This is a genomic window from Pannonibacter anstelovis (genome assembly GCF_036881715.1).
Classification (GTDB): Bacteria; Pseudomonadota; Alphaproteobacteria; order Rhizobiales; family Stappiaceae; genus Pannonibacter; species Pannonibacter anstelovis.
The window spans coordinates 1-57174 of record NZ_JBAKBF010000004.1 but is presented as its reverse complement, the minus strand read 5'-3'; the positions used below and the strand labels follow the sequence as shown (position 1 = coordinate 57174).

Annotated in this window: 48 protein-coding genes and 1 tRNA gene (1 of these 49 only partly in view); 37 read left to right on the top strand and 12 right to left on the bottom strand. The window is 62.8% G+C overall.

Annotation, left to right across the window (positions count from 1 at the left end; genetic code table 11):
- On the bottom strand, positions 1-507 hold the 5' portion of the coding sequence (locus V6L75_RS07900) for a LysR family transcriptional regulator (RefSeq protein WP_334250964.1). Its footprint begins 462 nt before the window's first position; only the first 507 of its 969 coding nucleotides appear in the window; its start codon is at positions 505-507; its stop codon lies off the left edge, out of view.
- 102 nt (positions 508-609) lie between these two features.
- Here V6L75_RS07900 and V6L75_RS07895 point away from each other — a divergent pair, with 102 nt between their 5' ends.
- The 5 genes from V6L75_RS07895 (at position 610) to V6L75_RS07875 (ending at position 8183) form a co-directional block, all read left to right on the top strand.
- Positions 610-1785 carry a cytochrome P450 gene (locus V6L75_RS07895; protein WP_334250963.1) on the top strand — a complete coding sequence of 392 codons (1176 nt, stop codon included), beginning with the start codon at positions 610-612 and terminating at the stop codon, positions 1783-1785.
- A 48-nt stretch (positions 1786-1833) separates the two neighbouring features.
- On the top strand, positions 1834-2157 hold the full coding sequence (locus V6L75_RS07890; RefSeq protein ID WP_334250962.1) for a 2Fe-2S iron-sulfur cluster-binding protein: 324 nt from the start codon (positions 1834-1836) through the stop codon (positions 2155-2157).
- An 18-nt stretch (positions 2158-2175) separates the two neighbouring features.
- Complete coding sequence (locus V6L75_RS07885; RefSeq protein ID WP_334250961.1) at positions 2176-3369, top strand: NAD(P)/FAD-dependent oxidoreductase; 1194 nt, start codon at positions 2176-2178, stop codon at positions 3367-3369.
- A 281-nt stretch (positions 3370-3650) separates the two neighbouring features.
- Positions 3651-4838, top strand: a complete 1188-nt coding sequence (locus V6L75_RS07880; protein ID WP_334250960.1) for an efflux RND transporter periplasmic adaptor subunit — start codon at positions 3651-3653, stop codon at positions 4836-4838.
- A gap of 159 nt (positions 4839-4997) precedes the next feature.
- Positions 4998-8183: an efflux RND transporter permease subunit gene (locus V6L75_RS07875; RefSeq protein WP_334250959.1), complete on the top strand. Its 3186-nt coding sequence runs from the start codon at positions 4998-5000 to the stop codon at positions 8181-8183.
- Between the two features lie 74 nt (positions 8184-8257).
- Here V6L75_RS07875 and V6L75_RS07870 read toward each other — a convergent pair whose 3' ends face one another.
- Complete coding sequence (locus V6L75_RS07870; RefSeq protein WP_334250958.1) at positions 8258-9817, bottom strand: MDR family MFS transporter; 1560 nt, start codon at positions 9815-9817, stop codon at positions 8258-8260.
- Between the two features lie 181 nt (positions 9818-9998).
- Between V6L75_RS07870 and V6L75_RS07865 the strand changes: the two genes are divergently transcribed.
- Positions 9999-10526 carry a MarR family winged helix-turn-helix transcriptional regulator gene (locus tag V6L75_RS07865; RefSeq protein ID WP_425498717.1) on the top strand — a complete coding sequence of 176 codons (528 nt, stop codon included), beginning with the start codon at positions 9999-10001 and terminating at the stop codon, positions 10524-10526.
- Between the two features lie 66 nt (positions 10527-10592).
- Here the strand turns inward: V6L75_RS07865 and V6L75_RS07860 are convergent, their stop codons facing one another.
- Positions 10593-11804, bottom strand: a complete 1212-nt coding sequence (locus V6L75_RS07860) for an alanine racemase (protein WP_334250956.1) — start codon at positions 11802-11804, stop codon at positions 10593-10595.
- Between the two features lie 337 nt (positions 11805-12141).
- Positions 12142-14250: a 3-hydroxyacyl-CoA dehydrogenase NAD-binding domain-containing protein gene (locus tag V6L75_RS07855; protein ID WP_334250955.1), complete on the bottom strand. Its 2109-nt coding sequence runs from the start codon at positions 14248-14250 to the stop codon at positions 12142-12144.
- Positions 14251-14468: 218 nt separating this feature from the next.
- Between V6L75_RS07855 and V6L75_RS07850 the strand changes: the two genes are divergently transcribed.
- The 6 genes from V6L75_RS07850 (at position 14469) to V6L75_RS07825 (ending at position 20079) form a co-directional block, all read left to right on the top strand.
- Positions 14469-15323, top strand: coding sequence for a transketolase (locus V6L75_RS07850; RefSeq protein WP_019963867.1), 855 nt, complete (start codon positions 14469-14471; stop codon positions 15321-15323).
- Positions 15320-16363, top strand: a complete 1044-nt coding sequence (locus V6L75_RS07845) for a transketolase family protein (RefSeq protein ID WP_019963868.1) — start codon at positions 15320-15322, stop codon at positions 16361-16363. Before V6L75_RS07850 ends, V6L75_RS07845 begins: the two co-directional genes overlap by 4 nt.
- Positions 16364-16398: 35 nt before the next feature.
- Positions 16399-17151: an SDR family NAD(P)-dependent oxidoreductase gene (locus V6L75_RS07840; RefSeq protein ID WP_334250954.1), complete on the top strand. Its 753-nt coding sequence runs from the start codon at positions 16399-16401 to the stop codon at positions 17149-17151.
- An 89-nt stretch (positions 17152-17240) separates the two neighbouring features.
- A complete protein-coding gene (locus tag V6L75_RS07835) occupies positions 17241-18206 on the top strand; it encodes a TRAP transporter substrate-binding protein (protein ID WP_334250953.1) in 966 nt (321 codons plus the stop codon).
- Positions 18207-18235: 29 nt separating this feature from the next.
- Complete coding sequence (locus V6L75_RS07830; RefSeq protein WP_334250952.1) at positions 18236-18778, top strand: TRAP transporter small permease; 543 nt, start codon at positions 18236-18238, stop codon at positions 18776-18778.
- Between the two features lie 44 nt (positions 18779-18822).
- Positions 18823-20079 carry a TRAP transporter large permease gene (locus V6L75_RS07825; protein ID WP_334250951.1) on the top strand — a complete coding sequence of 419 codons (1257 nt, stop codon included), beginning with the start codon at positions 18823-18825 and terminating at the stop codon, positions 20077-20079.
- A gap of 11 nt (positions 20080-20090) precedes the next feature.
- Here the strand turns inward: V6L75_RS07825 and V6L75_RS07820 are convergent, their stop codons facing one another.
- Both V6L75_RS07820 and V6L75_RS07815 read right to left on the bottom strand, forming a co-directional pair.
- Positions 20091-21080: a LysR family transcriptional regulator gene (locus tag V6L75_RS07820; protein WP_334250950.1), complete on the bottom strand. Its 990-nt coding sequence runs from the start codon at positions 21078-21080 to the stop codon at positions 20091-20093.
- Between the two features lie 68 nt (positions 21081-21148).
- Positions 21149-21859 carry a GntR family transcriptional regulator gene (locus tag V6L75_RS07815; protein WP_334250949.1) on the bottom strand — a complete coding sequence of 237 codons (711 nt, stop codon included), beginning with the start codon at positions 21857-21859 and terminating at the stop codon, positions 21149-21151.
- A gap of 330 nt (positions 21860-22189) precedes the next feature.
- Here V6L75_RS07815 and V6L75_RS07810 point away from each other — a divergent pair, with 330 nt between their 5' ends.
- The 10 genes from V6L75_RS07810 (at position 22190) to V6L75_RS07765 (ending at position 35048) form a co-directional block, all read left to right on the top strand.
- A complete protein-coding gene (locus tag V6L75_RS07810) occupies positions 22190-22963 on the top strand; it encodes a LamB/YcsF family protein (RefSeq protein ID WP_334250948.1) in 774 nt (257 codons plus the stop codon).
- Positions 22964-22982: 19 nt separating this feature from the next.
- Entirely contained in the window at positions 22983-24596 is a 1614-nt protein-coding gene (locus V6L75_RS07805) for a 5-oxoprolinase subunit B/C family protein (protein ID WP_334250947.1), read from the top strand.
- Positions 24593-26341 carry an acetyl/propionyl/methylcrotonyl-CoA carboxylase subunit alpha gene (locus V6L75_RS07800; protein ID WP_334250946.1) on the top strand — a complete coding sequence of 583 codons (1749 nt, stop codon included), beginning with the start codon at positions 24593-24595 and terminating at the stop codon, positions 26339-26341. The genes V6L75_RS07805 and V6L75_RS07800 overlap by 4 nt, the downstream gene beginning before the upstream one ends.
- Positions 26338-28179: an ABC transporter ATP-binding protein gene (locus tag V6L75_RS07795; RefSeq protein WP_334250945.1), complete on the top strand. Its 1842-nt coding sequence runs from the start codon at positions 26338-26340 to the stop codon at positions 28177-28179. The genes V6L75_RS07800 and V6L75_RS07795 overlap by 4 nt, the downstream gene beginning before the upstream one ends.
- A gap of 64 nt (positions 28180-28243) precedes the next feature.
- A complete protein-coding gene (locus V6L75_RS07790; protein ID WP_425498722.1) occupies positions 28244-29758 on the top strand; it encodes an ABC transporter substrate-binding protein in 1515 nt (504 codons plus the stop codon).
- Between the two features lie 65 nt (positions 29759-29823).
- Complete coding sequence (locus tag V6L75_RS07785) at positions 29824-30747, top strand: ABC transporter permease (RefSeq protein ID WP_334250943.1); 924 nt, start codon at positions 29824-29826, stop codon at positions 30745-30747.
- Between the two features lie 5 nt (positions 30748-30752).
- Positions 30753-31601: an ABC transporter permease gene (locus tag V6L75_RS07780; RefSeq protein WP_334250942.1), complete on the top strand. Its 849-nt coding sequence runs from the start codon at positions 30753-30755 to the stop codon at positions 31599-31601.
- Positions 31602-31605: 4 nt separating this feature from the next.
- Complete coding sequence (locus V6L75_RS07775) at positions 31606-33366, top strand: M14 family metallopeptidase (RefSeq protein ID WP_334250941.1); 1761 nt, start codon at positions 31606-31608, stop codon at positions 33364-33366.
- A gap of 129 nt (positions 33367-33495) precedes the next feature.
- Positions 33496-34299, top strand: coding sequence for a CDP-alcohol phosphatidyltransferase family protein (locus tag V6L75_RS07770; protein WP_334250940.1), 804 nt, complete (start codon positions 33496-33498; stop codon positions 34297-34299).
- The gene (locus V6L75_RS07765; RefSeq protein WP_334250939.1) at positions 34296-35048 is read left to right on the top strand and encodes an FkbM family methyltransferase; all 753 of its coding nucleotides are present in this window, start codon (positions 34296-34298) and stop codon (positions 35046-35048) included. The genes V6L75_RS07770 and V6L75_RS07765 overlap by 4 nt, the downstream gene beginning before the upstream one ends.
- 14 nt (positions 35049-35062) lie before the next feature.
- Here the strand turns inward: V6L75_RS07765 and V6L75_RS07760 are convergent, their stop codons facing one another.
- Positions 35063-35998: a lysylphosphatidylglycerol synthase transmembrane domain-containing protein gene (locus V6L75_RS07760; RefSeq protein ID WP_334250938.1), complete on the bottom strand. Its 936-nt coding sequence runs from the start codon at positions 35996-35998 to the stop codon at positions 35063-35065.
- Between the two features lie 88 nt (positions 35999-36086).
- Here V6L75_RS07760 and V6L75_RS07755 point away from each other — a divergent pair, with 88 nt between their 5' ends.
- The 4 genes from V6L75_RS07755 to V6L75_RS07740 all read left to right on the top strand — a co-directional run bounded on the left by V6L75_RS07755 (position 36087) and on the right by V6L75_RS07740 (position 39157).
- Positions 36087-37748: an LTA synthase family protein gene (locus V6L75_RS07755; protein ID WP_334250937.1), complete on the top strand. Its 1662-nt coding sequence runs from the start codon at positions 36087-36089 to the stop codon at positions 37746-37748.
- Positions 37749-37835: 87 nt separating this feature from the next.
- Positions 37836-38171: a zinc ribbon domain-containing protein YjdM gene (locus V6L75_RS07750; RefSeq protein ID WP_334250936.1), complete on the top strand. Its 336-nt coding sequence runs from the start codon at positions 37836-37838 to the stop codon at positions 38169-38171.
- A 135-nt stretch (positions 38172-38306) separates the two neighbouring features.
- The gene (locus V6L75_RS07745) at positions 38307-38615 is read left to right on the top strand and encodes a type II toxin-antitoxin system TacA family antitoxin (RefSeq protein ID WP_334250935.1); all 309 of its coding nucleotides are present in this window, start codon (positions 38307-38309) and stop codon (positions 38613-38615) included.
- Entirely contained in the window at positions 38612-39157 is a 546-nt protein-coding gene (locus tag V6L75_RS07740; protein ID WP_334250934.1) for a GNAT family N-acetyltransferase, read from the top strand. Before V6L75_RS07745 ends, V6L75_RS07740 begins: the two co-directional genes overlap by 4 nt.
- An 81-nt stretch (positions 39158-39238) precedes the next feature.
- On the opposite strand, the gene V6L75_RS07735 is transcribed toward V6L75_RS07740, so the two are convergent.
- From V6L75_RS07735 to mnmA, 3 genes are all read right to left on the bottom strand, one after another.
- Positions 39239-40129, bottom strand: coding sequence for a DUF7946 domain-containing protein (locus tag V6L75_RS07735; protein WP_334250933.1), 891 nt, complete (start codon positions 40127-40129; stop codon positions 39239-39241).
- 350 nt (positions 40130-40479) lie between these two features.
- Positions 40480-40556 (bottom strand) — tRNA-Met (locus tag V6L75_RS07730).
- 587 nt (positions 40557-41143) lie between these two features.
- Positions 41144-42328, bottom strand: coding sequence for a tRNA 2-thiouridine(34) synthase MnmA (gene mnmA, locus V6L75_RS07725; RefSeq protein WP_334250932.1), 1185 nt, complete (start codon positions 42326-42328; stop codon positions 41144-41146).
- Between the two features lie 388 nt (positions 42329-42716).
- Between mnmA and V6L75_RS07720 the strand changes: the two genes are divergently transcribed.
- From V6L75_RS07720 to flhA, 9 genes are all read left to right on the top strand, one after another.
- Positions 42717-44834, top strand: coding sequence for a flagellar hook-length control protein FliK (locus V6L75_RS07720; RefSeq protein ID WP_334250931.1), 2118 nt, complete (start codon positions 42717-42719; stop codon positions 44832-44834).
- 54 nt (positions 44835-44888) lie between these two features.
- Complete coding sequence (locus tag V6L75_RS07715; protein WP_334250930.1) at positions 44889-45551, top strand: flagellar hook assembly protein FlgD; 663 nt, start codon at positions 44889-44891, stop codon at positions 45549-45551.
- A gap of 292 nt (positions 45552-45843) precedes the next feature.
- Positions 45844-46119: a CtrA inhibitor SciP gene (gene sciP, locus V6L75_RS07710; RefSeq protein WP_019963894.1), complete on the top strand. Its 276-nt coding sequence runs from the start codon at positions 45844-45846 to the stop codon at positions 46117-46119.
- Between the two features lie 459 nt (positions 46120-46578).
- Entirely contained in the window at positions 46579-48195 is a 1617-nt protein-coding gene (gene fliF, locus V6L75_RS07705; RefSeq protein WP_334250929.1) for a flagellar basal-body MS-ring/collar protein FliF, read from the top strand.
- An 18-nt stretch (positions 48196-48213) separates the two neighbouring features.
- On the top strand, positions 48214-49248 hold the full coding sequence (gene fliG / locus V6L75_RS07700) for a flagellar motor switch protein FliG (protein ID WP_425498723.1): 1035 nt from the start codon (positions 48214-48216) through the stop codon (positions 49246-49248).
- 26 nt (positions 49249-49274) lie between these two features.
- Positions 49275-49979, top strand: a complete 705-nt coding sequence (locus V6L75_RS07695) for a FliH/SctL family protein (RefSeq protein WP_334250927.1) — start codon at positions 49275-49277, stop codon at positions 49977-49979.
- Positions 49976-50314, top strand: a complete 339-nt coding sequence (fliN, locus tag V6L75_RS07690; protein ID WP_334250926.1) for a flagellar motor switch protein FliN — start codon at positions 49976-49978, stop codon at positions 50312-50314. Before V6L75_RS07695 ends, fliN begins: the two co-directional genes overlap by 4 nt.
- A 19-nt stretch (positions 50315-50333) precedes the next feature.
- The gene (gene flbD, locus V6L75_RS07685; RefSeq protein ID WP_050474951.1) at positions 50334-51689 is read left to right on the top strand and encodes a sigma-54-dependent transcriptional regulator FlbD; all 1356 of its coding nucleotides are present in this window, start codon (positions 50334-50336) and stop codon (positions 51687-51689) included.
- 28 nt (positions 51690-51717) lie between these two features.
- Positions 51718-53874 (top strand): flagellar biosynthesis protein FlhA, encoded by a 2157-nt coding sequence (gene flhA / locus V6L75_RS07680; RefSeq protein ID WP_425498720.1) that lies wholly within the window; start codon positions 51718-51720, stop codon positions 53872-53874.
- A gap of 43 nt (positions 53875-53917) precedes the next feature.
- Here the strand turns inward: flhA and V6L75_RS07675 are convergent, their stop codons facing one another.
- Positions 53918-54304: a hypothetical protein gene (locus V6L75_RS07675; RefSeq protein WP_334250925.1), complete on the bottom strand. Its 387-nt coding sequence runs from the start codon at positions 54302-54304 to the stop codon at positions 53918-53920.
- A 78-nt stretch (positions 54305-54382) separates the two neighbouring features.
- On the opposite strand from V6L75_RS07675, the gene V6L75_RS07670 reads away from it, so the two are divergent.
- Positions 54383-55006, top strand: a complete 624-nt coding sequence (locus V6L75_RS07670; RefSeq protein WP_334250924.1) for a GNAT family N-acetyltransferase — start codon at positions 54383-54385, stop codon at positions 55004-55006.
- Between the two features lie 8 nt (positions 55007-55014).
- Here V6L75_RS07670 and mtnA read toward each other — a convergent pair whose 3' ends face one another.
- Positions 55015-56115 (bottom strand): S-methyl-5-thioribose-1-phosphate isomerase, encoded by a 1101-nt coding sequence (gene mtnA, locus V6L75_RS07665; RefSeq protein WP_334250923.1) that lies wholly within the window; start codon positions 56113-56115, stop codon positions 55015-55017.
- Between the two features lie 197 nt (positions 56116-56312).
- Between mtnA and V6L75_RS07660 the strand changes: the two genes are divergently transcribed.
- A complete protein-coding gene (locus tag V6L75_RS07660; protein WP_334250922.1) occupies positions 56313-56906 on the top strand; it encodes a hypothetical protein in 594 nt (197 codons plus the stop codon).
- The last annotated feature ends 268 nt before the right edge of the window (positions 56907-57174 follow it).

Genomic DNA, 57174 nt, shown 5'->3' with positions numbered 1-57174 from the left:
CAGGTCCGCATGCGAGCGCACAAGCTGGTCCGGGCCAATGTCGGCTGATGGAATGATCTCGATGGTGAAACCGGGGGCAGCCAGGCGCAGGTCCCGCACGATCTCGGGAATGATAATTATCCGCTCATAGTAGTTGCAGGCGATGACATAGCGCCCTTCGATGCGGGCGAGATCCAGCGGGTCCGGCTCGGCAAGGCGCAGGAAATCATCCAGCATGGTGCGGGTGCTGGCGAGGATCTGCTCGCACCGCGCGGTCGGCATCTGCTGTCCTTCGACCCTCAGAAACAGCGGATCGGCAAAGACCTTGCGCAGCTTGTCGATCGTGTAGCTGACGGCGGACTGGTTAAGCCCCAGCACCTCCGCCGCCCGGCTGAAGGAGCCTTGCGCATGCACCACATGCAGGGTGTTGAGCGCGGCAAAATCCACCCCCAGAGGCCCCGCCCGTGCAGCGCCCGGTTTGTTATCCGGCTTTTCCTCCAGCATGGCGCGCTCTCCCAATCGCTCCATCAAATTTTCCGATTTCAGGTATCAAGGAAACCGCATTGCCGCGTCAAGGCTCATGCGCTTTCGTGGAGCCACGGATTGCAGATCAAGGGAGGAGGACTGCACATGCCGCTCGCGCCACTCGACGAGACCACCACGATTGCCCAGCTGACGGACGACCCTTATCCGGTCTACCGCCGCATGCGGGCTGAAACGCCTGTCATCCGCGTTGCTTCGGTCAAACGCACGTTCCTGACCAAGGCCGTTCACACCAAGGCGGTGAAGGACAATCCGGATCTGTTCAGCTCCGATGATCCCAACACGCCGATGAAGCCGGCCTTTCAGGCCCATACCCTGATGCGCAAGGACGGCGAGGAGCACCGGCGCGAGCGCATGGCCATGCAGCCGGCCTTCACGCCAAAGGTGATCCGCAGCAATTGGGCCGGACTTTATCAGTCCATCGCCGAAGACTACGTGTCCCGCCTGCCGCGCGGCCAGACGGTGGATCTGTTCACGGATCTTTGCGGCCCGGTGGCGGCGCGCATTCTGGCGCATATTCTCGGCGTAGAGGAAGCGACCGACGAAGAGATGCAGCGCTGGTCGCAGCTTCTCATTGACGGGGCGGGCAATTTCGGCTGGCGGCCGGAGCCCTTCGAGGCCAGCGACAAGGCGAATGCGGAGATGAACGCGCTGTTCGACAGGCTTCAGGCCCGCCACAAGGCAGAGCCCAATGCGTCGGCCTTCTCGGTCATGCTGAATGCGCCGGACCCGATCCCGCTCAGTCAGATCTACGCCAACATCAAGATTGCCATTGGCGGCGGCATCAACGAGCCGCGTGATGCGCTGGCGACCATCATCTATGGCCTGCTGACCAACCCGGATCAGCTCGCCGAAGTGCGCCGTCAGGAGGCCTGGGAGCAGGCGTTTGAGGAAGGCGTGCGCTGGGTGGCACCGATCCAGGCCTCGTCCCGCCGGGTGCTTGAGGACACGGAGATCGGGGGCTTCGAGATCCCGAAGGGTGACACGGTGATGACCATTCAGGCCTCCGCCAACCGGGATGAGGAGATTTACGAGAACGGCGAGGAGTTCTTCGTCTTCCGGGACAAGAACCCGCATCAGGCCTTCGGCAGCGGCCCGCACCATTGCGCCGGTGCCCATATTGCCCGCCGCACGGTCGGCCAGATCATGCTGCCGCTGCTGTTTGACCGGTTCCCGGACATGGAATTGCCGGACCCGTCTGCGGTCAAGTGGAAAGGCTTCGGCTTCCGCGGGCCTATCAATCTGCCGGTTAAGCTGAACTAGGCTGGCGGTTTCAAGTTTCGCAAGGTCTCGAATGGAGGAGGGAGAGACATGGTGAAGGTGACCTACGTGCACCACGATGGCACGCGCACCGAGGTGGATGGGAAAGAGGGCGACACCGTGATGCACACGGCGGTGGCCCATGATGTGGAGGGCATCGTCGGCGAATGCGGCGGTGCCATGATGTGCGCCACCTGCCATTGCTACGTGGACGATGAGTGGCTGGACGCCGCCGGAGAGCGGCGCGACGGCGAGGAAGACATGCTGGACTGCGGCGCCGCCGAGGTGAAGCCGAGCTCGCGCCTGTCTTGCCAGATCCGGCTCAGCCCGGCGCTGGATGGCCTCGTCGTGCATCTGCCTGAAGAGCAGATGTGAGCTGAAAAGGGGCAGACCATGCGGCGGATCGTCATCATCGGGGCGGGGCAGGGCGGCCTGCAGGCGGCCATGAGCCTTCGGCAGGAAGGGTTTGCCGGCGAGATCACGCTGATCGGTGCCGAACCTGGCCTGCCCTATCAGCGCCCGCCATTGTCGAAGGCCTATCTGAAGGATGGTGACGGCTCGCGGCTGGAACTGCGCCCGGCCGCTTTCTTCGAAAAGAATGGGGTTACGCTCGTTTCCGGCGTCCGGGCGGAACGTATTGACCGTGAAGGCCGTGAGGTGCATGCGGGCGGCACGGTATATCCCTACGATCATCTGATCCTCGCCACCGGCACCCGCAACCTGCGCCCGCCCATTCCCGGACTTGAGCGGGTGCTGGACCTGCGCACGCTGGAAGATGCGGCAAGGCTGCGCGGTAAGCTGGAACGGCCCCGCCGCATTGCCATCATTGGCGGCGGCTTCATCGGCCTGGAGTTTGCCGCCGTTGCCCGCGCTGCCGGGCATGAGGTGACTGTGGCGGAAGCCGCCCCGCGCCTGATGGCGCGTGTGCTGTCGCCGGAGCTTTCGGCCCGGTTTCTCTCCCTGCACGAAGGCATGGGCACCCGCATTCTGCTGGGCCAGCCGGTGAGTGCAGTGACGGACGAAGGTGTTACGCTTGCCGATGGTTCGGGCATTGCGGCGGATCTTGTGCTGCTGGCGGCAGGTGTCGTGCCGAATACGGAGCTTGCGGCAGAGGCGGGGCTTGAGATAGCGAACGGCATCGCGGTGGACGGCCAGCTCCTGACCTCCGATCCTTCCATCTCCGCGCTGGGGGATTGCGCGTCCTTCCCTGATCCGGTGACGGGCGCGCGTATTCGCCTTGAGAGCGTGCAGGCGGCCACTGATCACGCCCGCCACATTGCCCGGCGTCTCGTGAAAGGTGCGGGCGAACCCTATGCCGCCGTGCCGTGGTTCTGGTCGGATCAGGCAGACTGGAAGCTGCAGATCGCAGGCCTTGCCGGGCCGGGGGATGAAAGTCTGGCTCTCGGGCCTGCTGCCGTTCTGCGCCTGCGCGGCGGGGTGCTTTCGGCGGTCGAGACGGTCAATGACGCCAAGATCCACATGCAGGCCCGCAAGCTTCTTGCCGGGGCAAGCCCGCCCTCCCGGGCAGACCTGGAAGCCTGTGGCTTCGATCTGGCTGCTCTGGCGAAGGAGCGGGCGGCGTCATAAGGGCGTTCCTGTCTCTGTCTTTGGTACGGCTGCGTGCGGCTCAAGAGCGGCGAAGCGCGCTGGCCGGAACCTGCCTGATACACTCTGGTACAAATTTTCCGGGGCTTTCTTGCCCCTAGCCTTCAGTTTGACCTGAGTTGCCGCAATTCTCCGCTGGCAACCGGGTCAAAAAATTTTGATGTTTCCCCGTATGGTGTTCACGCTAGATAGTGTCGTGATGGCAGGGCGATACCGGTTTCGGGCTTGGCGGCTGAACGGAAAATTTTGAACTGGAGTTTCATGTGTCGCTCTGGAGACAATCGCTTTTAAGTCTTGTCATCATCGCCGCTGGCTTTGGCCTTTGGGCGAGGTTTTATCCAGGTGCGGGCGAGATTCTGGCGCCTGCCGGGCTGGGCTGGCTCGCCGCCGCCTCGACTGCACCTGGTGCAGGCGATGGTCAGAGCCGTGGTCAAGGCAATGGCGGAGGACGTGGCCCTCAGGGGGTGGTTGTCGTCTCTCCCGTGATCGAGCAGACGATCAATGACCGTCTTTCAGCCATCGGTTCGGGCCGCGCTGCGCGGTCGGTCGAGGTGCGTCCCTTCGAGTCTGGCAGGATGACCGCAATCCTGGTCAATTCCGGCGCTTCGGTGAAGCGCGGCGAAATCATCGCCAAGCTCGATTCCGAAGCTGAGGAGATAGCGGCTGAGCGCGCCGGTATCGCCCTGAAGGATGCCGAGGCACGTCTCAAGCGGACCCGCCAGCTGCGTCAGTCCAACGCCGCCAGCGATGTGCAGGTGACCGATGCAGAGCTTGCTGCGGACAACGCCCGTCTTGCCCTGCGTGAGGCGCGCCTTGCCCTGTCGCGCCGCTCGGTTGAAAGCCCGATTGACGGCATCGTTGGAATTCTGCCGATTACAGCCGGAAACTATGTCACGTCATCCTCTGTGATTGCGACGGTCGAGGATCGCTCTGAAATCCTTGTCGACTTCTGGATCCCCGAGCGCTTTGCCGGTATTTCCGTCGGCGCGCCGCTTACGGCAGAGTCGGTCGCCCGCCCCGGTGAGGTTTACAGCGGTGAAGTCAGTGCCGTGGACAACCGGGTCGAGACTGAAAGCCGTACGCTTCAGGTGCAAGCGAGCATCCGCAACGCCGGAGACCGGCTGCGTCCCGGCATGTCCTTCCAGGTTGAGATGCAGTTCCCCGGCGACAAATATGCTGCGGTGAACCCGCTGGCGGTACAGTGGGGGCCGGACGGTGCTTTCGTCTGGGCAGTTCGTGACGGCAAGGCGAAGCGTGAGCTCGTCCGGATCATTCAGCGGAACACCACCAGCGTGCTCGTAGAGGCCAATCTGAAGCCGGGTGATGAGGTCATCTCCGAGGGGCTGCATCTGGCCCGTGAGGGGGCGCAGTTGAACATTGCCGGACGTCAGGCGCCCAAACCGGCTGCGGACGCAGCTTCCAAGCCCGCAGCTGCTCCCAGCGGTTCCTGAGAGCCCGGGCGGCTGGTGCGTCCAGCTGCCTGCGAATGCCCGCAGTGCCTTCCTGACTCCGTCCGTGGTGCAGGTGGTTCTGTTCGCCGAGGACAATCATTCCCGGACTGACCGCAGCCTTGTGAAGGCGCGCAGCCGGTGAAACGGAACGAGGCCAAGATGAGCTCCAGCCATATCCCTGACCGCAGCTTTACTGCCCTTTTCGTCCGGCGCCCCGTGCTGGCCTTTGTGATGAACATGCTGATCGTCGTCGCGGGCCTTGCCGCCTTCTTCGGTGTGGAAATCCGCGAGCTGCCGGATGTGGACCAGCCTGTCATTTCCATCCGCACCAGTTACGATTCAGCCTCTGCCGAAACCATCGACCGTGAAGTTACGGGTGTGATCGAGGGGGCGGTGTCGCGTGTTTCCGGCGTCAAGTCGATCTCTTCGTCCTCGTCCTATGGCGAGAGCCGGGTCACGGTGGAATTCTATGATGACGTGAGCCTGGATGCAGCCGCCGCCGACATGCGCGACGCGTTGGGGCGGATCACCAACGACCTGCCAGAGGACGCCGATGCGGCACGCATCATCAAGGCCGATTCAAACGCCCAGCCGGTGGTACGCCTGGCGCTGACTTCAGACATCATGTCCGTCGAGGACATGACTGTGCTGGTGGAAGATGAAATTTCGGACGTGCTGTCGGCTGTTCCCGGCGTCGCAGATGTGCAGGTTTACGGTGACCGGCAGAAGATCTTCCGGATCGACATTGATCAGGCGAAGATGGCAAGCCTCAATCTGACCGTCGGCGATGTGGCGTCTGCGCTTTCGACCATGGCCTTTGACACACCGGCCGGTTCGCTGACCAGCCAGACGCAGGACCTGATCGTGCGGGCGAGTGCAGCCATCGACACGCCCGAGGCCTTCGAAAGCATAATTCTCAACCGCCGTGCCCGTCTCGGAGACTTTGCCACGGTTACGCTGGGTCCGGATATCGGCCAGTCGCAGTTGCGTGCCAATGGCAAGACCGGTATCGGCCTCGGTGTCATCCGTGCGGCGCAGTCCAACACGCTGGAAATTTCCGAAGGTGTGAAGGCCGCCGCGGAGCGCATTCAGCAGACCCTGCCGGAAGGCACGACGATCGAAGTCACCAGCGATGATGCCACGTTCATCACCGGCTCGATCCATGAGGTGGAGATTGCGCTGGTGATTTCCGTCAGCGTGGTGCTGCTGATCATCTTCCTTTTCCTGCGGGACTGGCGTGCAACCCTCATCCCTGGCGTGACAATGCCGGTGGCCTTGATCGGCACGCTGGCCGCGATCTATCTGGCAGGCTTCTCCATAAATATCCTCACTCTTCTCGCGCTGGTTCTGGCGACGGGCCTTGTGGTGGATGATGCTATCGTCGTGCTGGAAAATATCGTGCGACGCCGCAATCAGGGCATGGGGCCGCGGGCGGCGGCCGTTCTGGGCACGGACGAAGTGTTCTTTGCGGTGATCGCGACCACGGCAACGCTGGCGGCCGTGTTTGTGCCGCTGTCCTTCCTGCCCGGACAGACCGGCGGCCTGTTCCAGGAATTCGGCTTCGTGCTGGCGATTGCGGTGCTGCTGTCGTCCGTCGTGGCCCTGTCCCTGTGTCCGATGCTGGCCTCCCGCCTGCTCAAAGGCAAAGCCGCCAATATTGGGGCAGACGAAACTGTCATCCTCGAAACAGAGGCACAGGGAGATGCCGGGGCACCACAGGCAGCCGTTCCGGACGGCAAGACAGACAGCGGTCTGGCCCGTCTCTACCGGCGGACCTTGCGAGCCTGCCTCGATGCGCCGATGGTAGTGCTTACCGTGTCGCTGCTCTTTGCCATGTCTGCTGCCGTGCTGTTTGGCACCATCAAGTCCGAGCTGACGCCATCCGAAGACCGGTCGATCGCCTTCATGCGGATCTCGGCCCCGCAGGGCGTGAGCCTTGACTATCTCGCGGCGCAGATGACACGCGTCGAAGAGCTGATCCAGCCACTGCGGGACAGCGGTGAAATTACCAGCACCTTTTCTATCGCGGGTCAGGGAGGACGGTCCAACAACGGCTTCATGGTGATGCGCCTGGCGCCTTGGGACGCACGTTCGCGCTCGCAGCAGGAGATCGTCGCCGATGTATCCCGGCGGGTGCGGGATGTGCCGGGCGTTCGGGCCTTTGTGTTTCAGCCCAACAGCCTGGGCATTCGCGGGGCAGGCTCAGGCCTTCAGTTTGCGGTGGCCGGCAGCAATTATGCGGCACTCGGGGAAAGTGCCGCCAAGATCGTCGCGGAGCTGGAAAAGGACCCGCGCTTTACCCAGCCGCGCCTGTCCACCGAGGCGACCCAGCCGCAGCTTTCCGTCTCCATCGACCGTGAGCGGGCGTCTGATCTCGGGATCGACATCAACGGCCTTGGCAATGCCATGCAGGCGATGCTGGACGGGCGCCGCGTCGGGCAGGTCTTCATCGAAGACCGCAGCTTTGATGTGAAGTTCGTCTCCACGACCAATCCCATCAACGATCCGACGGATCTTGAAAATGTGTTCCTGCGCACCGGTGATGGACGCTTCGTTCCTGTGTCGACCATTGCCACGCTGACGGAAAAGGCTGTTCCCCCTCAGCTTGACCGGGAACAGCAGCTTCGCTCCGTCGCCATCACCTCCAGTCTGGCGCCGGACTTTGCCCTAGGGGATGCCTATCAGGTGGCTCAGCAGATTGCGCAGCCGCTCCTGCCGCCGGGCGCCCGCATTGTGCCTCTTGCGGAGGCCGCGACCCTGGGCGAGCAGTCGGCCAGCATGGCCCGCACCTTCGGCTTTGCCCTGCTGATCATCCTCCTTGTGCTGGCGGCGCAGTTTGAAAGCTTCGTGAGTGCCCTGATCATCATGTTCACCGTGCCGCTTGGCCTTGCCTGCGCGGTCTATGCCATGGCTTTCAGCGGTACGTCGCTCAATGTCTACAGCCAGATCGGCCTTGTGCTCCTGGTGGGCATCATGGCCAAGAACGGTATTCTGGTGGTGGAGTTTGCCAACCAGCTGCGGGACAAAGGGTTGGGTGTTCGTGAGGCGGTGGAAAATGCGGCCAACATCCGGCTTCGTCCGGTCATGATGACGATGATCTGTACCATCGTCGGCGGCATTCCGCTGATCCTGGCATCCGGGGCCGGAGCCGAGGCCCGCATTGCGCTGGGCTGGATCATCGTCGGCGGCCTTGGCCTTGCAACCTTCTCTACTCTCTATCTCACACCGGTTGCCTACCTTCTGCTTGGCCGATTCATCAAGCCGCAGGCGGAAGAGGAGAGCCGTCTGGCACGGGAAATGAGTGATGCGCGTGAAGGTGCCGCACGGATGACACCGGGGGAGTAAGTCTCCTGCAGAAAACAAAGCCCCCGCCGGTGACTGCACTGGCGGGGGCTTTTGCTTGAGATCCCGCCAGTTCCTCAGCCTTTTTCTTCTCCCACCGGCAGGCGGATGCTGCGCAAGGAAAGGGCTGCAACGAGGCCGAGCGCGGCGATGAGGGCGGCTGTCAGGAACAGCGGGTGGAAGGCTGACTGGTAGATGCCACCAAGCAGATGCCTTGCGGTTTCCGGAAGGGCTGCCGTCTGCGCGGGGGACAGCTTTTCCAGATGCTCCACACCCGGAACCTCGCCCATGTGGCGGCCAAGGCCGGAGGAGAGGATTGCGCCATAGATCGAGATGCCAATGGAAGCACCGCCGATGCGGGTGAGGGTGACGCTGCCGGTGGCAGCCCCCACGTCCCGCCTGTCAGCGGCATTCTGCACACCCAGCACAGGCACCTGCTGGCCAATACCGACGCCAATGCCCTGCGCCAGCATGATCAGCCCCAGAAGCATGGTGGGGGTGTTGGTGCCGGTGAAACTGAAGGCCAGGAGCATGGTGACCCCTGTGAGTGTCGAGAGCACGGAGAAGATCTTGTAGTTTCCGGATACGGACATCAGCCGGCCGGCTGAAAGCGAGCCGATGGCGATGCCGGCGGTCAGCGGAATGAAGAACACGCCTGCTGCCGAGGGACTGAGGCCGAGGCCCGACTGCAGATAGAGCGCATAATAGGTGACCAGGCCGATGCCGATGGCGCCGCTTGCCGCCGAGATGGTCAAGAGCAGGCAGATCTGGCGGTTGCGGAAGAGCGAGAGCGGCAGCACCGGTTCCGGCGCGCGCCTTTCCACCTGGATCAGGGCAACAAGGGCCAGCAGGCCTGTGCCGAGGACCGCAAGAGCGGTGGGCGACAGAAGCCCGCCGAACAGTTCCGAGCCATCAGCCCACAACACGATGCTCCCCGTCACCATCGCTGCAAGGATGGCGCCCGGATAGTCGATCCTTGGCTTCCGGTTGGGCCGCGTGTAGGGCAGCATGACCGCAAGGGCGGTGAGAACGATGATGCCGACCGGCAGGTTGATGAAGAAGATCGACCGCCAGCCGAACAGGTCACTCATGGTGCCGCCCAGCACCGGGCCAATGGCTCCGGAGAGCATCAGCACGAGGCTGGAATAGCTCTGGTAGCGGGCCCGCTCGCGCGGCGCGAAGAGGTCGGCGTTGATCGAGAAGATCGTCACCATGATGCCGCCGCCGCCAAGGGCCTGCAGCACGCGGGCTGCGATCAGGGTGTTCATCGATACGGCAAGGGCACAGGTGAGCGAGCCAATGATGAAGATGCTGATCGCGGCCAGCATCACATATTTGCGCCCGAACAGATCGCCAAGCTTGCCATAGACCGGCATCACGGCGCTGGAGGCGAGAAGATAAGCCGACGCCACCCAGCCGAAGCGTTCGATCTGGCCAAATTCGCCGACAATGGTTGGCAGGGCCGTTGCGACGATCTGGTTGTCCAGCGTCGCCATGAACACCCCCATCAGCAGGAACAGGAAAATGATGATCCTGCGCGGGTGGGGTGGTCTTTCAGGCGGGGTGGTGTGGGGAAGGGCGGTTGAAGCGGCAGCACCGGCTTCAAGCTCCGCCGGTTCCGTAAGATGCTTGTTCATGGCAAAAAGGCCGTCCAGAAACTCCGTCCTCCACGGAAAGGCCGTGACCCCTCGGACGGATGATTGAAAAATATGTGCTTTTGGCATATATGTGTCAATGTCAAATAAGTGACAAGGGCATGCTATTGTGAATAGGATGCGCGGGCCTGTTCAGGCAGCGCCATGAAGCACGGGCGTAAGGATGGCCATGGGGCAGGAAACGGAGGATCAGGTGCCAGATCAGAACCGGGAACGGCAGGAGGAGGATTTTTCGCTGATTTCCTCAAGTCTCGGCCGCATGCGCATGATGATCGGCCGCCGCATCATTGGCCGCATCGCCCTGCAGCAGACCGAGCCGGGGCTGGAGCTGACCCATCTGGATGTCATCGACGCCGTGCGCCGACGCGCGCCGGACGGCGAGGTGACGGTTGGGGCGATTGCGGAGTTCATCCGCGTTGACCCATCCCGCAGCAGCCGGCTGGTGGCGGATCTGGTTCAGCGTGGCCTGTTGCGCCGGACCGTGTCGCAGGAAGATGCGCGCCGCAGTGTCGTGGAGCTGACGGAGCGTGCCCACGAGTATTTCCGCGTTGCCGATCGGGTGAAGCAGGGCTTCATCCGAGACATTACCGCAGAGTGGAGCGCGGAGGATCTCGACCGCTTCGCCATTCTGCTCGACCGTTTCGTCACGGGACTGGAAGAGCGCTCGCGCCTGCCGGGGGATGCTGGCTGAGCCGGTTCGAGGGCTGCATCCTCTGACCGGCCCCAGAGCATGTCCGGGGCGGCGCAGAGGGATGTCTTATTCCGCGATGACAATCTCGAGCGGACGCGGGTGGGACAGGAAGTCGAGATGGCTCATCGAATAGCCATAGGCGCCTGCGAGCCCGACGACGAAGAGGTCGCCGATATCAGCGGCTTCCAGATGTACCGGAGTTGCCGTCAGCTTGTCGGCTGAGTTGCACAGAGCGCCGCCGATGAAGGCGGTTTCATTGCGCACCGACTGCTGGCCGTCAAAAATGGCCGGGGCATTCATGCGCACCACGTCCACCGGATGATTGATCTTCAGCGCGATGGGGCGGCGGAAATGGTGTGACCCGCCCTGACAGACGATCTGCTTCATGCCGACGCTGGTCTTGATGTCGACGATCTCGGTGCAGTACCAGCCGCTGTCGGCGGTCAGATAACGTCCCAGTTCCAGCACGAAGTGGCGTCCGGCAAAGCCATGCTCGGCAATCAGCGCCGTCAGGCGCGCGGCATAGGCTTCCGGCTGGAAGCCGCGGCCTGTCTCCAGATAGTCAATGCCGAAGCCGCCGCCGAAGTCGATGGTGCTGCACTGGAGGCCGGGCACACGGGCTTCCGTTTCCTTGGCCAGTTCGAACACGCGGCGGCAGTTTTCCAGAAGATCATCCAGCTGCAGCACGCCCGAGGCGGAATAGACATGCAGGCCCCGGAAGGCGAGATGGGGCAGGGCGGCGATCTGCGGAAGCTGACCGAAATACAGCTCCTGATCGATGCCGAACTTGGAGCTGTCACCGGAGAAGCTGGCCTGTGCATCATGCACATGGAAGTTGGGGTTGACGCGGACAAGGATCTCCTGCATCACACCATGCCGGGCGCAGATCTGCTCCAGCCGGTGCGCCTCGGTCAGCGATTCCACATGCACCAGCTTGATGCCGGTGGAAACTGCCCATTCCAGCTCTTCCGGCGACTTGCCGGGGCCGGTGAAGACGATCTGCTTCGGCGCAAAGCCTGCCTCCAGCGCCTTGCGGCCCTCGCCGATGCTGGCGATCTCGACGCCTGCCACGTCAGCCGCTAGTGCCGCCTTGAGGAATGAGGCATTCGGATTGGCCTTCATCGCGTAGAAGATGCCGACTTCCTGCGGCAGTGCAGCCTTGAGAGCGGCAATCTTGGCCTTCATGACCGTGAGGTCATAGACGAAGAAACTGCGTCCGTTGGTCTTGTCCGCACCAAGCTTTGCGATGGACTGGCGGACATGGGCAGGAAGAAACATGGATGAGGCCCCTCGGGGTTGCTTGCCGTCCTGTGGATGTTCCTCTGGCTGGTTCCGCGTCCTTTACCGCTGGCAAGGCCGCCCTGCACATGGTCCTGTGCGAGGCGGAGGGCCTTGAGGGGCGGCAGGCGCGGGGGAGGGGCTTGAGGGGCCACCGGCTGATTTTCAGCCTGTGATAGACCGCCTTGCCCTTCCGATGCCAGCCATTTTTACGGGAATGTGCAGAAGCATTTTATTCGCAAGAGTGGTGTCTGATCCGCGTGGCCAGTCAGGTGCCAACCCCTCTCCCCCTCGGGGAGGGAGAGGGGCGCTGCGGTCATATGGAAGCGCTTTGCCTCTATGCCGCCTCTCCGGCATCCAGATCCGCGAAGGTCTTGCCCTCGGCGGCGAGGCGGACGAGCAGTGGGGCGGGGCGCCAGAAGTAGGCGTCGTCTGCCGAGAGCCGGTTGATGTCGTCCAGCACCGAGGCAATGCCCACCGTGTCGGCGTAATGCAGCGGGCCGCCGCGCCAGCGGGGGAAGCCGTAGCCGGTGAGCAGCACCGTGTCGATGTCCGACGCCCGGCGGGCGATGCCCTCTTCCAGCACGCGGGCGGCCTCGTTGATCATCGCGGCCATGTAGCGCCGCTGTATCTCCTCTGCCGTGAAGCTGCGCGGGGTGATGCCGGCCTCCTTGCGGGCCTCCTCCAGCAGAGCGAGGATTTCCGGGTCCGGGCGTCCCTTGGGGCTCTGGTCATCATAGATGTAGAAGCCGCGCCCAGTCTTCTGGCCGAGCCAGCCCCGGTGATAGAGCCCGTCGGCAAAGGTCACCACCCGCTCTTCCGGCGGGCGCGTGGGCGCGCGGCGCTGGCGCGAGGCATAGCCGATGTCGATGCCGGCCAGATCCGAAACCTGGAACGGCCCCATGGCAAAGCCGAAGTCTGTCAGCGCGGCGTCGATCTCGTAAGGGCTGGCCCCGTCCATCATCGTGTAGTCGGAGGCAAGGCGGTATTGCATCATCAGCCGGTTGCCGATGAAGCCGTCGCAGATGCCGGAATAGACGCCGGTCTTGCCGAGCTTGCGGGCCAGATCAAAGGCACGGGCGACATGGGCGGGCGCCGTCTTTTCCGCCACGACGATCTCCAGCAGCCGCATCACATGGGCGGGGGAGAAGAAGTGAAGGCCGATCACGTCTTCCGGGCGTGAGGTGACGGCGGCGATGGCGTTCACATCCAGATAGGAGGTGTTGGTGGCCAGCGTTGCGCCCGGCTTGGCGATGGCGTCCAGCGTGCGGAACACGTCCGTCTTCACCTCAAGGCTTTCAAACACCGCCTCGATGATGATGTCGGCCTCCGTCAGAGCCTCATAGGTGGTGGCGGTCTTCAGCTTCAGGCTCAGGATTTCATCGCGCTGTTCCGCGCTCAACTTGCCGCGAGCGACGGCGCCATCGAGATTGCGGGCAATTGTAGCGCGCGCCTTTTCGGCAAAGGCCTCCTCGCGCTCGATCAGGGTAACGGGCAGACCTGCAAGCAGCGCTGCGGTGGCAATGCCCGCGCCCATGGTGCCGCCTCCGATGACGCCTGTGGAGGCATAGGGCGGAGGCGTCAGTCCGGCGATCTCCTTCACCTGTGCAGCCTTGCGCTCGGCAAAGAAGGCGTGGATGAGGGCAGCGCGCTGGGGTGTCTGCATCAGGTCGAGGAAGCGCTTGCGCTCGGCGGCCAGTCCCTCCGTCCGGTCCATGCGGGTGGCATCTTCCACCGCGTCGATGGCGGCCAGATGCGAGACCTCACCGCGATTCCGGGCACGCACCTTCTTGCGGGTGGCCTCAAAGATAGCGGCGTCCGCAACGGGGCGGGGGCGCAGGCCCGACGCCTCGGGGCGGCTGACGGAGCCTTCTGCCACGGCGCGGACCTTGTCCTTTGCCGCTGACAGCAGGTCTGCGGCAGGCACTACGGCATCCACAATGCCAAGGGACAGCGCTTCGGCAGCACTCACCTGGCGGGCGGTGGTGATGATGTCGAGGGCTGCCTCCACGCCCGCAAGGCGCGGCAGGCGCTGGGTGCCGCCTGCGCCGGGCATCAGGCCCAGCGTTACTTCCGGCAGGCTGACCCTGGCCGTCTCAGAAGCAATGCGCAGATGGGCGCCGAGGCCCACTTCGCAACCTCCGCCGATGGCCGCGCCATTGAGGGCGGCTGCAATGGGCTTGGCGCTGTCTTCAATGGCGTTGATCACATCCGGCAGATAAGGGGGCTGCGGCGTCTTGCCGAACTCGGTGATGTCGGCACCGCCAACGAAAATGCGGCCCGCGCCGGTGATGACGCCGGCAATTGCGCTGTCATCCGCCGCCAGCCGTGCCACCGCCTCCTGCAGTCCGGCCCGCACGGCCTGCGACAGCGCGTTGACCGGCGGGTTGGCGATGGTGATCACGGCAATGCCGTCCTGAACTTCATATGAAACGGGAGTGGTCATTGCGCCCCTCTGTTATCTCTCCGCATGCTGGCGCAACTTGCATGACCGGCGCCCCGACTTCAACCGGCCAGAGGGGGGAGGGTGCGGGCAAAGCCCTGCGCTGACGTCTGACTTGTGAAGCTGAGCTACACAAGTCTTGAATTTTTCAAGACAGCTTAATGTGCCGCCCGGTGCTAGGCCTATTGCAAGGGCTGACAAGTGCCACTGGGAGGAAACACATGAATGCCGGTTACCGCCATCGGGCGGGTGCGAATGTTTCGCTTGAATTGCGTGCCTGGAACATCCGCCGGAAGGCGCTGATGATGGGCGAAGTGCAGGGGCAGGGCTATATCGGCCAGGCCCTTGGTATCGCCGATGTGCTGGCCGCGAGCTATTTCCACGCGTTGAACTACAAGCCGGAAGAGCCGGAGTGGGAGGGGCGTGACCGTTTTCTGCTCTCCATCGGGCACTATGCCATCGCCCTTTATGCGGTGCTGATGGAAGCGGGTATCCTGCCGGAAGACGAGCTGGAAACCTATGGCATGGATGACAGCCGCATGCCCATGTCCGGCATGGCCTCCTACACGCCGGGCATGGAAATCACCGGCGGCTCGCTGGGGCAGGGCCTCGGCATTGCCGTCGGCATGGCGCTCGGCCTGAAACGCAAGAAGAACCCTGCCTTCGTCTACAACATGATGTCGGATGGAGAGCTGGGCGAAGGATCGACCTGGGAGGCAGCCATGTCCGGCAGCCACCACAAGCTCGACAATCTCATCTGCCTCATCGACTTCAACAACCAGCAGGCGGACGGCAAGTCGACGGAGATGCTGTGCTCCGAGCCGCTGGATGCCAAGTGGGAAGCCTTCGGCTGGCATTGCCAGCGGGTGAATGGCAACGATCTGGAGGCCGTTGTTGCAGCCTTCGATGCCGCCCGGGCGCTGAAGGAGCCACGGCCCCGCGTCATCATCTTCGACACCACCATGTGCAAGGGCGTGCCCTTCCTGGAGAGCCGCGAAATCACCCACTTCGTGCGTGTGGAAGCTGATGAATGGTCCAAGGCACTGGCCGTTCTGGAAGAAGGAAAGCCCCAATGACCCTCGCCTCGATGGCCCGCAAACATGAGCCGCGCAAGGTGCAGCTGGCACCGGACGGCTCGCGAATGGCAACCAGCGCAATGATCGCCTCGCTCGCCGCTGAAGGCTATGACACGGTAATGGCTCCCTTCGGCCACGCGCTTCTGGATCTGGCAAGGCAGAACGAGCGCGTCGTCGGCCTCTCGGCGGATCTGGCGAAGTACACGGACATGCACGTGTTCTCGCAGGCGATGCCCGAGCGGTTCTATCAGATGGGCATGGCCGAGCAGCTTCTGATGTCGGCTGCCGCAGGTCTGGCGCGGGAGGATTTCATCCCCTTTGCCACCACATATGCGGTCTTTGCCTCGCGCCGGGCCTATGACTTCATCGCCATGGCGATTGCCGAGGAAAACCTGCCGGTCAAGATCGTCTGCGCCCTGCCGGGCCTGACCACCGGCTATGGCCCCAGCCATCAGGCGACCGAGGATCTGGCGATTTTCCGCGGCCTGCCGAACATGACGCTGATCGACCCTTGTGATGCTGATGACATTGCCGGAATGGTGCCGCAGATCGCCGCTCACAACGGCCCTGTCTATTCGCGCCTGCTGCGCGGCAAAGTGCCCAGCGTGCTGACCCGCCACAAGCCGGACTACAAGTTCGAGCTGGGCAAGGCCCAGACAATCCGCGAGGGCAAGGATGTGCTGGTGATCTCCACCGGTTTCATGACCATGCGGGCGCTGGACGCTGCCGTTGCCCTTGAAAAGGACAACGTGGATGTGGCGGTGCTGCATGTTCCGACCATCAAACCGCTGGATACGGCCAAGATCCTCGAAGAGGCACGCAAGGGCGGACGGCTCGTGGTGACGGCAGAAAACCACACGGTTGTCGGTGGTCTGGGAGAGGCCGTGGCCGGCCTGCTGCTGACCAATGGCGTCACTCCGTCCTTCCGCATGGTGGGCTTGCCGGACGAGTTCCTGGAGGCCGGTGCCCTGCCAACGCTGCACGAGATGTACGGCCTGTCCGTGGACAAGCTGACCGCCCGGATCAGGTCCTGGCTCTGAACCAACAGGAATAGCCGAACAGGAGGAGGAATTTCATGGGTCTGTTGAAGGGCCGGTTTGCCGTCATCACCGGGGCCGCCTCGCCGCGCGGTCTGGGCAAGGCAACGGCACAGCTTTTTGCCGAGCATGGCGCGACCGTTGCCATTCTGGATCTCGATGCGGCGGCTGCGGAAGCTGCTGCTGCGGATCTGGGGGGCGGGCATGTGGGCCTTGCCTGCAACGTCACCGACAAGGCAGCTTGCGAAGCCGCCGTGCGCGAACTGGAAAGCCGCTGGGGCCGTGTGGACATTCTCGTCAACAATGCGGGCATCACCCAGCCGCTGAAGATCATGGAGATTGGGCCGGAGAACTATGATGCAGTTCTGGATGTGAACCTGCGCGGCACGCTCTACATGAGCCAGGCCGTCATCCCAGGCATGCGGGCCCGCAAGAGCGGCAGCATCGTTAACTTAAGTTCGGTTTCGGCGCAGCGTGGCGGTGGCATCTTCGGCGGACCGCATTACTCTGCTGCCAAAGCAGGGATTCTTGGCCTGACCAAAGCCATGGCCCGCGAACTCGCCCCCGACACGATCCGTGTCAACGCAATCTGCCCCGGTTTCATCGCAACGGACATCACGGCCGGAAAGCTGACACCGGACATGAAGGAGATGATTGTTGCCGGCATCCCCATGGGCCGGGCCGGAACGGCCTCCGATGTGGCGGGATGCGCGCTGTTTCTGGCCTCTGACCTTGCAGCCTATTGTACGGGTACGGAGGTGGATGTGAACGGGGGCTCGCTGATCCACTGAGCACCTGGCGCGGCGGTGGATGAAGCCGGGAGGAGAACCGCTTCGTCTGCAAGAGGCCGCAAACTGAAATTCAAACGGGAGGAAATCCGATGAAGGGAATGATCTATGCAGCGCTGGCCGCTGCTACCATGCTCAGCAGTGCGGCGCAGGCCGATGAGGTGATCTTTGCCCACGGCGCCAATCCCGGCAACCCGCGTTATGTGGCTGCCGAGAAGTGGAGCGAGCTTTTTGCCGCCTGCAGCAACGGCGCCCATACGGTCAATCTCGCGCCTTCCGCCACCATGGGCGATGATGTGGAGCTGCTGACCTCTGCCGTTGGCGGCGTCATTCAGGTGACAGCCAACAGTCAGGGTGCCATGTCGCAGATGGTTCCGGAAATTGGCCTTCTCGGTCTGCCGTTCCTCTTCAACGATCTTCCCGCTGCCTGGGCGGTGCTGGATGGAGAAGTCGGAGACATGCTCGACAAGCGGGCGCAGGATTCCGGGCTCAAGATCCTCGGCTTCTGGGACAATGGCATCCGCAATGTCACCCATCTGACGAAGAGTGTTGCCAACCCGGCGGATATCAAGGGCATGAAGATCCGCACTCCGCCGGACCAGATGACCGTGGACATCTTCCAGGCACTGGGCGCCTCACCGGCGCCGCTGGCCTTCTCCGAACTGCCAAGCGCCCTTCAGGCGGGTGTTTTCGACGGGCAGGAAAACCCGCTGACGAACATCTATTCGGCCAAGCTGCACGAGATCACGCCCTATGTGACGCTGACCGGGCACAAGTACGAATCCACCCCCGTTGTGGCCGGGCTTGCCTGGTGGGAGAGCATCGACGACGCCACGAAGAAATGCGCTCTTGATGCAACGGCAGAGGCGGGCAAGCTGCAGCGCAGCCTGTCGCAGGAAGGGGACCAGACGCTGAGGCCGAAGATGGAGGCTGAAGGCGCGAAGTTCTTCGAGGCGGACAAGAAGGCCTATCAGGCGGCAACCGCCTCCGTGTACGACAAGTATGCGACCCAGTATCCGGATCTCGTGGCCGCTCTCAAGAAAGCGGCAGGTCTGTGATGAATACGGGCTCATCCGGAGGTGAGCGGATGAGCGGGGAGGGGCGGCAGCGCCCCTTCCTGTTCCTGTCGCGCAAGCTGGTGACGGTGCTCGACTGGAGCGGCTGCCTGATTGCCGTTGCGTGTCTTGCCATGCTGTTCGCGGCGCTGCTGGTGAACGTGATCCTGCGCTATTTCTTCGGGTCCGGCATCGCCTGGGCCTATGAGATTCATGCGCTGCTGCTGCCATGGATGGTGGCTGGCGGCATGGTGATCGCCTCGGCGCGGGGCAGCAACATTGCGATAACGCTGCTGCCGGAAATGCTGAGCGCAAGCCAGCGGCGGACGCTTCGGTTCATCATCAACGCGGTGATTGCGGTGATCGCGGTCAGCGTCCTGTGGTCCGGTCAGCCGATCCTGAGGGCGTCAAAATTCCAGTCCCTGTCCACGCTGGGGATCAAGCAGATCTGGGGCTATTCAAGCATGGTCTATGCCTTCGGCGGCATGGCGGTCATTGCCGTAATTGAAGCGACAACGGCTCTCTTCACCACAGACGCTGCGCAGGAGGATGCGGGCCGGGCCAGTTTCTCCTGACCGGTTCCAGCGTTCCGAAACTCTGATCCTGAAAGGAAACGGCCATGACTGCGCCGCTCTTGTGGATTTTCATTATCCTGATGGCCATTGCCGTGCCTGTCGCTCATGCCATGCTGGGCGGAGTCGCTGCTGCGCTCTGGCTGGAAGGCAAGCCGATGGCGGTCATCATGCAGCGGCTCTACACGCCGATGCAAAGCTTCCCGATGCTGGCCATCCCGTTTTTCATCCTGGCTGGAAGCCTGATGATGTCCGGCCGTTTCGGGGTCTATCTCGTCAACATTGCCCGCCTGCTGGTGGGGCACATGAAGGGTGGCCTCGGGCAGGTGTCGATCATCGGCTCCGTCATTTTCGGCGGCGTGTCCGGCTCGGCCGTGGCTGATGCGACCGCGCTGGGCAATGCACTGATCCCCGTACAGAAGAAGCAGGGCTATCCGGCAGGCTTTGCGGCGGCGATCAACTCGGCTTCATCAACTGTCTCGGTGCTTATTCCTCCTTCAATCCCGTTGATCCTCTATGGCCTTGTGGCCAATGTTTCGATCATTGATCTCTTCGTTGCAGGCATTCTGCCGGGCGTGATGCTGGCATCTGGCATGTTTGCCGCCGTCTGGTTTGTGGCACGCCGCAAGAACCTTCCGCGCTCGCCGCTGGAGGGGGGATTTGCCGCCTTCCGGAAAGATCTCGCGGCTGCCATCCCGGCCATGCTGATGCCCGTCTTCGTCATCGGCATGCTGCGTTTCGGCATTGCCACGCCGACGGAGGTGAGTGTGCTGGCGGTGGCCTATGCCTTTGTCATCAGCGGGCTCATCTACCGGGATCTTTCGGTGGCCATCGTCTGGCGCGCCTGTATCGAGACGGCGGTCATGACCGGTGCAGTCATGTTCATCATCATGGCCTCATCCACCATCCAGTGGCTGCTGACGGCCGAACGCGTGCCGCAGGATCTTGCCCTGTGGGTGACGGCTACCTTTTCCGAGCCCTGGATGGTGATCCTTGCGCTCAATATCGTGATGCTGATCGTAGGGGCGCTGATTGACCTGCCTGCCGCCGTGCTGCTGTTGGGGCCCTTGTTCGTCACGATTGGTCAGGCCATTGGCCTTGATCTGGTGCAGCTCGGGCTGATCATGGTGGTGAACCTGTCCATCGGCCTCTACACCCCGCCCGTGGGCACGACACTTTTCATATCGGCGGCTATTGCGAGGACCGGGATTGGAGATGTGATCAGGGCGCTGCTGCCGTTCTACCTCGTCGCAATCGCCGTGCTTCTGATGATCTCTTACCTGCCGTTCCTGACCATCTACTGATGGCAGCCGGCTCAGGGAACCGTATCCGGGCCGGGGCCGATCAGCTCCGGCCCAAGTCCTTCACGGAAGTGGCATCCAAGGCCGGTGAGCAGGGCGCGGGCCCGGACTTCATGCTCCTGCGCGGCCTCCTCAAGCCAGCTGGAAAACCGCGATACAATGCGCCGGTTGAAGTGTTTCGGCGGGCAGACGAGCCAGTAGGCGGCAAAGTCGATGACGGGGAAAGCCGGGCAGAAGGGGACAAGTTCTCCGCGTTCCAGTTCCGGCAGGCACAGCGTCAGACTGTCCAGCGCCAGCCCGCCGCCCTGCCGCGCCAGTTCGATCGACATGGATGAGCGGTCAAAGCGGAACTGGTAGCTGAGGCCTGGCAGATTGATGCGGTTCGCCGCCAGCCACAGGTCCCAGCGGTACAGCATCTTGACGCTATCGATGAGCCTGGCATGGGCCAGCTGCTCAACCGGGTCCGGCGAGATGGCTTGAAGCGTGCGCAGGTAATCCGGGCTGCAGAAGGGCAGCACCAGATCATTCATCACCGGATTGACGGTGAGGCCCGTCCAGCCGCCCAGGCCATAGCGCAGGTCAAGATCCACCGCTTCGGTCTCGAAAACGGTGAAGTCCGGCGTCGCATCAATGCGGATGTTCCATTCCGGGCTGGTGCTGGCAAAGGCGGCAATGCGCGGGCCCAGCCAGCGCACGCCAAAACTGGGGCTGACCCGGATCGTCAGATTGCGCAGGTCCCGCTGCCGGACAATGGCCGAGCGTGCGTTGCGGATGGCGGCGAAGGCCTGGGTCGTTGTCTGAAACAGGCGGTCGCCATCCAGCGTCAGCACCAGACGCCGCTTTTCCCGGCGGAACAGGCGCACGCCGAACTGGCTCTCGAGCAGGCGGATCTGCTGGCTGACGGCAGACGGGGAGACGCCCAGCTCTTCAGCCGCCCGCGTGACGCTGCCAAGCCGTGCCACGGCCTCGAAGTACTCGGTCGACTTGAGATTGATGTCCCGCATGGGCGGCAGACTAGATCAGTCTGCTCCGGCTGTAAAAGGCAATTACCTCAGACAGATGTGCCTTCTGCTCAGCGGGCTTTGCGGTCCGCTGGCTTGCGCTCCAGTCTCTCGTAAGCACCAAGGATGAAGCGCTCTGCCTGTTGCAGATAGGCCTCCAGCTTTGCGGAGGCTCCGTGCGCATCGCCAGCGGTCAGCATGTCGAGAATGATCTGGTTCTGGTCAACATAAGGTCCGTGCAGATATTCCGGATCATGCAGAAGGCCGAAAACGAGACGCAGCTCGGCGGAGACCTGCGCATAGAAAGCAGACAGGCGTGGACTGTCGGCGAGCTCCACAATGGCCGAATGGAAGGCGATGTCGGCGCTGCCGACGCTGAGCCATTCCCCGGCTTCACGGTGGGCGCGCGCGGCATCAATGGCGGCCTGCATTTTTGCTACAGCCGGGTGCCGCGGATGGGCGCTGGCAAGGGCAGGGCATTCGATCAGGCGGCGGATGCGGTAGATATCGACAATCGTCGACATGTCCGGGGTAACGACAAAAACACCCCGGTTCGCCTCGTGCCGCAGCAGGCCTTCCTTGGTGAGCAGGCGGAACACTTCGCGCAAGGTGTTGCGGGAAACCTGCATGGTTTCGCAGAGTTGCACTTCCGACAGGTGGCTGCCCGGCGTCAGCACGCCGTCGATGATCTTTTGCCGCATACGCCCGGCAACTGTGTCCGCCAGAGGTTGCGCCTGCTCGTCTGCCGGAGCCGCAGGGCCTGCCGGAGCGGTTTTCTTCATGTGCTCTCCCTGTGGAATGGCTGACCCGCCACCCTCTCGCACCCGTTTGCCCTGGCCCCCGCACCGGGGCCGGAGAATCGGATATCCGCGCAAGTTATGAGGCGCAGTGCACTGCTTCAAGCCGCATACACGGGCGCCTTTGCCATCCTGCTGCCTGCATGTGCAAACCTGCAGTATTTGCTAAAATTGTAGGCGTCAACATGCCGCATTGCAGTGCAATACAATAAAATTGTTCAACAATATGGACAAGCCTGTTTGCCTTTGCTACGCCTTGAAGCAAGGGAGGGCCGTGCTGTCCTCCTGTCAGGGTTGCGTGGCAAGGCAGGGCAGATGCGGGTGATCGACCTCAACAGCGATCTGGGCGAGAGCTTCGGTGCATGGACCATGGGCGACGACAGCGCAATGCTGAACATCGTCAGCAGCGCCAATGTGGCCTGCGGTTTCCATGCGGGCGATCCGGCCGGCATCCTGCGCACCCTGAAGGCTGCTGCCGCGCGCGGCGTCACGGTTGGTGCCCATGTGGGCTACCGCGATCTTGCCGGTTTCGGCCGCCGCAATATGGACCCGTCCAGCGAAGAGCTGACCGGTGACGTGATCTACCAGATCGGTGCCCTCAAGGGGCTGGCGGCGGCTGCGGGGACGCAGGTCGCCTACGTCAAGCCGCATGGCGCACTCTACAACACCATCGCCTTTGATGCCCGGCAGGCTGCTGATGTCATCCATGCCATCAAGGCGGTGGATCCATCGCTGGTGCTGGTGGCTCTGGCGGGGTCTCCGCTGATCGCGCAGGCCCGTGCGGCTGGCCTTGAGGTGGTTGGCGAGGCTTTTGCCGACAGGGCCTATACGCCGGATGGCAAGCTGGTGCCGCGCCGCGAGGCTGGCGCCGTGCTGCATGACACGGAACTCGTTGCCCGGCGGATGCTTCAGTTCGTCGCCGATGGGGCTGTGGAGGCCATCGACGGCAGCCTTGCACACATTGATGCCGGGTCCATCTGCGTGCATGGGGACAGCCCCGGCGCGGTCGCCATGGCCCGCCGTGTGCGTGAGGTGCTGGAGGCGGCCGGCCACCGCATTGCTCCCTTTGCAGCGGCGGGCAAGGCCTGAGATGCCGGCGTGCCACTCCATGCGGGTGCTGATGCTGCGCGAGGGGGCAGTGCTGCTCGAACTCGCCAGCCTTGATGTGACACTCGCCCTGTTCGATGCGCTGGAGGCCGATCCGGTAGCCGGGATTCTGGAGATTGTTCCGGCCGCCCGTACGCTGTTGATCTGTCATGATCCCCATACCATTTCCGCCGAACAGCTGGCAGCTGAAACAGTTGTGCGGCTTGGCGTGTCCCGCAAGGCAGGGGCCGCGCAGATCGTGGAAATTCCCGTCCGCTATGACGGGGAGGACCTTGCCGAAGTGGCAGAGCTTCTGGGCATTTCCACACACGAAGTGATCCGCCGCCATGTGGAAGCCGACTATCTTGTCGCCTTCACCGGCTTTGCGCCGGGCTTTGCCTATCTCAGTGCGCCTGACGCCGGTTTGCATGTGCCGCGCCGCGCCTCGCCGCGCACCCATGTGCCTGCGGGCGCCGTGGGGCTGGCGGGTGAATTCAGCGGCATCTATCCGAAGGTCAGCCCCGGCGGCTGGCAGCTGATCGGCACGACGCCGCTCGCCATGTTCGATCTTGGCCGCAAGCCTGCCGCACTGCTGCAGCCGGGCCAGCACGTGCGGTTCCGCGATATGGCGGGAGCCACAGTCCATCCGGTGACGAATATCTCCACTGAGGCTGAGCCACTGTCCGCCGCATCGCCGGAAGGCGAAGTGGACGGGTTGTCTCTGGATGTGCTGAGCGCCGGGCTGCCGGCGCTGTTTCAGGATCATGGCCGTCCGGGACTGGCGGGGCAGGGCATCAGCCGCTCTGGCGCTGCGGACCGGGCCAGCCTGACGCTGGCAAACCGCATTGCGGGCAATCCGGCAGACGCGGCAGCTCTCGAAATCGCGCCAGCCGTCTTTTCCTTCCGCGCGTGCGGCCGCGCCGTCATCGCGGTGACGGGCGCGGAGCGGGCCATCACCATCCAGCCGGAGCTTGGCCCGCGCATTTCTGCGCCCATGAACCGGCCTCTGGCGCTGGAGCCGGGCGACCGCGTGACGCTGGACGCGCCCACGGCGGGCCTGCGCAGCTATCTCGCTCTGCGCGGCGGCTTTGCGGTTGAGCCGGTGCTTGGCAGTGCCTCGGCAGATACGCTAGCACAGATCGGTCCTGCTGCTGTGACGGCCGGAGCGCGGCTGCGGGCGGCATCCGGGATGAAGCTCTCTTCCGTCGAGACGGAGGCACTTCCCGCCTTCCCCATGCCGCGCGCCGGGGAGACCATTGTGCTGGACGTTGTCCCAGGGCCGCGCACGGACTGGTTCACGCCTGCCTCTGCCGAACAGTTCCTGAAAGTCTCATGGGCCGCGACCTCGCAGGCGAGCCGGACGGGCCTGCGTCTGTCAGGGCCGGTGCTGGAGCGGGCTGTCACGGGCGAGTTGCCGAGCGAAGGTACGTTGCGCGGGGCCATTCAGGTGCCTGCCAACGGCCAGCCGGTGCTGTTTCTTGCCGATCATCCGCTGACCGGCGGCTATCCGGTCATGGCCACGGTGGCGGCGCATCATCTTGATCTGGCCGGGCAGATTCCTCCCGGTGCCTTCATCCGTTTCCGGGCTGTCCGGCCCTTCACAGCCTATTCCCTTTGCGCAGGTGACACTCCATGAAAAAAGTGCTGATTGCCAATCGCGGCGAGATCGCCGTGCGCATCATCCGGGCCTGCCGGGACTACGGCCTCGCCTCCGTGGCCGTTTACGCAGATGCCGACGCCGGGGCTCTGTTTACGGAATTTGCGGACGAGGCCTATGCCCTCAATGGCGCTTCGCCGAAGGACACCTATCTCGACATCGCCAAGCTGATCGCCATTGCCCATAAGTCCGGAGCTGATGCGGTGCATCCGGGCTATGGGTTCCTGTCCGAGCGTGCCGAATTCGCACGTGCCGTGATTGACGCAGGCCTCACCTGGATCGGGCCGGACCCGGAGGTAATCGAGGTGCTGGGCGACAAGCTGCAGGCCCGTCGCATCGCCCAGAAGGTGGGAGCTCCGCTGGTGGCGGGCAGCGAGGGCGCGCTGTCGAGCGCAGCCGAAGCGCTGGCCTTCGCCCGTCAGTTTGGATTGCCTCTGGCCATCAAGGCCGCCCATGGCGGCGGCGGACGCGGGATGAAGATCGCCCGGCATCTGAATGAGGTGGAGGAACTTTTTGAATCCGCCACCCGCGAGGCCGTTGCCGCCTTTGGCCGGGGCGAGTGCTATGTGGAACAGTTCCTCGACCGTCCACGCCACATCGAGGCGCAGGTTCTGGCAGACAAGCACGGCAATGTGGTGGTGGTGGGCACCCGTGACTGTTCCCTGCAGCGCCGGAACCAGAAGCTTGTGGAGGAGGCGCCTGCGCCCTTCCTCAGCGCGGCGCAGCGCGAGACGATCCACCGGGCCGCGCGCGATATCTGCGCCGAGGCTGGCTATTCCGGCGCCGGGACGGTGGAATTTCTGCTGAGTGCCGACGGGCTGATCTCCTTCCTGGAAGTCAACACCCGCCTTCAGGTCGAGCATCCTGTCACGGAAGAGACCACCGGGCTTGATCTTGTGATCGAGCAGTTCCGCATTGCCGAGGGACAGCGGCTCGGTTTCACGGCCACGCCGGAGCCGCGCGGCCACGCACTGGAGTTCCGCATCAACATCGAAGATCCGGGCCGGGGCTTCCTGCCGTCTGCCGGCGAAATCCGCCGCTGGCGGGAGCCGTCGGGCCCCGGCGTTCGGGTGGATAGTGGCGTAGAGACCGGTTCGCTCATTCCGCCAATGTTCGATTCCCTTTGCGCCAAGCTGATCGTGCGCGGTCCCACCCGCGACAAGGCCATCGCCCGCGCCCGCCGCGCTCTGGCGGAATTCGTCATCGAGGGCGTGCCTTCGGTGCTGCCCTTCCACCGGGCGGTTCTGGAGCATCCGGACTTTACCGGTGCCGATTTCGAGGTTCACACCCGGTGGATCGAGACAGATTTCGCCGGAACCCTGGAAGAAGCGGCGCGTCCCGATGCACCCGCCGCCCGCCCGCTGCTGCGGGGCCGGATCGAGATAGATGGCCGTCTGGTCGAGGTGGGTATCCCCGATGGCTTCCTGCGCCTGCTGGGGGCGGTTGCTCCCGCTGCCGCTGAAGGAACCGGCGAGGGTGAGGATGCTGGCGCCGTGCGCGCGCCCGTTGCCGGCACACTTGCCCATTGGGCCGTTGAGGAGGGCGCCCTCGTCGAGGAAGGGGCGGTCCTTGCCATGATGGACGCGATGAAGATGGAAACCGCCGTCACCGCGCCCTGTTCCGGGCGTATCACCGGACTTGCTGCCGCAGGCTCCACGCAGGCCGCCAATGCAATCCTTGCCCGTATTTCGCCCGCAGTGGCACAGCCGGAGGCCAAGGCATGACGCTTTCAACGAGCCCGGAGACCCCGCAGGCCGCAGCGCCGCTCCTGACCATCGATGGCCTGACCGTCCGCTTCGGCAGCACAAAAGTCATCGAGGATCTGTCCTTCTCGGTACAGCCGGGCCGCACGGTTGCTGTGGTGGGCGAATCCGGTTCCGGCAAGTCGGTGACGTCCCTCTCCGTCATGCGCCTTGCGGACATGATGGGCGCAAGCTTCGATGCGGGGCGTATTCTCTTCGGCGGCCGCGATTTGCTGGAAACTTCCCAGAAGGACATGCGCAGCATTCGCGGCAAGGAGATCGCCATGATCTTCCAGGAGCCGATGACCTCGCTCAATCCGGTCTTCACTATCGGTGATCAGATCAGCGAAGTGCTGATGCTGCACGAAAAGAGCAGCAAGGCGGCAGCCCTTGCTGAAGCGCAGCGCCTGCTGGAGATGGTGCGTCTGCCCGATGCTGCCGAGCAGCTGAAGCGCTATCCGCACCAGCTCTCCGGCGGCATGCGCCAGCGGGTGATGATCGCCATGGCGCTGGCCTGCCGCCCAAAGCTGCTGATTGCCGACGAGCCGACGACGGCGCTCGACGTGACCATTCAGGCGCAGATCCTCAACATCCTGCGGGACCTGCAGAAGGAACTCGGCATGGGGATGATCTTCATCACCCATGACATGGGCGTCGTGGCGGAAATGGCCGATGACGTGGTGGTGATGTGGAAGGGGCGCAAGGTGGAGGAGGGCCCGGTGGGGCAGATCTTCAACAGCCCGCAGCATCCCTACACAAAAGCGCTTCTGGCCGCCGTGCCGCGCCTTGGCAGCATGACGGGCGAGGACTTCCCCAAGCGCCTCGCCGATCTGGCTGGTGCTGACGGCAGCATGGAGGGCAAGCAGGAGGAGCGGGTGCAGGACACCGCCCGCTATGACAGCGCACCGCTCCTGTCGGTCAAGGACCTGTTCGTGCGCTTCGATGTGCGGCGCAACCTTCTGGGCCGCACGACGCACCGGCTGAGCGCGGTTTCCAACGTTTCGCTCGAGATCTATCCGGGCGAGACTCTGGCACTGGTGGGCGAGTCCGGGTCCGGCAAGTCTACCATCGGCCGCACCATCCAGCAGCTTCAGGAAGCCCAGTCGGGCGATATCCTGTTCGGCGGGCGCAGCTTCGCGCAGATGAGCCGGGCCGAGCGCCATGCCATGCGCCAGAAGGTGCAGTATATCTTCCAGGACCCCTTCGCTTCGCTTGATCCGCGCAAGACGGTGGGCTTCTCCATTGCCGAGCCGATCCACACCCACGGCCTGATCGCCGATCCGAAGGCCGTGCGCCGCCGGGTGGATGAGCTGCTCGAGCGCGTGGGGCTTGGGTCCGAGCATGCGGCGCGCTATCCGCACGAGTTCTCCGGCGGACAGCGCCAGCGCGTGTGCATCGCCCGCGCCCTTGCCTCCAACCCGGAACTGATCATCGCCGATGAGGCCCTGTCGGCGCTGGATGTGTCGATCCAGGCGCAGATCATCAATCTTTTCATGGATCTGCAGGCCGAGCGCGGCCTCGCCTATCTCTTCATCAGCCACGACATGGCGGTGGTGGAGAAGATGAGTCACCGGGTCGCGGTGCTCTATCTTGGCCAGATCATGGAAATGGGCAGCCGCCGTCAGGTCTTCGAGACGCCGGCCCATCCCTACACCCGCAAATTGCTCGCCGCTGTCCCGGTCGCCGATCCGTCGCGTCCGCGTGGCGGTGTGCTGATCGAGGGCGAAATCCCGAGCCCGGTCCGCCGGGTGGGGGATGAGCCTGCCATCCTCACCCACGAGGAAATCAGTCCCGGCCATTTTGCCGCCCGCGGCGCCTGACCGTGACCTGCAGACCCAAAGCCAATCAGCAGAGGACATGGAAATGAAACTGAAGACATGGGGCATGGGCGTTGCCGCCCTTGCGCTGGCCATCTCCGGCGCATCCATCACGGCACAGCCTGCGTTTGCGGCTGGCAAGCTGACGGTTTCCTCCCCGCAGGATCCGGGCAGCTGGGATCCGATCGACACCTTCCTCGTCGCATGGGCCGCTGTTTCGACCAACATCTTTGAAGGCCTGACCTATCGCGGGCCGGACCTGAAGCTGGTTCCTGGCCTTGCCGAGAGCTGGGAAGAGCTGGACGAGGGCAAGCGCATCCGCTTCACCCTGCGCAAGGACGTGAAGTTCCACAATGGTGAGCCCTTCAACGCTGCCGCCGTGAAGTTCACCTTCGACCGCCTTCTGGGCGATGAGGGCGCCAAGGGTCCGCAGCGGTCCAACTACATCGTCATCGACAGCGTCGAGATCATCGACGACTACACGGTAGACCTGAAGCTGAAGAACCCGGACCCTGTGCTGCTGACCAAGCTGGCGGGCTATGGCGCCATGATCGTGCCGCCGAAGTACATTGCCGAAAAGGGCGAGGAGTTCTTTAACACCAATCCGGTCGGCACCGGCCCGTTCAAGTTCGTCTCCTATGCGCCGAAGACCTCCATTTCGCTGGCGGCAAACCCGGATTACTGGGGCGGTGCCCCCAAGCTGTCGGAGCTGGAATACCGCTTCATCTCCGAGCCCGCGACGGCTGTTGCCGAGCTGCAGTTCGGCCGTGTCGATCTGGTGATCCCGCCCACCATTCCGATCGGCATGATCCCCACCATCGAGAGCGACACCAATCTGGAGATCGTCAGCGTTCCCGGACCGACGGTGGATGCCCTGCGCTTCAACACCCGTGACGGCATCACCGCTGATCCGCGCGTGCGCAAGGCCATCATCATGGCCGTGGACCGCACGGCCATCGTGCAGTCGATCCTGGCCGGTCAGGGCTCGGAGATTGCCAGTTTCCAGAGCGCTCTGTCCTTCGGCTATGATCCGGAGCTGAAGCCGCTGCCGTTTGACCCGGAAGGTGCGCGCAAGCTGCTGGCAGAAGCGGGCGTCAAGGAAGGCACCGCGCTTCAGATCGACGTGCGCGGCAATGACGCGACCATGAACGAAGTGGCGCAGGCCATTTCCTTCTACCTGCAGACCGTCGGCCTGAACGTCTCCGTAACCCCGCATGAGACCAGCACGCTGATCAACGACATCATCCCGCAGGGCAAGACCGGCGCGATGTTCCAGCAGAAGTGGGGCGGCTGGACCTTTGATTACGACAACACCGCTTATGCCATGTATCACACGGGCGAAAAGTGGAACCCGTATGACAAGGACGAGACGCTGGACAAGCTGCTGGAATCCCAGCGCCCGATGACTGACCGCGCAGAGCGCGAGAAAGTTCTGAAGGAAATCGGTGGTTACGTAGCTGACAAGGCGCTGGAGCTGCCGCTCTACAACACCAACGCCATCTACGCGATCAGCAAGCGGGTGAAGGGCTTCGTGCCGGCGCCGGACACTCGCCTGAAGCTCAACGAAGTCACCGTCGAGTGACCTCATGACAGCGGCTGCCGCCTGCCCATGCGGGCGGCAGCTTTTCTGCCCTGAAGGAGAAGAACGTGGCCAGTTTCCTCATCAAGCGCCTGCTGCAGGCCCTCTTCGTCGTCATAGCGCTGACGCTTGTCGTCTCGTTTGCCATCCGCCTCACCGGCGACCCCGCCGTGATGATGTTCCAGGGCGGCGGCAGCATGACGGAGGAAGACCTTGCGCGCATCCGCGCCGCACTGGGCACGGATCAACCGTTCTTCGTGCAGTATTTCAGCTTCCTGAAAGGGCTGCTTTCCCTTGATTTCGGCCGCAGCTTCGTGGGCGGCACGCCGGTCTCGCAGCTGATTGGCGCGGCACTGCCGGCGACTTTGCTGCTTGCCTTCATCTCCATGGCCGTGTCCATCGCCCTTTCGATCCCGCTTGGCATCAAGGCCGCCACCTCGCGGGGCAAGGGCGTGGATCAGGCGATCCGCATCTTCTCGCTGATCGGCCTGTCCTTTCCAAACTTCTGGCTCGCCACCATGCTGGTGCTGCTTTTCGCCATCACCTTGCGCATCCTGCCGCCCAGCGGCATGACCGGCATCGAGAGTTACATCATGCCGGCGCTGACCATGGGCGTCATTTTGACTGCGACAAACGTGCGTCTGGTGCGCACCGCCATGCTGGAAACGCTGCAGTCGCAATATGTGATGGTGGCCCGTGCCAAGGGCTTGAGCGAGAGCAAGGTGCTCTACAAGCATGCGCTTCGGAACTGCGCCATTCCGCTGATCACCTATTTCGGCCTGCAGTTCGGCGGCCTGCTTGGCGGCATCGTCGTCATCGAGCGGGTGTTCAACTGGCCGGGCCTCGGTACCCTTGCCTTTGACGCGGTGGGGGCTCGAGACTATCCGCTGCTGCAGGGCGTCATCACTGTCCTCTCGCTGATGATTGTCGGCATTAATCTTCTGGTCGATATCGCCTACGGGCTGGTCGATCCCCGCATCCGGACGGAGTAAGTGCCATGGCTTCCGCAACCTCGCGCAACTGGCGCTTTTCCAACCTTGAATTCGTGCTGGGCGCCAGCCTGACCACGGTGATCTGCCTTTCCGTCGTCTTCTCCGGCCTGCTGTTTCCCGGCGGCGGCGACAAGATCGACTTCATGGCCCGCAATCTCGCGCCCTTCACCTCCTGGGCGCATCCCTTTGGCACCGATGCGCTGGGCCGCGACGTGCTGGCGCGGGTGGTGGCTGGTGGCAAGATCTCGCTGCTCGTTGGCTTCGTGTCGGTGGCTGGTGCGGTCGTCTTCGGCGTCATCATGGGGCTGATCGCCGGTTACTATCGCGGCTTCTGGGACATGGTGGTGATGCGCTTTGCCGATCTGCAGCTCGCCATGCCCTTCATCCTGCTGGCGATCACCTTCATCGCCATCGTGGGGGGCAGCCTGACCAACACCATCATCCTGCTGATCGTCTCTCAGTGGGTGCAATATGCCCGCCTCGTGCGAGGCTCGGTGCTGACCCTGCGCGAACGGGAGTTCATCCAGTCCGCCAAGGCTATCGGCGTGCGTGACTGGCGCATCATCCTGCAACACCTGCTGCCCAACCTGCTGGGGCCGGTGATCGTGCTCATGACGCTGAACGTCGCCAACAACATCCTGCTGGAAAGCAGCCTGACCTTCCTCGGTCTCGGTGTTGACCGCACGGTCCCCAGCTGGGGCGGCATGCTGGCGGAAGGCCGCACCTACCTGCAGACCGCATGGTGGATCAGCGTCTTCCCCGGCCTTGCCATCCTGCTGACGGTACTCGGCCTCAACCTTCTCGGCGACTGGCTGCGCGACAGCCTCGACCCCACCGGACGCAGCACGAGGTAAACCGATGACCAGCGCGACCATCTGCCTGAAAGACGCCGGCTTTTCCCCCACGCTGGACCGCCTGACGGCGCTGCTGCGCCCCGGCATCACGGCGCTCGAAGCCTGGACCTTCGACGACCTGAAGACCCGCGGTGCCATTGAAACGGCGCTGGCGGAACAGGGCATCACGGCGATCATCCGCAGTGCCTACAAGCCGCTGGTCCATGCGGTGCTGGAAGAGGTGGATCTGGATGGCATTGCTGCCGCAGAGCTGCGCTATCCGGTGCATCCGCTGGCGCCGGAAAACCGTTTCCGGCTGGAGGCCTATCCGCTCGCCGCGCTGATCGCGCCGCGTCCGCTCACCTTCGCGGCGCGGACGGATGACAGCCTGCAGTATGAGCTGTTGCTGACAGGTCACGATGGCTGCACACAGACCGTCACCGTCCTTGCCCCCAACCGGGAGCATCAGGACCTTGCCGGACAGACGAACCTTTCGCCCTGCGGATGGGTGAAGCTGAACGGCGATGCGGTGGGCACGCCATTCGAGACGCCCTATGAGACGCTTTTCGCCGCAGCGCTGGAGGTAGTCTCTGGCCATGACTGGGGCACAGCTGAGCCCTGGTTCGAGGAGCTGAACCTGTCCGTCAGCCTTCCGTCAGTTGATGAGCCTTTGGCCCATGCGCATGAGGCGATGAGCCTTGCCGAGGCGATGCACGAGGATCTCTATTTCTCGCTGCTCGAATTCTTCCAGATGAAATCCGGCCGCCCGCAGGGTGACCGCGGGCTCAAGCCGGGGCAGATCGTGCCGGAAGTGCTTGGCGGGCAGGAGGGCTATCACCTGCGCATCGAGTTGCGTCCGCTTGCCACCCAGACCCTGCCTGCGACAGTGCACAGTCCGGCAGAGCAGGAGCTGGCGCAGGCTGCTGCGCCTTTGTCTCCCGCACAGATCTCCGCAGAACTGGCACGGGTGGGCGGCGAGCACTTCACTGCCTCTTCACGCGCTGGCCGCAAGGTTGAGGCGTGTTACATCAGGGGCTCCGGTGTGCCGGTGATGATCAGCGCGGGACAGCATGCCAACGAGACGACCGGTGTCGTCGGGGCCTTGCGTGCCGGGCAGGTTCTGGCCGCCCGTGCAGGCGCGCATTTCACCCTGTCGCCGCAGGAAAACCCGGATGGTTACGCCCTGCACCAGCGTCTGATTGCCGACAATCCGCTGCACATGCATCACGCGGCCCGCTACACGGCGCTTGGGGATGACCTAGAGTACCGCAGGCCGGAAACAGCCGGTGATCTTCTCCTTGAGAAAGCCATCCGTTTTGAGGCCGAAGCGCGCTCGGGTGCCCAGCTTCACGTCAATCTGCATGGCTATCCCTCGCATGAGTGGACGAGGCCGCTTTCCGGCTATGTGCCCCGGCATTTTGCCATGTGGACGCTGCCGAAAGGCTTTTTCCTGATCCTGCGCTATCTCGAGGGATGGGAGCGGCAGGCCGAAGACCTGATGGACCGGGTGACACGCCATCTTGCCTCCATCCCCGGCCTTCTGGAGGAGAACGCGCGCCAGATCGCGCTGTACGAGGCCCATGCGGGCGAAACCGGCTTCCGGATGGTCAATGGCTTCCCCTGCCTGTGCTCGGTGGATGCGCGCCATACGGTGCCGGTGACGCTGATCACCGAGTACCCGGACGAAACCATCTATGGTCCGGATTTCATCACCGGCCACACCGCCCAGATGGAAACCGTACTTTCCGCCTATGACGCCTGGCAGCAGATTATGGCCGTGGGGTGAGCTGGCCTGAGCTGTAGAGCTTGCCCGGCCGAGAAATCTGACGGCAATGTTCCTGCGTAAGGGGTGCATGTGAGAGCTCGGTAACTCTATTGAGCTCCCGCCGAAAGCCTTTCGCCGGAGTGGCTGCTGATGCTGTCGAATGAAACCTCAACAGGGCGTCGTGCCCTGATGCCGCTCGCGAGCGGGGCAAAGGCCGCCTCTATTCAACTGTCTGCGTTGAGACGGGATGCTTTGCGGGTTCTGGCTGCCGTCCTTGCTTTGTCTGTTGCGGCCTATGCGGCGGTGGCTGTGGCCCTGTCTCTGGGGTTCGACGTGCCTTTGGCAGCTTCCGCCTTGCTGCTTGGAACATTCTGTCTGGTGGTGCGCGGGCTCGTGCATCACCGGTTTCAGTTCTTTGGTGCCGCCAACACGGTCACCGCTGTCCGCGCGGCCATGGTCAGCCTTGTTGCGGCGGTGGTTCTGTTTGCGGAAATGCACCAGGCAGAAGCCGCGGCTCACTGGGCGCTGGCCGGGCTTGCGAGCCTGGCGCTGGCCCTGGATGGGCTGGATGGCTATCTGGCGCGGCGGTATCATCAGGAATCCGACCTTGGCGCCCGCTTTGACATGGAAGTGGATGCCTTTCTGATCCTTTGCCTTTCGGCTGCCGCATGGCAACTGGGTAAGGCGGGCCCGTGGGTGCTACTCATCGGGCTGATGCGTTACGGCTTCGTGCTGGCGCAATATCTGCAGCCGCGCCTTGCCGCGCCGCTGCCGCCGTCCTTCCGGCGCAAGCTGGTCTGTGTCGTGCAGGTGGTGGCGCTTTGCGGGCTGCTGCTGCCGCCCGTCACGGCGCCGTTCTCAATCTGGATTGCAGCGGCGGCACTGGCAGCGCTCACCTGGTCCTTTGCGGTGGACACGGCCTATCTGCTGCGCAAGCCGGAGGCTGGCCATTGACTGGACGGTTCTCAGTTCGCGCCACGCTCGGTCTTGCCCGGTCGCTCGTCATCTACTACGGCCAGCCCTGGCGGCGCCGCCAGTTGAAGCGGTTTTACCGTCAGCTTGTCGCACCCGGCGATCTCGTCTTCGATATCGGCGCCCATGTCGGCAGCCGCAGCGCCACGCTGCTGGGCCTTGGCGCCGAAGTGGTTGCGGTGGAGCCGCAGCCCGTCTTTGCCCGGATGATCGAGCGCCATCTCGCCCGCCGCCTGCGCGGCTTCGAGACGGTGGCTGTGGGGGCTGAGGAGGGGGAGACGGTGCTGCATATCTCCAGCCGCCACCCGACGGTGACGACCATCTCGGACCGGTTCATCGACGGTGTGCGCGAGACGGAAGGTTTCCGCGGCGTGGTGTGGGACAGCGAAATCCGCTTGCCAGTGACGACACTGGACCGGCTGATCGCGCGTTATGGCCGCCCGGCCTTCTGCAAGATCGACGTGGAAGGCGCGGAGAGCGACATCCTGAGCGGCCTTTCGCAGCCTATCCCTCTCGTGGCGTTTGAATATATCCCGGCCTTGCCCGAAGTGGCACGCGAGGCGGTTGCTCTGCTGGAAAAGCTCGGCCCCTACCGCTTTAACCGCGTGGTGGGCGAGCAGCACCGCTTTGTCAGCGGCCACTGGGTGACAGGCGATGACGTGCTGGCGGAGATTGCAGGGCTGACGCCGGAAAGCCCATCGGGCGATATCTATGCAAGGCTGATGAGTTGATACGCCTGGCCGGATCAGCGCTTGCGGCGCAGCAGCTCCAGCGCCAGGAGAACGAGCCCCGGCAACGCCGCTCCGGCCAGAGACATCATTCCGTACAAAAGGCTGGCAGCCAGCCCTTGCGCTGCGGTGAATCCGAACAGCGGCCAAAGCGCCGCAGCTGCAGCCTCCCGCGTGCCCCAGCCGCCGACGCCGACCGGTATCAGCATGCTGAGCAGGCACAGCGGAATGATGGTGACCACCGCAAGAATGGGCAGACTGGCTCCCACCGCGTCGGAGGCAACACCGAAGGCCAGCAGGTAGCTGCCGGTGATCAGCAGGCTGAGGCCCACCTGCACGGCCAGCGCACCTCTGGTCCAGAAGGCGGCACGCAGCGCCCGGCCGGCCACGGGCAGGAAACGGCGAAGCCGGGCGCGCAAGGCGGGGAGGAGCATTGGCAGGGCAATAGCAGCCGCAAGACCGCACGCCGCCGCCAGCCACAGGGGAGAGCGGGGCAGGGCGGCTGGAAACTCCGGCAAGGCGGCAGCACCGGCTTGCGGCAGAAAGAATGCCCATGCAATCAGGCCGCTGACAATGAGCAGCGCAAAGCCGATCTGTCCCGACAGGCGCTCCAGCACCACGGCTGTGGCCGCCTGCCTCCAGCCGCCATCTGCGCTGTCCTTCACCCGGTAGACCCGCGCCGCATCCCCCGCCATGCCGCCGGGCAGCAGCAGGTTGAGCGTGCCGCCGAGGTAGTATTCCCGGATGGCCGCGCCAAGCGGAATGGCGTGGCCAAGGCGGGCAGCGGTGAAACGCCAGCGCACCGCCGACAGCACGGTCTGAAACTGGACGAGCAGCAGCCCGGCCAGAAGATGTCCGGGCGGGGTCCTGGCAAGGGCAGCCGCGATGCTGGCCGGATCGAGCAGGGCAATGAGACCGGCCAGAAGCGCCAGACCCGCAAGGGACGCAAGCAACCTTATTTTGCGCAAGGCGAAAACACAGGCTGGCGGAAGGATGGGGCGGGGTGCAAGCGCGGCTCCGGGACTTGAGAAGGCACAGTGAATGACAGACCATAAATGGCGCGGCAAGACCCCAAAGGCGAGGGAGAGGGGGGGTAACGAGGCTCAAGGCGGCTACGTGAAGCCCGCTCTGGCGCTTGCCGTGTTCCTGCTGGTTTTTGGTGCGGCCTGCAATCTGCCGGACCGGCCCGGCGGACTTACGCTGGCTGCACTCGCCCATGTGCCGCTGGATGTGCCTCTGGCGGGTCTGGCGCTCATGCTTTTGCCAAGGCGTCTTGCCTATGGTGCCGCTGCCTTGACCACTGTGCTGGTCTTCATCCTGCTGGTCCTGAAACTCGCCGACACCGGCGTGCAGATGGCTTTTCAGCGCCCGTTCAATCCCTATCTCGACTTCAAGATGCTGGGTGACGGCTGGAACTTGTTGTCGGGCACCATCGGCACCTTCACCGCTGCGCTGGCTGTGGCGCGGGCCCTTGCCCTGCTGGCAGGGGTGATGACGGCGTTCTTCTGGTCGGCAGTCTGCCTCATCCGCATGCGCGCCACCTTGCGTCTTCCTGTGCTGGCGGGCTTTGCCATCCTGCTGGCGGGCGGGCTGTCGATGCTGGCCGCCGGCGGCAATGCCAGGTTCCACAGCGCCAGCCTCGGTGAACGGCTGCAGGTGGTGGCCCGTTCCATCGCCGATCTCAGCGCCTTTGAGGCCGAGCTGGTGCAGCCTGCGGACCTGCCGCCGGCCGGGCAGCTGTTTGCCCGCGTCCGGGGGCGGGATGTGGTGCTGGCCTTCATCGAATCCTATGGCCGCAGCGCCATCGAGGACCCGCGCTATGCCCCGCTCACCGGCCCGCGCCTTGCCGCCGTGCAGGCAGAGCTGGAGGAGGCGGGCTATGCCATGGCCAGCGGCTGGACCCGCGCGCCCACCGTCGGCGGCCTCAGCTGGCTCGCCCATGGCACGCTGCTGTCCGGCCTGTGGGTGGACAGTCAGGCGCGCTATGACCTGTTGATGCGCAGCGACAGGCCGAGCCTCAACCGCCTGTTCCGCGATGCCGGATGGCAGAGCGTGGCGGTGATGCCCGCCATAACCATGGACTGGCCGGAATCCGCCTATTACGGCTATGACACGGTGCTGGCGGCCAAGAACCTTGGCTACACCGGCAAGCCCTTCAACTGGGTGACGATGCCGGACCAGTATACGCTCTCCGCCTTTGACAGGCTGGCGCGCCAGCCTGCCGCCGCAGAGGGCAAGCCGGTGATGGCGGAAATCGCCCTCATCTCCAGCCACGCCCCCTGGACGCCGGTGCCAAGCCTCATCGACTGGGAGGATGCCGCGGAGGGCAGCAATTTCAACGCTCAGGCCGAAAGCGGCGATAGCCCGGCCGTGGTCTGGGCCGACCCGGAGCGGGTGCGTGATCACTATATCCGCACCATCGATTATGCGCTGGAAACCCTCGGCAGCTATATCGCCCGCTCGGACGGCGAGGCGCTCTATGTGTTTCTGGGCGACCATCAGCCGGCGGCGATCATCACCGGGCAAGGGGCCTCGCGCGCCGTGCCCGTCCATGTGGTCAGCCGCGACCGGGCGCTTGTCTCCCGCTTTATCGAGCATGGCTTCATCCCCGGCATGATGCCTGCCGCCACGCCGCAGGCAGGCGAGGAGCCGGGCATGGACGGCTTGCGCGATGTGCTGATCCGGGCGATGAGCGGAGACTAAGGCCCTGTGCTGCCTGCGCTGATGGCAGGCGGCATACGGGAAAACCCTCATGTTGCCATCTGCCGGACCGGGGCCTATACCCCGGCCATGGACACTTTGCCCCCTTGCCCCGAATGCCGCTCCACCTTCACCTATGAAGTGGAAGGCACCCTGACATGCCCCGAATGCGGGCATGAATGGCCGCTGGCCGCCGCCCCCGAGGCAGGCCTTGAAGTGCGCGACAGCGTCGGCAACCTGCTCGCCGATGGCGACACGGTGACCCTGATCAAGGACCTGAAGCTCAAGGGCTCCTCCAGTGTCCTCAAGATCGGCACCAAAGTCCGCGGCATCCGCCTCGTCGACAGCGACCACAACATCGACTGCAAGATCCCCGGCATCGGGCCGATTGGGCTGAAGTCCGAGTTCGTGAAGAAGGCGACGTGAGGGCGTAGACCACCTGATTTACGAGCCTACACAAGGCGGCAGACCGCAGGCTGGTCCTCAAATAAATGAGCGCGATTGCAATGTACGCCGGTTAGGCGTACATTGTGTGCAGCTTCAGGTTTGAGGATAACAGCCATGCGTGCATTTGATGATACAACGAAGGACATTGACGGTCGCGCAAGCGAGCGAATGAACTTTCGTACCAAGCCGCATATCAAACAGATCATTCAGCGCGCTGCGGCGCTCAGCGGCGTGGACGACAGCGTATTCACGATGAGTGCCGCCTACCAGTCCGCGCTTGCAACCATCGCCGCGCATGAGCGTACGATGCTTGAACCTGTCGATCACGCCGCCTTTTTCGAAGCGCTCGACACGCCGCAACAGCCGACCGCGAAGCTGAAGGACGCATTTGCCCGCCATAAGTCGCGTGTACTGTCGAAGTGACTGACGGTGAACCGCTGAAAAGCATCATAGAGCCGTTCGATCCGGACAAGCACGACCGGGCGGCTTTCTCCTGTGGTGTTGAGCAGGTTGACAACTTCTTCAAGAAGACCGCAAACAAGCTGGCGAAGGCCGGTAATCTGCGCGTCCATGTGATGACTACCCCAGATGGCGCGGTGATCGGCTTCTATGCGCTCAATGCCCATGCGATCGACTATCAAGACCTGCCGGCGAAATACGCCCGCACCCGGCCTGCGCATGGATCCATTCCGGCGGCGTTCCTGTCCATGATCGGCGTGGACCAGCGCTATGCTGGTCAGGGCTACGGCGGCGACCTTCTGGCCGATGCTCTGCTGCGCGTCGCCCGAGCTGCCGAGCATCTGGGGATCGCTGTTGTTGTGCTGGATGTTCTCGATGACGGCAACCCCGACTTCGTCGAGCGGCGGATGAGACTCTATGCGGGCTATGGTTTCCAGGCACTGCCGTCAAATCCGCTGCGGATGTTCCTGCCGGTTGGGACGGTGCGTCAGGTTATTTCGACGTAATGGGCCATGCTGATCAAATTTATTCAGTGGCTATTATTTTTTTACGCTCATCAGGTACAGTGAATATTTTAAGCTAAGGCGTCAAGAGAAAACACCAAATTCTACTTTCCTGACGTCCACGACTAATAAGCTTTTCAGCTTTCCACTCTTGCTCACCCGTCTATAGGCCTCAAGTAAAACTTCTCCTTCAACAAGCATGCGGTCGTGCGCGTTTGACACAAGACTGTTTGCAATTAATGAAACAGCTAGAAAGGCACGCGCTGTCTCGCCTAACTCAAACGGGACAGGTCTTCCCTCAGAATTGAGGTAAATGCGACCCTTGTAGGTATTAATATTGTAACTTGATACCCGTCCTATGAATATCTCGGCACGCTCCTCCTCTCGTATGTGCATAATATTTTCATAAGTCTTAATGTCCAAATCATGCTGGAATTTTGATGTATGAGAGCCAATCTGTGAAAAGATCGCAGCTTTCTGGGCGGTTCCAGAGCTGATAATTGGCCGGTGCATATCTCGAATCGCGACTTCGCACTTTTCGATGACGCTGTCAAAACGGGCTTGAGGTAATTTCTTTATTGTATCATCTTGCTTTAGTTGCATTTCATCGTATTTTTGCCCAAGGGTTTTGTCAAAGTCGACGTGAAATCCCAATGTTTCAGACACCACGTAGTCGTATGCGGATGCAATTAGATGCCCGATTGGCGTATCTCTGGGGGCGGTGCCAAGCGCGTATATTCCAGCCAATACTGTTGCAGTAAATTTCCAGCTTCCGTTTGTCGGCGGGATCGCTAGGATTTTAGCTCCAGTTAGAGAGGGCGCCTGTGTTATTACATTGTCATTTAGAATCAAATGAGTTGTAAGTGCTAAGGATCGTTGAAATCCAGCTAGAGCTAGCGCTACATCGTAGAAATCAATCAGATGACTTTCTGATGAGCTGCCTGAGTAGCTCAAAGTGAAATCTACGGATGCCATGAAAATTCCTTTCAAGGGCGGGAGTTAAAATTCTACCCACCGAATCAGTATAGGTCATACCCAAGCGGGCAAAATTTTCTGTAATGTCTTTTTTTTATGAAAAGCAATTTGAAATAGAAACAATTGGATGATTGCAACCTTTTTTCACAATTATCAAAAGGGGTCTGATTAATTCCGCATCAAAATCATGGAAGATGATGGTGTATTTAAATGCGTTGATGTCTGCCGTGTGTCGCGCTGCCGCATTCAGATCTATCCAGTTGAAATCTGGATTAAATCGAGCTCTGCATCTAAGATGTGGAGGCAGCACGCTAGAGTGCTTGGCGTACCAAGGTATACTTCATGAAATTTGGTAGCGGAGGAGGGACTCGAACCCCCGACACGCGGATTATGATTCCGCTGCTCTAACCAACTGAGCTACTCCGCCATCCGTCCGTCTGCCGTTTTGGAGTTCCGGAGCGGTTGGTGCTGTCCGGCGGGCAGAGGCTTTAGCGCGACGCGGTGGCGCCGGTGTGGGGAGCTTATAGGAAGGGGCGGGGGCTCCTGTCAAGCGGGGTTTGACGGGATTTTGACAGGCGGCAGAAGCGGCTGTCCGGCCTGTGGATGACGGCGGTGAAGCTGTCCGGCAAATGCGGGGAAACCGGCGGATTTCTGGTGCCTTGGGGCTGGGGCTTATGACGTTGCCTTACTTTTAATGCGGCAGGCGCGATGTGGCACCGTATGCATGAATAACTCAGTTTATTGTATGGATGATCCTCCGGCGCGGATGGCGCGGCGGGTGAGCTTTGCGTCCATGACAGGTCCCGGCACGGAGGCCGGGACGGCGCGGGGGAATGCACTGGAGAGAGCCTGACCGGCAGGTGGCGGCAGCGTTTTTGGATGCAACTGGTTTCCGGCGATGGGAAGGGTGTCAGCTGCAGAGCCCGGCGCGGCACAAAGCGCACGCCGTCCAGCAGATCTTGCAGGTTTCCGGATGTGGTCTCCCGGTGAGGCCTGCTCACCGGGAAGACAGTATCACGCTGCCGGCAGCGTCCGGTTTTCCTCGCGGGTGAAGGCGGGGCTGGTGAGGCCGAGGGGTCTGGCGCGGGCGATCCAGCCGCCGCCCAGAACCTGCGCGCTGCTGTCGTCGCTGTCATAGAAGACGCAGGCCTGCCCCGGCGCGACGCCGGTTTCCCCATCAGTCAGTTCCACCTTGGTGATGCCATCTGTAATGGTCAGCACTGCCGGGGTCGGCGGGCGGGTGGAGCGGACCTTGGCGAAGACTTCCGCGCGCATGCCTTCCGTGGCAGGCGTTGCGCCCAGCCAGTTGAGGTCGCGCAGCTCCAGCGTGCGGGTGGCGAGCGCCTCCTTGGGGCCGACCAGTACACGCTTCTGCGCCGCATCCAGATGCACCACGTAAAGGGGCTCACCGGTGGCAACACCAATGCCGCGCCGCTGGCCGATGGTGTAGTGGATGATGCCCTCGTGCCTGCCGAGCACGCGCCCGTCCAGATGCACGATGTCGCCCGGCTCCAGCGCATCGGGACGCAGCTTCTGGATCACGTCGGAGTACTTGCCCTTGGGCACGAAGCAGATGTCCTGGCTGTCCTGCTTGTCGGCGACGGACAGGCCGAATTCGCGGGCCAGCTCGCGCACTTCGGCCTTCGGCATGCCGCCGAGCGGGAAGCGCAGGAAATCGAGCTGCTCCTGCGTTGTCGCAAAGAGGAAATAGCTCTGGTCGCGGTCGAGGTCCGCCGGGCGGAACATCTGGTGGTGGCCGTCAGCGCCCGGGGCCGTGCGCACGTAATGGCCCGTGGCCAGCACATCGGCGCCCAGCGTGCGGGCGGTCGCAAGAAGGTCGGAGAACTTGACCGTCTGGTTGCAGGCCACGCAAGGCACCGGTGTTTCGCCGTTGAGATAGCTGTCGGCGAAACGGTCGATCACCTGCTCCTTGAAGCGGCGCTCATAGTCCAGCACGTAATGGGGGATGCCAAGGCGCTCGGCTACGCGGCGGGCATCGTGAATGTCCTGCCCGGCGCAGCAGGAGCCTGCCCGGTGCACGGCAGCGCCATGGTCATAAAGCTGCAGGGTGATGCCGATGACATCATAGCCCTCGCGCTTCATCAGGCCTGCGACGACGGAAGAGTCGACGCCGCCGGACATGGCGACAACGACACGGGTTTCTGCCGGGGGCTTCGGCAGATGAAGGGAATTCAGCATTCTGCGTCCTCTCGTTCCGCCGGGGTCAAGGGCCGGGGGCGGGATGGGCGTTGGCCGGAAGGTGCTGGCGGAAGAGTGGTCCGGTCAGGCTGCCCGGGTCTTGCGCCGGAAGCAGCCCGGCGGAACTGCGGTCAGACCGTCCGGGAGATGCACACAGTATACAGCGAAGGTGCGCTGCTGCCAATCGGCCCGGCAAAAGCTGCAAGTGACCGGGCAAGCCTTGCCGTGCCGGGCAGGATTTGCCGGGTCTGGCACGCTGCGGAAATGGCTCTTGCCTGCCATTTTCTTGATTCAAAACAACAATTTGCGGGTGCTGAAACTGGCCCCGTCCTTGCTTTTGACTGGCAAGGATAAATCCGCCCCGTGTGGGCAAGCGTCGAGGGTTGCCGTGCAGGCATTTCAGCTTCGGATCGATCTTGGTGGCATGGGCGGGCCTGCAGGTGCAGGCGCGGGGCCTTCTGCTGGCGGTCAGGCGCCGGAAGGTGTCTTCGCCGGCGTTCTGGCAAATGCGGGCCTGGAAGAGGCCGGGGCGCCGCTTCCGGGCGCGCAGCCTGCGCCGGTGAATGCATCTGCCGCCGGCAGTCCTCCGGTTCAGAATGCCATTGACGCGCAGGGCCTGCAGGTGCTGCAGCCTGGCGCCGTGGTGGAGCCGCAGGCCATTGATGCGGAAGCTGCGCTGCCATTGCCCCTGCCGCAGGTGCCGGTTGCAGCTCCCGGTGAGTTGCCGTCCCAGGTTCCCGGCACTGCGGCTGGCGAGGCTGTTGCTGATGATCTGCCGGTTGTGGACACCCCGGTGCTGGAAGGCGAGGCAGGGGCCGATGCAGCGGCGATGGTGGTGGCATTTATCATGCCTGCCCCTCTGCCTGCGCCGCAGCCCATTGTTGCTGCTCCTGCGCAGAATGGTTTTCAGGATGGTGCGCTGAACGGCGTGGACGGCCTGCGCGGCAGCATCACTCCGGCCTTGCCGGATATGCCGCTGCCGGGTGGTCAGCCGCAGCCCGCTGCGCCCGGTATGGCCCAGCCGCAGGTTGATGCCTCCCTGTCTGCGCCCCTCGCGCCAGCGGGTGGGGGTATGCCCTCCGCTGACGCGGGCAATGCGCCTGTGGTTGCGCAGCCGGGTGTTGCTGCAGCTCCTGCCGTTGCTGATGCTGCATCTGCTCCCGCCTCGGGCGCTGCGCAGCAGGTGGTTCCGCAATTGACTACGGCCTTGCCGCAGGCTGGTGCTGGTCTTGAGGCGGCGCTTGCTGCAGCAGGGCTGACCCCGGGCGAGGCTGAAGCTCTGGAACCGGACGTTCTGGCCGCCATTGCGCGCTCTGCAAGCGCCACCCAGGCTGACGCGGCCGCTGTCAAGGCAGGCTCAACGGGCTCTGCTGATGCTCAGTCTCAGCTTCAGCTTGAGTCTCAGGCTCAGACGCGTCTGCAGCCGGTTTCCCCGGCAGGTGCGCAAGCGGTATCTGACAGCGCGCCGTCTCAGCCGCTGGCCGCCGCCGCCATTGCGGGTGATGCCCAGCCGGACGGTGTCGAGACGCTGCGTTTTGCCATTGCTGCCAGCGCGGATGATGCAATGGCTGCAACTGTCCGTCCCGGGGTGGTGGCCCGGCAGACAGCCGCCACTGCGGTGCCAGATGTGGCTGCCGGCAGCCTGACCGCTGCGGCTGTTGCCGAAACTGCCGCGCAGACGGTTCAGTCTGATGAGGCTGCGCAGCTTGCAGCCCTGAAGCAGGCTGCGGACAAGGATGGTACTGGCAGCCGGTATGATTTTGCAGGTAATGCCCCGTCTGAAAAGCCTGGGACGCAGGCCGCTGGCGCCAAGGGCACGCAAGCCGCTGATCTGGCGGGTGCCTCTGCTGCCATCAATGCGGGTCAGGCTGCAGCAAATGCTGCTGCGCCGGATGGCGCCGAGGCCGACAAGGGGACAGACCCTGTCGTGGCGCTGGATGCCCGTGCCGGGCGGATGGATTTTACGGGGTTTGGCCGGGCTGACGGGCAGACAGCAGCAACCACAGGCACGGCACAGGCATCCGTGTCCGGGCAGGTGCCCACGCAGGCACAGGCCCAGGCTGCTGCAGGCCAGATTGCCGGGCAGATCCAGCTGCACTCCCGCGCCGGGCAGAGCCGGTTCCAGATGCGGCTTGATCCGCCTGAGCTTGGCCGGATCGAGGTGCATATGAAGGTCAAGGCTGGTGGCGAAGTCGAGGCTCACCTCATCGTCGACAAGTCCGAAACGCTCGACATGTTCATGCGTGATCACAAGGGCCTTGAGCGTGCGCTTGAGCAGATCGGCCTGAAAGCAGAGCAAGGCGGACTGCAGTTCTCGCTGCGCGATGAGGGCAGCAACCGCCAGTTTGCCTTCTCGGGAGACGGGCAAGGCAATGGTTCCGGACAGTCTGGCCGTCAGGGTCAGCAGCAGGGACAGGACGGTCAGACGGCTGAACGCGGCATCAGCGAACGCGTGGTGCAGCTCTACCGTCAGAACGGGCGCAGCGGCGTCGATATCCGAATCTAGTATGCGTGAAAACTCCGGCTTGGCTGCAGGCCGCCGGTGTCAGGAGTGAAGAGAATGGCAACAGTTTCCGCGAACACCGCAGCAAACACAGCCCAGAGCTCAAGCGCAGCCAGCAAGGAGACCCTGCTTGGCAGCTATGACCTGTTCCTGACGCTGCTGACCACACAGATCCAGAACCAGGATCCGCTCGAGCCTCTGGATGCTTCGCAATACACCCAGCAGCTGGTGCAATATTCCAGCGTTGAACAGGCCATCAAGAGCAACGAGTATCTTGAAAACCTGATGGCCATGATGGAGGCGGGTCAGGCGTCTTCCTATGTGAACTACCTTGGCTCTCAGGTGACTGCGACCGGCGCCAGCACAGTGCTTGCAGATGGTGAGGCAACCTGGAAGGCCAATTCTCCGGAGGCTGCCTCCGGCACGGTCGAAATCCGGAACTCTGCGGGTGCCAAGGTTTATGAAGGCAAGGTGGACTTTTCGAAGGGCAACAACACGTTCGTCTGGGACGGAAAGTCCTCCACCGGAGTAGGTCTGCCCGATGGCAGCTACACCGTGTCGTTCCAGCTGACCAATGCCGCTGGAAACAAGGTGACGCCGACCACGCAGATCTCCGGCACGGTTGACCGCGTCGACCTGTCGAGCGGGACGCCCTATCTGGAGATTGGTGGTGTGTCCATTCCGGTGAGTTCGGTGACGTCCGTTTCCCGGGCCACCTGAGTCCGTCAGAGAATCAAAACTCAAAGAGGCGCGGAAGGTCACTTCCGCGCCTCTTTTTATCTGGCCGGCTTACCGCCTCCTGCCCTCGGTCTGCTGTCAAAGATTTCTTTAAGGTAAACAGATTCTCAATTTGGCAAGAAAAAGGCGAACTATTCTGGAGGGGGAACTTAACTACCACCTCAAGAAATCGCAATTTCATAGTTAATACAATGTAACTGAGCGCTTAGGTAAATTTTAAACTCCGCTGTCTATTCTCTCTTCAAGACCTGGTCATGGTTTGTGTGAGAGTAAAATGACCGAGCAAATTCGTTCGCGTGTGAAATATGTGATTGGGCCGGATGGAAGCCCCCTCACCATCGCCGATCTGCCGCCGCCCAGTACAAAGCGGTGGGTCATCCGGCGGAAGGCGGAAGTCGTGGCAGCTGTCCGCGGCGGCCTCCTTTCCCTGGAAGAGGCTTGCCAGCGTTACACGCTGACGGTCGAAGAGTTTCTGTCATGGCAGAGCTCGATTGAGCGCCATGGGCTGGCGGGTCTGAGAGCGACCCGTATCCAGCAGTATAGAAACTGACGGTTCGGCGCGCGGCTCGCCGCACGTACGGTCTGTACCTCCAAAAAACTGGCCGGCCTCGAAAGAGGCCGGCCTTTCTGTTTTATGCCCGCCCTCAGACAAGGATCTGAGGTGGTGCTGCAACCATCTGTGGTCAAACCGGTCTGGCGCTGATTCCCGGTGGCGCGATGCGGCTGCAGGCCGCTAGAAGCGGACTCGGCTGGCGCGCTGCAGATGGTCAGTCTCGTCAAAAGTTACCCACTGATTAACGCAAACCGGCAGAATTTCGCTATTTGCAAGCGGCGCCGGTAAGGATTGATGGCGGAATTCTGCCGGTTTTCGGGTTGGCATCAATACTCGTTAATAACTTGTTTACCTTCTGGCGGGCAAATTTTGCCTATCGGACAATGGGGTGCAGGTCAGAGTGGGCCGTGATTCCCTCAGGTGCCGGGCAGGGCAAACGAACGCGAGCGGGCAAACGTGAACGGATTGATCGAATTCATCAGAACACTGGGTGCAGCGCGCGTGGCCGCCATGGGGGCGGTCGCGGCGATCCTCATTGGTGTGTTCGCCTTCATCATTCTGCGGGTGACAGCACCGCAGATGGCGCAGCTCTATTCTGATCTGTCGCTGGAAGACTCCTCGGCCATCGTCACGTCGCTGGAGCAGCAGGCAATTCCGTACGAACTGCGGCGTGAAGGTTCGACCATTCTCATCCCGCAGGAGCAGATCGCCCGTGTCCGCATGCGTCTGGCCGAGGATGGCCTGCCGACCGGCGGTTCCATCGGCTACGAGATCTTTGACCGGACCGACACGCTTGGCGCCACAAGTTTCGTTCAGAACATCAATCACTTGCGTGCGATGGAGGGTGAGCTGGCCCGCACGATCCGCTCCATCGACCGGATTGTCTCTGCCCGCGTTCATCTCGTGATCCCCGAGCGTCAGCTGTTCCAGCGTGATGCCCGGCCGCCCTCAGCCTCTATCGCGGTCAAGGTCCGCGGCTCGCTCGGTGCCGGGGAAATCCGTGCAATCCAGCACCTCGTGGCAGCAGCGGTTGATGGCCTCACCCCAGAGCGCGTGTCGATCGTTGATGACGCCGGGCGTCTGCTGGCATCCAGTTCGGATGACAACGCGGAAGCGATGCTGTCCACGCAGTTGCAGGAACGGACGGCGGAAGTTGAAACGCGCTTGCGCAATCAGGTCGAGGAAATCCTCAACAGTGTGGTCGGGCCGGGGCGTGCCCGTGTGCGCGTCGCCGCTCAGATTGACCATAACCGGATCACGGAAACGCAGGAGCGCTTTGATCCGGAAGGTCAGGTTGTCCGTTCAACCCAGACCAAGGAAGAAGCCAGCAGCCGCGGCGCGGGCCAGGATGCTGTGACCGTTGGCAACCAGCTGCCGAATGCGGATCAGGGGGCTGCCGGCACAGGTGACGTCGAAGCGTCGAACCTCAACGAGGAAATCGTCAACTACGAGATCTCCAAGGCGACCCGGACCGAAGTGGTCGAGGCAGGCAGCGTGAAGCGCCTGTCGGTCGCAGTGCTGGTGGATGGCGTCTACACGCCGAATGCGGATGGTGTCCTCGAGTATGAGCCGCGCACGCAGGAAGTGCTTGACCGGATCGCGGTACTGGTCCGTTCGGCGGTTGGGTTCGACGCTGCCCGCGGTGACGTCGTCGAGGTTGTCAATCTGCGCTTTGCCCAGGCGCCGGAGGCTGACTTTGAGCCTGCATCGGACGGCATGTTCGACTTCACCCGTGATGATATCATGCGCTTTGCCGAGCTGGGCGTGCTGATGCTGATCGCGCTCCTGCTGCTCCTCTTCGTGGTGCGTCCGCTCCTGCGCCGCATCGTGACGCCGGATGAAAAGCAGCCCCAGGAACTGGTCATTGCACCAGATGGCACGCTGGTGGCCGAAAGCGAGCTGCCGCAGCAGCAGGAAGAGGAAGACGACGGCGTGGTCATCGAATGGCTTGAGGAAGCCAAGCGTGAAGGCGCCATGCAGGCCTCTTCCATCGCCAAGGTGGGCGCAATGATCGAGGATTATCCGTCTGAGGCCGTCACAATTGTGCGCGGCTGGCTGGAAGAGGCAGCGTAACCCATGGCGCAAAGTCAAATGCAGAACCAGCTGACAGTCAGTGACGACGGTGTTGAGCGGGAGCTCAAGGGAGCCGAGCGTGCTGCGGTTCTGATGCTCGCCCTTGGCGAAGTCCATGGACGGCAGATCTGGGCCCGCCTTGACGAGATCGAGGTGCGCCAGATTTCCGCAGCCATGGCCAAGCTGGGCCCTGTCACGCCCAACATGCTGCAGGATCTTTTCGCCGATTTCGTGCGGCGCCTCAGCTCGCGCGGCTCTCTGATGGGCAACGTGGATGCGACCGAGCGCCTGCTGGCGGCCTTCCTGCCGCAGGACAAGGTGTCGGTGATCATGGAGGAAATCCGTGGTCCTGCAGGCCGCAACATGTGGGAGAAGCTCTCCAATGTGCAGGAGAACGTTCTTGCCAACTATCTGAAGAACGAATACCCGCAGACCGTTGCCGTGGTGCTGTCAAAGATCAATTCGGATCATGCCGCCCGGGTGCTGTCGATCCTGCCGGAGGATCTGGCGCTTGAGGTTATCAACCGCATGCTGCGCATGGAGGCGGTCCAGAAGGAAGTTCTGGAGAAGGTCGAGCTGACGCTTCGCAAGGAGTTCATGTCGAACCTCACCAACACGAGCCGCCGCGACAGCCATGAGATGATGGCGGATATCTTCAACAATTTCGACCGGCAGACGGAAGCCCGTTTCCTGGCGGCGCTTGAAGAAGAGAACCGCGAGTCGGCCGAGCGCATCAAGAACCTGATGTTCACCTTCGATGATCTGATGAAGCTTGATGCGGCCAGCTGCCAGACCCTGTTGCGCAACGTGGAGAAGGACCGTCTTACCATCGCCTTGAAGGGCTCTACCGATCAGGTGCGCGACTTCTTCTTCGGCAACATGTCCTCCCGTGCTGCGAAAATGCTGCGGGATGACATGGAAGCACTGGGGCCGGTGCGCTTGCGTGATGTGGACGAAGCCCAATCCGCCATGGTGGCGACAGCAAAGGATCTGGCTGCGCGCGGTGAAATCATGATCGCGAAGTCGAAGAGCGACGACGAGATCATCTACTGATGACAAGCGAGGTCTAGAGCGGAAGCATGTCACGCTTCACGACACCGTCGAAATTCCTGTTCAGCACGGACTTTGCGGCTCCTGACGCTCCGGCCGAGGAGGTTCCGCAGGAACCGGCCGTGCCGATGATGCCGGTTGCCCAGCATGAGGCCCTGCTGGCGGCCGCCATTGCCGATGCGCGCAGCAAGGGCCGGGCTGAAGGCATGGAAGAGGCGCGTGCCGGTGAGGAGCGCCGGCTTGCGGATGAGGCGGCCCGTCTTGTGAATGCCGCTCAGCAGGTCTTTGACGAAATTGATGGCTTTCGCGAAGAGGTTCAGCGGGACGCCATTTCACTCGCCTTTCTCGTCGCCCGGCGGCTGTGTGCACATCTGATTGCGCGCAGCCCGCTGGGTGAGATCGTGGCGCTGGTGTCGGAGTGTCTCGGTCCGTTGCGTGAAGCTCCGCACCTGGTCATCCGTGTAGCTGCCCGGGATGTTGATGCCTTGAAGAAGCGCATGGATCCTCTCATCGAGGAAAAGGGGTTCGAAGGGCGTCTCGTCATCCTTGGAGAAGCCGAGGTCGAGCGCGGCGATTGCCGGATTGAATGGGCCGATGGCGGTATCCTTCGGGATCGCAAGGCCATTGAGAAGCAGATTGACGAGATCATTCGCGGCTATTTCCAGGCCAAGGCTGCTGCCCGTGCGCGGCCTCAGGCCCGTGAGGCGGCTGCAACCGGGGAGACTGAGGCATGAGCAACACAGGCGATGGCGGAATTCCGCTGGACGAACTTGAAAGCCCAGGCCGGCGCCGGGAAGAGCGGGGGGATATCGGCCACGCTTCCTCAGCGGCCGATCTGGAGGCCGTGTTTGATGTGCCAGTGCGTATCTCGGCCGTTCTGGGCCATTCCAAGATGCATGTTGCAGACCTGCTGAAGCTGGCATCTGGAACGGTGCTGGAACTCGACCGCAAGGTCGGTGAGGCCATCGATATTTATGTGAATGACCGGCTGGTCGCCCGCGGGGAAGTTGTGGTGGTCGAGAATAAGCTGGGCGTGACCATGACCGAGATTATCAAGACCGACCGCTGAGAGCGGGCAGGAGACGAAGATGCGCTTGCTGATTGTTGGGACGCTTGGCGGCCAGCTTACGACAGCCTCGAAAATCGCGATGCAGCGCGGCGCTCAGGTCACCCATGCGGATGACATCGAGGGGGCGCTGAAGGTGCTGCGCTCCGGCCGTGGCGCGGATCTGCTGATGGTCGAGGTAAAACTGGACATCGGTTCGCTGATTGCGCGGCTGACGGACGAGCGCATTCATGTGCCGATCGTTGCCTGCGGCACGGACACCGACGCCCGTGCGGCAGTGGCAGCCATCCGGGCTGGCGCGAAGGAATATATCCCGCTGCCGCCTGATCCGGACATGATCGCGGCGGTTCTGTCCGCCGTGTCGGAAGAGCGCGGCGACCTGATTTACCGCGACGAGGCCATGGCTGCCGTCGTGAAACTGGCTGAACAGGTGGCTCCTTCCGATGCTTCGATCCTGATCACCGGTGAATCCGGCACGGGCAAGGAAGTCATTGCCCGCCACGTGCACCGCAGTTCCTCCCGTTCTGGCAAGCCGTTCATTTCCATCAACTGCGCGGCTATCCCCGAGCATCTGCTGGAGTCCGAGCTCTTCGGCCATGAGAAGGGTGCCTTCACCGGTGCCGTCGCCCGCCGGGTTGGCAAGTTCGAGGAAGCAGATGGCGGCACACTGCTGCTGGACGAGATTTCCGAAATGGACGTGCGCCTGCAGGCAAAGCTTCTGCGCGCCATTCAGGAACGGGTGATCGACCGGGTGGGCGGCACGCGGCCGGTGCCGGTGGATATCCGTATCATTGCCACGTCGAACCGGGATCTGGCGGAAAGCGTGCGGCAGGGAACCTTCCGTGAGGATCTGCTCTTCCGTCTCAATGTGGTGAACCTGAAGCTGCCGCCCCTGCGCCAGCGTCCGGCCGATATCCTGGAGCTCGCCGACTATTTCGCCCGCCATTATGCGCAGGTGAATGGTGCCCCGGTGCGGCCCATCAGCCCGGATGCGCGGCGGGCGCTGACCACCAGCCCCTGGCCGGGCAATGTCCGCGAGCTGGAGAACACCATCCACCGCGCCGTTCTGCTCGCCATCGGGCCGGAGATCGGGGTTGATGCGATCCGCATGCCGGACGGGACACCGCTTGCGTCGGCGCCGCGCGGCCCGGTGGAACGGGCGGCACAGGCGGCTGAAGCCGTCAACCGTTCGCTCGTGGGGCGTACGGTTGCCGATGTGGAGCGGGATCTCATTCTTGACACGCTGGACCATTGCCTTGGGAACCGCACCCATGCGGCCAAGATCCTTGGCATCTCGATCCGGACCTTGCGCAACAAGCTGAACCAGTACACGGATGAGGGCATCCATGTGCCTGGTCCGGGCGAGGCGCGGGTCTGAAGCGCTTGCTGATTTTTAAGGACGCTGCATGAGTGAAGCATCAGCAAATGGCACCGGCGCTCCGCCGCCGCCCGGAGGGCGCGGACCGGGGACTGGCGTCCCGATGCCAAACATAGGCGATATCTGGCGTGCGCTGAGGCAGGGCGATCTGGGCCTTGCCATCGGCGTTATGGTCATTCTCGTCCTGCTCATCGTGCCGATGCCCTCGGTCATGCTGGACATGTTCCTGGCCATCTCGATCATCTTTTCGGTGATGATCCTGATGACCGGCCTGTTTATCCAGCAGCCGCTGGAGTTCTCGTCCTTTCCGACAGTCCTGCTGATCGCCACCATGCTCCGGCTGGCGCTGAACCTTGCCTCGACGCGCCTGATCCTTGCCAATGGCCATGAGGGTACGGCTGCGGCCGGGCATGTGATTCAATCCTTCGGCAACTTCGTGATGGGTGGCAATTTCGTCATCGGCATCATTGTCTTTGCCATTCTGGTGATCGTGAACTTCATCGTCATCACCAAGGGTTCGGGCCGTATCGCGGAAGTGGCGGCACGTTTCACCCTGGATGCCATGCCCGGCAAGCAGATGGCGATCGACGCCGATCTATCGGCCGGGCTGATCGACGAAGGGGAGGCCCGCCGCCGCCGCAAGCAGCTGGAAGAAGAGTCTACCTTTTTCGGCGCCATGGACGGTGCGTCCAAATTCGTGCGCGGTGATGCGATTGCGGGCCTGCTGATCACCTTTATCAACGTCATTGCCGGCATCATCATCGGTGTGGCGCAGATGGGGCTGACATTCGGAGAGGCAGCGCAGAACTACACCCTGCTGACCGTCGGTGATGGCCTGGTTTCCCAGATCCCGGCCCTTATCGTCTCGACTGCCGCCGGTATTCTGGTGTCCAAGGCAGGTGTAGCCGGATCGGCCGACAAGGCAATGGTGGCCCAGTTTACCGGCTACCCCAAGGCGCTGGGCATGTCCTCCGCTGTCATGCTGACACTGGCTTTCCTGCCTGGCATGCCGATGATCCCGTTCGTCGCGCTGGCCGGGCTTGCTGGCTGGCTGGCCTTCAAGACCGGAAATGCGAAGCAGCAGAAAGCTGCGGAGGCAGTCGCCAAGAAGGTGATCGAGGAAGCGCCGAAGCCCGCTCCTGAACCGCCGATCACCGATGCCCTCAAGATGGATGAGCTGCGTATCGAGCTGGGCTACGCCCTGCTGCCCTTGATCAATGGCAGGGAAAGCGGCGGCGCGGATCAGCTGACCGAGCAGATCAAGGCTCTGCGCCGGCAGATTGCTTCGGACATGGGCATCATCATGCCGCCCGTGCGCATACTCGATAACATTCAGCTTGGGGCGAATGACTACGTCATCAAGGTCAAGGAAGTGGATGCCGGCAAGGGCACGCTTTATCCGAACCGTTATATGGTCATGGACCCGGCCGGCGGTCAGGTGAAACTGCCGGGCACACATACGATCGAACCGACCTTTGGCCTGCCTGCTACCTGGGTGGAGGCGGCCTACCGTGAGGACGCCTCACTGCGCGGCTACACCGTTGTGGATCCGGCGACAGTGCTTTCCACCCATCTGACGGAAACGATCAAGGGCAATGTCGCCGAGCTGCTGACCTATGCCGACGTGCAGAAGCTTCTGAAGGAGCTCAAGGGCGATCAGGCCAAGCTGGTGGACGATCTCATCCCCTCGCAGATCAACGTGTCGGGCGTGCAGCGTGTGCTGCAGACCCTGCTGGGCGAGCGTGTTTCCGTACGCGACCTTGGTACCATTCTGGAAGGCATTGCAGAGGCGGTTGGCTTTAGCCGCAACACAAACACGATTGCCGAACATGTGCGCAGCCGTCTGGCCCGCCAGCTTTGCGCGGCGAATATGGCGCCCGGCGGCTATCTGCCGTTGATTGCGCTCAGCCCGCGCTGGGAGCAGTCGTTCCTGGAAGCCATCGTCGGAGAAGGAGAAGAGCGCCAGCTCGCCATGCAGCCTTCGAAGCTGCAGGAGTTCGTCACCCTCGTGCGTGACGCCTTCGAAAACGCTGCAACGCAGGGCGAGGTTCCGGTTCTGCTGACATCACCGCAGACGCGGCCCTTTGTCCGTTCCATCGTTGAACGTTTCCGGGCCCATACGACTGTGATGAGCCAGAATGAGGTTCATCCCCGGGCGAAGCTGAAAACGGTCGGGTCAATCTGAAGCAAAGCCGGAGAGGTAAAAGTCTCCGGCCTTTTGCGTCCCGTCACACCAGGATGTTCAACCGTGACATGGCTGAGGCCGCGCTGATGTTGCTGCCGCGAAGGGCGTTGGACGCCTGTTGCTGGGCGACACCAGTGTTGATCTGCTGAAAAGCCTGATTGAGCTGGGCGTTGAGGTTGATCGTCCGTTGAACGGCACGCTTGCGCACTTGTGCCCAGGCATCATTGTAGTCTTTGAGACTTGGCTTTTTAGCGTTGCGGTTGGGGTTGTTTCCGATCGTAGCCATAAGGCCAGTCTTGGTGCATATGGTTAATGAAAGGTAAACTCCGTCAAAATATGTGATGTCAGCCCTTTGACTGGCCCGTTTACAAGAGGGGCGGGCAGAGTGCTTGCGGAGTTTGCGCCAGGTCCATTCTTCTTCCGGCATCATGACACCGGGTTCCTGTTGTTCTGCTGGTGCGGCGCTGCTACGGGTGGGGCATGATGCGTGGCGTACAAGGACCCTCTGATGACACTACTGAATATGAACGGCTATACGGATCTGCCGGACACAAAGGTTGCAGTGGTCACCACCTATCTTGAAATGACCGCCGCCCCCGAGGGGCTCGAAGCGCCTCATCAGTCTCCGGAGGGCGTAAGCCTTGAGCGTTTTCAGGGGGCGGATGCGGATCGCTTTCTCAGGCTTTTCCGAAAGGTGGGCGAAGAGTGGCTCTGGTTCTCCCGGCTGCTGATGACGCGCGAGGAGCTGGCTGCAGCGCTCTCGAACCCCTCGAGCGAGATCTGCATTGTCCGCAAGGACGGCGCTGATGCCGGGCTGCTGGAGCTGGATTTTGCTGATCCCGAGAACGTGGAGCTGGTCTATTTCGGGCTGATACGGGAGGCCACGGGGCACGGGCTTGGCCGCTGGCTGATGCAGGAAGCGCTTTGGCGCGCCTGGTCGCGGCCGCAGACGAAGCGCTTCTTTGTCCACACCTGCACCGGCGACAGCCCGGTGGCGCTAGGCTTCTATCAGGCGAACGGCTTCCGGCCCTACAAGCGGGCGGTGGAAGTGATTGATGATCCGCGCCTCTCTGGCCATCTCCCGGAAACGGCGGCACCGCACGTGCCGGTGCTGGGGCGGTCTGCAGGCTGATCCCGGCGTCAGTGCCTGATCTTGTCTGAGAATGCTGCCGTCAGAGCGGGGCGTGAGGCTTCGATCACACCGCGCTCGGTAATCAGCCCCGTTACTAGGCGCGCAGGCGTGACATCAAAGGCCGGATTTGCAACTTCGGACCCTTCCGCCACGATCGAGATGCGGCGGATGGTTCCGTCGGAAGCACGTCCGGCGATCGTCGAGACTTCTGTGCCATCCCGCTCTTCGATGGGAATGCCCGTCAGGCCATTGCTGATGGAAAAATCGAGCGTGGAGGAGGGCAGGGCGACGTAAAAGGGCACGTTGCAGTCCTTCGCTGCCAGCGCCTTCAGATACGTCCCGATCTTGTTGCAGACATCTCCGTTGGCTGTAGTCCTGTCGCTGCCGACGATCACCATGTCCACGGCGCCATGCTGCATCAGGTGTCCCCCGGCATTGTCGCAGATGACGGTATGCGGCACGCCGTGCTTGCCCAGCTCCCAGGCTGTAAGGAATGCGCCTTGATTGCGCGGACGGGTTTCGTCCACCCAGACATGGACCGGGATGCCGGCATCATGGGCCATGTAGATGGGGGCTGTTGCCGTGCCCCAGTCCACTGTCGCCAGCCAGCCGGCATTGCAGTGAGTGAGGATATTGACTGGTTCGCTGAAGCTTTTGCGGGCGAGTGCCGACTTGATGAGGTCCAGTCCATGCAGACCGATGGCCATATTGGTGGCCACATCTTCGTCGCAGATCCGCTCGGCCACCTGCAGGGCCTTTTCGGCCCGCAACTCCGGCGCCAGATGGATCAGGGACCTGCGGGAGATATCAACCGCCCAGGCGAGATTGACGGCAGTTGGCCGTGTATCCACCAGCATGGCGGCAGCTTCATCAAGGGCCATGTCGCCTGGATCTGCCTGCATCGCCAGCCACATGCCATAGGCTGCGGTCGCGCCGATGAGGGGGGCTCCCCGCACGCGCATGGTGCGAATCGCTTCGGCAGCCTCTGCCGCGGTTGTCAGTTCCCGTGTTTCGAACGCATGCGGGAACAAGGTCTGGTCCAGAATGGTTACACCCGTGCCGGATTTGCTCCGCCATATGGTCCGGTAGGGGATGCCATTGACTTTCATGGGTGAAATCCTGCTGTTCCGGTTTTTTGCTGCGCGGCGTCTGGCCGTGCGGACCTGAATATATTAATACTTGTTAACCACAGCTGCGACATTGCCAGTGGAAGAGCGGTTTCCAGCCGGTTGCCCCGGTTTCCAGTAGGACGCTGATCCGTAAAAGTCCGCTTAAGGCAAAAGCAGCAAACGACTCGGGACAACACATGGCAGATCAGAAGACCACAAGACCGGCCGCGACCGTGGTGCCCCATTCCAAGGTCCGGAGCCTGCGTGAAACCTTGCGCAAGGTGCGCCTTGGCGAGGCCGAGCGGGCCGATGTGGTCATCGATCTGCAGGACACGGAGCGTGTCCGCCTGAAGATGCTGGCCGAGGAATTGCAGGATGTCTTCAAGGAAGTTCCGGAGGATGACGACCAGTTTTCCTTCCAGATCATTCCGGGCTCGACGCCGCGCCTCTGGATCGATGTAACCAGTCACATTGTCGTTGCGGGCGATCTGAAGACCTACCGTTTCCTCAAGGATACCCGTCTCGGACGTCTCGTCATTCTGGAGACCGCCGACATTGATGATATGGCGGACTGCGTGACGGAATATATCGCTGAGCGCATCATCGAGCGGGAGCGGGCGCTGGAAGGCGACTGGCTGGACAAGCGCATGAAAGCAGCCATCGCTGGCAACAATGGCCGTACCGGGAGATCGTCCGTTTGGGGGCCGGTTGCCCTGTCATTCCTCGTGGGATCGTTCGCCGGTGCCGTGGGCCTGATCGCCTTTGCCTGGTTCGCCTATCCGATGCTGTGAGGGGCAGTCTGCTGCCGTCACTGGGGCCGGTTTTGCTCAGGCAGTCGCCCCGGACGAGAGCGAAGCGGAGGTCCGGGGACCACTCGTTTCCAGAGCGGTAAAGAAGAGACCCGGCAAAGCTGCTTGCACGAGAAAAAAATCACGCCTCTGGACCGCTCTGGACAATGGCTGCTCTCTGCGAACGAGTGGGCCCCTGTGTATCGAAAGTCTGTCATTGTGATTGCGGGACGGAGGCCGTTGGGCCCCTGATCTTGAAGACCGTGAGCCG

Excerpts from the sequence above, each read along its gene's own strand:
- V6L75_RS07775 (WP_334250941.1), top strand. The coding sequence starts at position 31,606 with ATGACCAGCGCGACCATCTGCCTGAAAGACGCCGGCTTTTCCCCCACG.
- mtnA (WP_334250923.1), bottom strand. The coding sequence starts at position 56,115 with ATGAAAGTCAATGGCATCCCCTACCGGACCATATGGCGGAGCAAATCC.
- V6L75_RS07835 (WP_334250953.1), top strand. The coding sequence starts at position 17,241 with ATGAAGGGAATGATCTATGCAGCGCTGGCCGCTGCTACCATGCTCAGC.
- fliN (WP_334250926.1), top strand. The coding sequence starts at position 49,976 with ATGAGCAACACAGGCGATGGCGGAATTCCGCTGGACGAACTTGAAAGC.
- V6L75_RS07815 (WP_334250949.1), bottom strand. The coding sequence starts at position 21,859 with ATGAAGAAAACCGCTCCGGCAGGCCCTGCGGCTCCGGCAGACGAGCAG.
- V6L75_RS07750 (WP_334250936.1), top strand. The coding sequence starts at position 37,836 with ATGGACACTTTGCCCCCTTGCCCCGAATGCCGCTCCACCTTCACCTAT.
- fliG (WP_425498723.1), top strand. The coding sequence starts at position 48,214 with ATGCAGAACCAGCTGACAGTCAGTGACGACGGTGTTGAGCGGGAGCTC.
- V6L75_RS07675 (WP_334250925.1), bottom strand. The coding sequence starts at position 54,304 with ATGATGCCGGAAGAAGAATGGACCTGGCGCAAACTCCGCAAGCACTCT.
- V6L75_RS07695 (WP_334250927.1), top strand. The coding sequence starts at position 49,275 with ATGTCACGCTTCACGACACCGTCGAAATTCCTGTTCAGCACGGACTTT.
- V6L75_RS07875 (WP_334250959.1), top strand. The coding sequence starts at position 4,998 with ATGAGCTCCAGCCATATCCCTGACCGCAGCTTTACTGCCCTTTTCGTC.
- V6L75_RS07800 (WP_334250946.1), top strand. The coding sequence starts at position 24,593 with ATGAAAAAAGTGCTGATTGCCAATCGCGGCGAGATCGCCGTGCGCATC.
- V6L75_RS07770 (WP_334250940.1), top strand. The coding sequence starts at position 33,496 with ATGCTGTCGAATGAAACCTCAACAGGGCGTCGTGCCCTGATGCCGCTC.
- V6L75_RS07820 (WP_334250950.1), bottom strand. The coding sequence starts at position 21,080 with ATGCGGGACATCAATCTCAAGTCGACCGAGTACTTCGAGGCCGTGGCA.
- V6L75_RS07870 (WP_334250958.1), bottom strand. The coding sequence starts at position 9,817 with ATGAACAAGCATCTTACGGAACCGGCGGAGCTTGAAGCCGGTGCTGCC.
- mnmA (WP_334250932.1), bottom strand. The coding sequence starts at position 42,328 with ATGCTGAATTCCCTTCATCTGCCGAAGCCCCCGGCAGAAACCCGTGTC.
- V6L75_RS07865 (WP_425498717.1), top strand. The coding sequence starts at position 9,999 with ATGGCCATGGGGCAGGAAACGGAGGATCAGGTGCCAGATCAGAACCGG.
- V6L75_RS07810 (WP_334250948.1), top strand. The coding sequence starts at position 22,190 with ATGCGGGTGATCGACCTCAACAGCGATCTGGGCGAGAGCTTCGGTGCA.
- V6L75_RS07660 (WP_334250922.1), top strand. The coding sequence starts at position 56,313 with ATGGCAGATCAGAAGACCACAAGACCGGCCGCGACCGTGGTGCCCCAT.
- V6L75_RS07670 (WP_334250924.1), top strand. The coding sequence starts at position 54,383 with ATGACACTACTGAATATGAACGGCTATACGGATCTGCCGGACACAAAG.
- V6L75_RS07805 (WP_334250947.1), top strand. The coding sequence starts at position 22,983 with ATGCGGGTGCTGATGCTGCGCGAGGGGGCAGTGCTGCTCGAACTCGCC.
- flhA (WP_425498720.1), top strand. The coding sequence starts at position 51,718 with ATGAGTGAAGCATCAGCAAATGGCACCGGCGCTCCGCCGCCGCCCGGA.
- V6L75_RS07745 (WP_334250935.1), top strand. The coding sequence starts at position 38,307 with ATGCGTGCATTTGATGATACAACGAAGGACATTGACGGTCGCGCAAGC.
- sciP (WP_019963894.1), top strand. The coding sequence starts at position 45,844 with ATGACCGAGCAAATTCGTTCGCGTGTGAAATATGTGATTGGGCCGGAT.
- V6L75_RS07830 (WP_334250952.1), top strand. The coding sequence starts at position 18,236 with ATGAGCGGGGAGGGGCGGCAGCGCCCCTTCCTGTTCCTGTCGCGCAAG.
- V6L75_RS07885 (WP_334250961.1), top strand. The coding sequence starts at position 2,176 with ATGCGGCGGATCGTCATCATCGGGGCGGGGCAGGGCGGCCTGCAGGCG.
- V6L75_RS07890 (WP_334250962.1), top strand. The coding sequence starts at position 1,834 with ATGGTGAAGGTGACCTACGTGCACCACGATGGCACGCGCACCGAGGTG.
- V6L75_RS07895 (WP_334250963.1), top strand. The coding sequence starts at position 610 with ATGCCGCTCGCGCCACTCGACGAGACCACCACGATTGCCCAGCTGACG.
- V6L75_RS07860 (WP_334250956.1), bottom strand. The coding sequence starts at position 11,804 with ATGTTTCTTCCTGCCCATGTCCGCCAGTCCATCGCAAAGCTTGGTGCG.
- V6L75_RS07795 (WP_334250945.1), top strand. The coding sequence starts at position 26,338 with ATGACGCTTTCAACGAGCCCGGAGACCCCGCAGGCCGCAGCGCCGCTC.
- V6L75_RS07735 (WP_334250933.1), bottom strand. The coding sequence starts at position 40,129 with ATGGCATCCGTAGATTTCACTTTGAGCTACTCAGGCAGCTCATCAGAA.
- V6L75_RS07850 (WP_019963867.1), top strand. The coding sequence starts at position 14,469 with ATGAATGCCGGTTACCGCCATCGGGCGGGTGCGAATGTTTCGCTTGAA.
- V6L75_RS07840 (WP_334250954.1), top strand. The coding sequence starts at position 16,399 with ATGGGTCTGTTGAAGGGCCGGTTTGCCGTCATCACCGGGGCCGCCTCG.
- V6L75_RS07755 (WP_334250937.1), top strand. The coding sequence starts at position 36,087 with ATGACAGACCATAAATGGCGCGGCAAGACCCCAAAGGCGAGGGAGAGG.
- V6L75_RS07825 (WP_334250951.1), top strand. The coding sequence starts at position 18,823 with ATGACTGCGCCGCTCTTGTGGATTTTCATTATCCTGATGGCCATTGCC.
- V6L75_RS07790 (WP_425498722.1), top strand. The coding sequence starts at position 28,244 with ATGGGCGTTGCCGCCCTTGCGCTGGCCATCTCCGGCGCATCCATCACG.
- V6L75_RS07715 (WP_334250930.1), top strand. The coding sequence starts at position 44,889 with ATGGCAACAGTTTCCGCGAACACCGCAGCAAACACAGCCCAGAGCTCA.
- V6L75_RS07855 (WP_334250955.1), bottom strand. The coding sequence starts at position 14,250 with ATGACCACTCCCGTTTCATATGAAGTTCAGGACGGCATTGCCGTGATC.
- flbD (WP_050474951.1), top strand. The coding sequence starts at position 50,334 with ATGCGCTTGCTGATTGTTGGGACGCTTGGCGGCCAGCTTACGACAGCC.
- V6L75_RS07845 (WP_019963868.1), top strand. The coding sequence starts at position 15,320 with ATGACCCTCGCCTCGATGGCCCGCAAACATGAGCCGCGCAAGGTGCAG.
- V6L75_RS07780 (WP_334250942.1), top strand. The coding sequence starts at position 30,753 with ATGGCTTCCGCAACCTCGCGCAACTGGCGCTTTTCCAACCTTGAATTC.